Source organism: Streptomyces sp. NPDC094143, assembly GCF_040303825.1.
In the GTDB taxonomy this organism is placed as follows: Bacteria; Actinomycetota; Actinomycetes; order Streptomycetales; family Streptomycetaceae; genus Streptomyces.
Window position 1 is genome coordinate 320,157 of record NZ_JBEOTZ010000003.1, and the last position, 57,671, is coordinate 377,827.

Annotated in this window: 38 protein-coding genes; 24 read left to right on the forward strand and 14 right to left on the reverse strand. The window is 73.1% G+C overall.

Features of this window, described 5'->3' with window-relative positions:
• From ABTZ58_RS06220 to ABTZ58_RS06260, 9 genes are all read left to right on the forward strand, one after another.
• Positions 1–3,242: FtsK/SpoIIIE domain-containing protein (locus ABTZ58_RS06220; protein ID WP_351350906.1), on the forward strand; the 3,242-nt coding region annotated here is incomplete at its 5' end.
• A gap of 175 nt (positions 3,243–3,417) precedes the next feature.
• Positions 3,418–4,833, forward strand: coding sequence for an ABC transporter substrate-binding protein (locus tag ABTZ58_RS06225; protein WP_351350908.1), 1,416 nt, complete (start codon positions 3,418–3,420; stop codon positions 4,831–4,833).
• A 4-nt stretch (positions 4,834–4,837) separates the two neighbouring features.
• A complete protein-coding gene (locus ABTZ58_RS06230; RefSeq protein WP_502996015.1) occupies positions 4,838–6,184 on the forward strand; it encodes a carbohydrate ABC transporter permease in 1,347 nt (448 codons plus the stop codon).
• The gene (locus ABTZ58_RS06235) at positions 6,181–7,095 is read left to right on the forward strand and encodes a carbohydrate ABC transporter permease (RefSeq protein ID WP_351350910.1); all 915 of its coding nucleotides are present in this window, start codon (positions 6,181–6,183) and stop codon (positions 7,093–7,095) included. Before ABTZ58_RS06230 ends, ABTZ58_RS06235 begins: the two co-directional genes overlap by 4 nt.
• A gap of 142 nt (positions 7,096–7,237) precedes the next feature.
• The gene (locus ABTZ58_RS06240) at positions 7,238–9,505 is read left to right on the forward strand and encodes a bifunctional glycosyltransferase/CDP-glycerol:glycerophosphate glycerophosphotransferase (RefSeq protein ID WP_351350912.1); all 2,268 of its coding nucleotides are present in this window, start codon (positions 7,238–7,240) and stop codon (positions 9,503–9,505) included.
• Between the two features lie 171 nt (positions 9,506–9,676).
• Positions 9,677–11,875: a bifunctional glycosyltransferase/CDP-glycerol:glycerophosphate glycerophosphotransferase gene (locus tag ABTZ58_RS06245; protein ID WP_351350914.1), complete on the forward strand. Its 2,199-nt coding sequence runs from the start codon at positions 9,677–9,679 to the stop codon at positions 11,873–11,875.
• Between the two features lie 8 nt (positions 11,876–11,883).
• Positions 11,884–14,124 carry a bifunctional glycosyltransferase/CDP-glycerol:glycerophosphate glycerophosphotransferase gene (locus tag ABTZ58_RS06250; protein ID WP_351350916.1) on the forward strand — a complete coding sequence of 747 codons (2,241 nt, stop codon included), beginning with the start codon at positions 11,884–11,886 and terminating at the stop codon, positions 14,122–14,124.
• Positions 14,121–15,962, forward strand: coding sequence for an arabinofuranosyltransferase AftB family protein (locus ABTZ58_RS06255; protein ID WP_351350918.1), 1,842 nt, complete (start codon positions 14,121–14,123; stop codon positions 15,960–15,962). Before ABTZ58_RS06250 ends, ABTZ58_RS06255 begins: the two co-directional genes overlap by 4 nt.
• A 72-nt stretch (positions 15,963–16,034) precedes the next feature.
• The gene (locus ABTZ58_RS06260; protein ID WP_351350920.1) at positions 16,035–17,591 is read left to right on the forward strand and encodes a hypothetical protein; all 1,557 of its coding nucleotides are present in this window, start codon (positions 16,035–16,037) and stop codon (positions 17,589–17,591) included.
• A 14-nt stretch (positions 17,592–17,605) separates the two neighbouring features.
• On the opposite strand, the gene ABTZ58_RS06265 is transcribed toward ABTZ58_RS06260, so the two are convergent.
• Positions 17,606–18,019 (reverse strand): organic hydroperoxide resistance protein, encoded by a 414-nt coding sequence (locus tag ABTZ58_RS06265; protein ID WP_309094114.1) that lies wholly within the window; start codon positions 18,017–18,019, stop codon positions 17,606–17,608.
• A 95-nt stretch (positions 18,020–18,114) separates the two neighbouring features.
• Between ABTZ58_RS06265 and ABTZ58_RS06270 the strand changes: the two genes are divergently transcribed.
• Positions 18,115–18,630 carry a MarR family winged helix-turn-helix transcriptional regulator gene (locus tag ABTZ58_RS06270; RefSeq protein ID WP_502996016.1) on the forward strand — a complete coding sequence of 172 codons (516 nt, stop codon included), beginning with the start codon at positions 18,115–18,117 and terminating at the stop codon, positions 18,628–18,630.
• Here ABTZ58_RS06270 and ABTZ58_RS06275 read toward each other — a convergent pair.
• The gene (locus ABTZ58_RS06275; RefSeq protein ID WP_351350997.1) at positions 18,560–20,098 is read right to left on the reverse strand and encodes a glycosyltransferase family 39 protein; all 1,539 of its coding nucleotides are present in this window, start codon (positions 20,096–20,098) and stop codon (positions 18,560–18,562) included. The genes ABTZ58_RS06270 and ABTZ58_RS06275 overlap by 71 nt on opposite strands.
• A 169-nt stretch (positions 20,099–20,267) precedes the next feature.
• Between ABTZ58_RS06275 and ABTZ58_RS06280 the strand changes: the two genes are divergently transcribed.
• Both ABTZ58_RS06280 and galE read left to right on the forward strand, forming a co-directional pair.
• Positions 20,268–21,959, forward strand: a complete 1,692-nt coding sequence (locus tag ABTZ58_RS06280; RefSeq protein ID WP_351350924.1) for a glycosyltransferase family 2 protein — start codon at positions 20,268–20,270, stop codon at positions 21,957–21,959.
• Positions 21,960–22,070: 111 nt separating this feature from the next.
• Positions 22,071–23,051, forward strand: coding sequence for a UDP-glucose 4-epimerase GalE (gene galE, locus ABTZ58_RS06285; RefSeq protein WP_351350926.1), 981 nt, complete (start codon positions 22,071–22,073; stop codon positions 23,049–23,051).
• Between the two features lie 102 nt (positions 23,052–23,153).
• Here galE and ABTZ58_RS06290 read toward each other — a convergent pair whose 3' ends face one another.
• On the reverse strand, positions 23,154–23,780 hold the full coding sequence (locus ABTZ58_RS06290; RefSeq protein ID WP_309097402.1) for a TetR/AcrR family transcriptional regulator: 627 nt from the start codon (positions 23,778–23,780) through the stop codon (positions 23,154–23,156).
• Between the two features lie 199 nt (positions 23,781–23,979).
• Between ABTZ58_RS06290 and ABTZ58_RS06295 the strand changes: the two genes are divergently transcribed.
• The 4 genes from ABTZ58_RS06295 to ABTZ58_RS06310 all read left to right on the forward strand — a co-directional run bounded on the left by ABTZ58_RS06295 (position 23,980) and on the right by ABTZ58_RS06310 (position 29,700).
• The gene (locus ABTZ58_RS06295; RefSeq protein WP_351350929.1) at positions 23,980–24,897 is read left to right on the forward strand and encodes an ABC transporter permease; all 918 of its coding nucleotides are present in this window, start codon (positions 23,980–23,982) and stop codon (positions 24,895–24,897) included.
• A complete protein-coding gene (locus ABTZ58_RS06300; RefSeq protein WP_351350931.1) occupies positions 24,890–25,708 on the forward strand; it encodes an ABC transporter ATP-binding protein in 819 nt (272 codons plus the stop codon). Before ABTZ58_RS06295 ends, ABTZ58_RS06300 begins: the two co-directional genes overlap by 8 nt.
• Before the next feature lie 135 nt (positions 25,709–25,843).
• A complete protein-coding gene (locus ABTZ58_RS06305; protein ID WP_351350933.1) occupies positions 25,844–28,039 on the forward strand; it encodes a CDP-glycerol glycerophosphotransferase family protein in 2,196 nt (731 codons plus the stop codon).
• A gap of 14 nt (positions 28,040–28,053) precedes the next feature.
• A complete protein-coding gene (locus ABTZ58_RS06310; protein ID WP_351350999.1) occupies positions 28,054–29,700 on the forward strand; it encodes a glycosyltransferase family 2 protein in 1,647 nt (548 codons plus the stop codon).
• 76 nt (positions 29,701–29,776) lie between these two features.
• On the opposite strand, the gene ABTZ58_RS06315 is transcribed toward ABTZ58_RS06310, so the two are convergent.
• From ABTZ58_RS06315 to ABTZ58_RS06325, 3 genes are all read right to left on the reverse strand, one after another.
• Complete coding sequence (locus ABTZ58_RS06315; RefSeq protein ID WP_351350935.1) at positions 29,777–34,738, reverse strand: NAD-glutamate dehydrogenase; 4,962 nt, start codon at positions 34,736–34,738, stop codon at positions 29,777–29,779.
• A gap of 480 nt (positions 34,739–35,218) precedes the next feature.
• The gene (locus ABTZ58_RS06320; protein WP_351350937.1) at positions 35,219–35,884 is read right to left on the reverse strand and encodes an HAD family hydrolase; all 666 of its coding nucleotides are present in this window, start codon (positions 35,882–35,884) and stop codon (positions 35,219–35,221) included.
• 72 nt (positions 35,885–35,956) lie between these two features.
• A complete protein-coding gene (locus ABTZ58_RS06325) occupies positions 35,957–36,472 on the reverse strand; it encodes a DUF6912 family protein (RefSeq protein WP_351350939.1) in 516 nt (171 codons plus the stop codon).
• Positions 36,473–36,814: 342 nt separating this feature from the next.
• On the opposite strand from ABTZ58_RS06325, the gene ABTZ58_RS06330 reads away from it, so the two are divergent.
• Positions 36,815–37,549, forward strand: coding sequence for an Rv3235 family protein (locus ABTZ58_RS06330; RefSeq protein ID WP_502996017.1), 735 nt, complete (start codon positions 36,815–36,817; stop codon positions 37,547–37,549).
• 118 nt (positions 37,550–37,667) lie between these two features.
• On the opposite strand, the gene secA is transcribed toward ABTZ58_RS06330, so the two are convergent.
• Positions 37,668–40,514 (reverse strand): preprotein translocase subunit SecA, encoded by a 2,847-nt coding sequence (gene secA, locus ABTZ58_RS06335; protein WP_351350943.1) that lies wholly within the window; start codon positions 40,512–40,514, stop codon positions 37,668–37,670.
• A 280-nt stretch (positions 40,515–40,794) separates the two neighbouring features.
• Between secA and ABTZ58_RS06340 the strand changes: the two genes are divergently transcribed.
• Together ABTZ58_RS06340 and ABTZ58_RS06345 are read left to right on the forward strand one after the other, a co-directional pair.
• Positions 40,795–41,388, forward strand: a complete 594-nt coding sequence (locus ABTZ58_RS06340) for a GNAT family N-acetyltransferase (protein ID WP_351350945.1) — start codon at positions 40,795–40,797, stop codon at positions 41,386–41,388.
• A 60-nt stretch (positions 41,389–41,448) separates the two neighbouring features.
• Positions 41,449–42,648: a winged helix-turn-helix domain-containing protein gene (locus tag ABTZ58_RS06345; protein WP_351350947.1), complete on the forward strand. Its 1,200-nt coding sequence runs from the start codon at positions 41,449–41,451 to the stop codon at positions 42,646–42,648.
• A 19-nt stretch (positions 42,649–42,667) separates the two neighbouring features.
• Here ABTZ58_RS06345 and ABTZ58_RS06350 read toward each other — a convergent pair whose 3' ends face one another.
• The 7 genes from ABTZ58_RS06350 to mtnA all read right to left on the reverse strand — a co-directional run bounded on the left by ABTZ58_RS06350 (position 42,668) and on the right by mtnA (position 51,841).
• Complete coding sequence (locus ABTZ58_RS06350; protein WP_351350949.1) at positions 42,668–43,414, reverse strand: response regulator; 747 nt, start codon at positions 43,412–43,414, stop codon at positions 42,668–42,670.
• Positions 43,415–43,619: 205 nt separating this feature from the next.
• Positions 43,620–44,315, reverse strand: coding sequence for a ribosome hibernation-promoting factor, HPF/YfiA family (hpf, locus tag ABTZ58_RS06355; protein WP_351350951.1), 696 nt, complete (start codon positions 44,313–44,315; stop codon positions 43,620–43,622).
• A gap of 311 nt (positions 44,316–44,626) precedes the next feature.
• A complete protein-coding gene (locus ABTZ58_RS06360; RefSeq protein WP_351350953.1) occupies positions 44,627–45,547 on the reverse strand; it encodes a ComF family protein in 921 nt (306 codons plus the stop codon).
• Positions 45,548–45,763: 216 nt separating this feature from the next.
• Complete coding sequence (locus tag ABTZ58_RS06365; protein ID WP_351350955.1) at positions 45,764–47,596, reverse strand: LpqB family beta-propeller domain-containing protein; 1,833 nt, start codon at positions 47,594–47,596, stop codon at positions 45,764–45,766.
• Complete coding sequence (gene mtrB / locus ABTZ58_RS06370; protein ID WP_351350956.1) at positions 47,586–49,820, reverse strand: MtrAB system histidine kinase MtrB; 2,235 nt, start codon at positions 49,818–49,820, stop codon at positions 47,586–47,588. Before mtrB ends, ABTZ58_RS06365 begins: the two co-directional genes overlap by 11 nt.
• A gap of 1 nt (position 49,821) precedes the next feature.
• Entirely contained in the window at positions 49,822–50,511 is a 690-nt protein-coding gene (mtrA, locus tag ABTZ58_RS06375) for a two-component system response regulator MtrA (RefSeq protein WP_009188938.1), read from the reverse strand.
• Between the two features lie 181 nt (positions 50,512–50,692).
• Positions 50,693–51,841, reverse strand: coding sequence for an S-methyl-5-thioribose-1-phosphate isomerase (gene mtnA / locus ABTZ58_RS06380; protein WP_351350959.1), 1,149 nt, complete (start codon positions 51,839–51,841; stop codon positions 50,693–50,695).
• A gap of 140 nt (positions 51,842–51,981) precedes the next feature.
• Here mtnA and ABTZ58_RS06385 point away from each other — a divergent pair, with 140 nt between their 5' ends.
• From ABTZ58_RS06385 to ABTZ58_RS06405, 5 genes are read left to right on the forward strand one after another with little or no spacing between them, the layout of a single operon-like run.
• Positions 51,982–53,364, forward strand: coding sequence for a DUF7847 domain-containing protein (locus tag ABTZ58_RS06385; protein WP_351350961.1), 1,383 nt, complete (start codon positions 51,982–51,984; stop codon positions 53,362–53,364).
• 4 nt (positions 53,365–53,368) lie between these two features.
• Positions 53,369–54,136 (forward strand): DUF4129 domain-containing protein, encoded by a 768-nt coding sequence (locus tag ABTZ58_RS06390; RefSeq protein ID WP_351350963.1) that lies wholly within the window; start codon positions 53,369–53,371, stop codon positions 54,134–54,136.
• Positions 54,133–55,329, forward strand: a complete 1,197-nt coding sequence (locus ABTZ58_RS06395; protein ID WP_351350965.1) for a DUF4350 domain-containing protein — start codon at positions 54,133–54,135, stop codon at positions 55,327–55,329. Before ABTZ58_RS06390 ends, ABTZ58_RS06395 begins: the two co-directional genes overlap by 4 nt.
• Positions 55,329–56,318, forward strand: coding sequence for an AAA family ATPase (locus tag ABTZ58_RS06400; protein WP_351351001.1), 990 nt, complete (start codon positions 55,329–55,331; stop codon positions 56,316–56,318). The genes ABTZ58_RS06395 and ABTZ58_RS06400 overlap by 1 nt, the downstream gene beginning before the upstream one ends.
• On the forward strand, positions 56,318–57,628 hold the full coding sequence (locus ABTZ58_RS06405; protein WP_351350967.1) for a DUF58 domain-containing protein: 1,311 nt from the start codon (positions 56,318–56,320) through the stop codon (positions 57,626–57,628). Before ABTZ58_RS06400 ends, ABTZ58_RS06405 begins: the two co-directional genes overlap by 1 nt.
• The last annotated feature ends 43 nt before the right edge of the window (positions 57,629–57,671 follow it).

Consider the following 57,671-nt stretch of genomic DNA (forward strand, 5'->3'; position numbering starts at 1 on the left):
CCGGGGCGACGTACGGGGTCGGGGGACCGGGATCTGCCCGTGAGTCCGGGCGTCCGGGCTCGGCATCTGCCCACGAAACCGGGCGTCCGGGTGCCGGGGCAGCGCGCGAGCCCGGGTATCCCGGTGCTGCGGCAGCGCGCGAGACCGGGTATCCCGGTGTGGCGGCAGCGCGCGAGACCGGGTATCCCGGTGTGGCGGCAGTGCGCGAGACCGGGCGTGCCGGTGCCGGACCCGCCGATGGCGCGGGGCGGCCTCGTGTCGCGGCCGTGGACGACACCGGGCGGCCTCGCACCGGGGCTTTTGACGACACCGGGCGGCCTCGTGCCGCAGCCGCGGACGGTTCTGGTCACGGCGTGGCCCACTCCGACGCGACCGCCACCGGGCGCGACTCGCGCGGGTCCGCCGTTCCCGCCGCCCCCACCGGCGCCGTTGTCCCCGCCGACGAGCGCGTCGGACGTGGGCGCAAGGGCACACCCCTCCGCGGCACCGACGTGCCGTCCGGCACGCGCCGGCGGGGCGGGATCGGGGCGTGGGCCCGGCGGTGGGCCGGAGGGCGTACGGAGCAGCCCGCGGAACCGCGCGGGGCGTACGACGAGGACGAGCCGGCCGGGACGCCTCCGGTGGAGCGCCCGGCGGCGGGCCAGGCCGTGCCCGAGACCTGGCCGGACCCGGCCGCACTGCTGCTGACGGCCCTGGGGCCCGGGCCCCGGCTGTGGGAGCGCGGGCCGGACCACCCCGAGGCGCTCGCCGTGCGGCTCGGCACGGCGGACCGGGCGGCGCCGGACGGCTCGGGCCTGCTGCCCGCCGTGCCGGTGACGGCCGGGCTGCGTGAGGTCGGCGCGCTGGGACTGGCCGGGCCGCGGGCGCGGCTGTCCGGGCTGGCCCGCGCCGTGCTGGCCCAGCTCGCCGCGCTGCACTCCCCCGACACGCTGGAGATCGTCCTGGTCACGGCGGACCGCTCCCGCCCCCTGGAGGAGCGCACCGCCGAGTGGTCCTGGCTGGGCTGGCTGCCCCATGTCCGCCCGGGGCACGGGCAGGACTGCCGCCTCCTCCTCGCCCATGACCGCGAACAGGCCGCGGCCCGCACGGACGAGCTGCTGCGCCGCCTGGATGACCAGCTGGCGGAGGAGGGGTCGGGCACGGACATCGCGGGGGGCGGGCTGATCCCCGGCGCCCGGAGTTCCGGCGCCTACACCACCCGGTCCGTCGGCCCGGATGCCATCACCCTCCATGCCCGCGGAAACGACGGCCCCGGCGTCCCGCTGCCCGGCGCACGGGTCCCGGACAACGCCCGGCCCGCCGACGGCCCCGGCGTCCCGGCCTCCCCCACCCACGGAACCGCCGGCCCCAGCGCCCACACCCCGGGGGCGGACGGACCGCTGCCCCACCCACGCACCCCCGGCGCCCCCGCCCCCCAGCCCCACGGCAACGACGGCCCCCAGCGCCGCACCCTGGGTGCGGACGGACCGCTGCCCCACGCACGCGTACCCGGCGTCCACCAGCCCGGCGACACAGGCGCCCCCGGCGTCCGCCCCCCGGCGGCCACCGGCCCCGCCGGCCCCCGTGGCGAGCACCCCCCGGCCCAGCCCCTGCCCGGCACCCGGCGCCCCTCCTGGGCCCGGGACGACGCCGTCCCCGCCGGGGCGAACGGCTTCCCGGGGCCGTACACGGTCCTGGTCGTGGACGGCGACCCCGGCGGAACCGATCTGCGGGAAGCCGTGGCGCGGCTGGCCGTGGAGGGGCCCCGGGCCGGGATTCACGTGATCTGCCTGGCCGAGACCGCCGCCGCCTCACCCGCCTCCCCGGTGAGCGACACCTACGAGGCGGCCTGCTCCGCGGCGCCCACCTTCCGGCAGTGCGGCGCGGTCGCGCTGCTCAGCGGGGACGTGGCGACCGCGCTGCGGCTGATGCGCGTGGCCCGGGTCGGCGCGGAGGGCGCGGCGCCGGGTCCCGTCGGGCACGGCACCATCGCCACCGTCGACGCCGTCTCCCCGGCCTGGGCCGAGCGGTTCGCGCGGGCGCTGGCCCCGCTGCGGACGGACGGCCCCGCGAGCGACCGGCAGCCGCGCGTCTCCGCACCGCTGCCGCAGGCGGCCCGGCTGCTGGACGAGCTGGGCCTGGCCCGGGCCACCCCGGCTTCGCTGATGGCCCGCTGGGCGGACGCGGCCGACGACACCGACGCGCTGGGCGGCCGGGTGCGCGCGGTGCTCGGGGCCGGGCCGCGCGGCCCGGTCGGTGCGGACCTCGCTGCGCAGGGACCGCATCTGCTGATCGAGGGCCCGCCGGGCAGCGGCCGTACGGAGCTGCTGCGGGCGGTCGTCGCGTCCCTGGCCGCCGCCGAGCGGCCGGACCGGCTCGGCATCGTGCTGGTCGACGGCCGGGGCGGCCCGGGCGCGGGCGGCGGGCCGGGCGAGGGACTGCGGGTGTGCACGGACGTTCCGCACGTGAGCACGTATCTGACGGCGCACGACCCGGTGCGGATGCGGGAGTTCGCGCAGTCGCTGAGCGCCGAGCTGAAGCGCCGGGCCGAACTGCTCGGGCGGAGCGACTTCGCCGAGTGGCACACGGGACGTGAGCTGAAGGGCCGTATGGTCGCCCAGCGCACGGCGACCGCCCGCGGCGGCGCCCAGCAGGGTGAGACCGCCACCGGGGACCTGGACAGCCCGTCCAGTTCGACGCTGCGGCTGCGGCCCGGCGGGGCCCGGCGGCAGACGGAGGCGGCGGCGCCTCCGCTCCCCCGGCTCGTCGTGGTGGTGGACGACCTGGACGCCCTGGTCTCCCCCGCCCTCGGCTCGACGGGACGCCCCGCGGCCGGATCGGTGATGCGCGCCCTGGAGGCCGTGGCCCGGGAGGGCGAGCGGCTCGGCGTCCACCTGGTGGCGGCCACCGGCCCGTGCGCCCGCACGGCGGAGACGGAGCCGGTCCGCCGGGCCACCCTCCGCGTCACGCTGGACGCCCCGGCCACGGGTCCCGACGAGCCCGCTCCCGGCCGGGGAAGCCTCACCTGTGCGGACGGGCGGGTCACGCCGTTCCAGGGCGGCCGGGTCACCGGCCGGATCCCCCGGACGGCGACGCTGCGCCCCACGGTCGTGCCGCTGGAATGGCACCGCATGGGTGACCCTCCGGCCCGGCGTCCGGTGCGGGAACTCGGAAACGGCCCCACCGACCTGGCACTGTTGGCCAGCGCGCTGGAAAGGGCGGCGCGGGAGGTCGCGGCGGCGCGGGTGCCGTCCCTGCTGTGAGGGGGGACGGCCGTCGGCCCGTCCGGCGTCACGGGGCCGCGTCCCTGGTCACGAGGGAGTCACGATCCCCCGCTTGACAGCCGACGCCATCTTGCCGCCCCCGCACACCCGGGCGTAGACCAGATCGCACGGGAGCGCGCTCGACGTTCGACGAGGAACGAAGAACGGGGCAGTCATGCGCATGACGAGCAGCACCATCCGGAACCGCTGGTCGCCCGAGCGGGACAAGGCGACCCCCCGAAGCCGCAGAGCCACCAGGGCCGCGGCGGCCGTCGCCGCGGGAGCGCTCGCGCTCTCGCTCACCGCCTGCGGAGGCGACGACGGCAACGACAGCAGTGGAGACACGGGCACCTCCGAGGAGACCGCCAACAGCGTCACCCTTCCGAAGCTGGACGGGACGAGCCTGGAGATCGCCGCCGTCTGGACCGGTACCGAACAGGCCAACTTCAAGAAGGTCCTGGCGGAGTTCGAGAAGCGCACGGGCGCCAAGGTCACGTTCGTGCCGGCCCAGGACCCGATCATCAACTTCATCGGTTCGAAGGTGGCCGGCGGGCAGCCGCCGGACATCGCGATGCTGCCGCAGCCGGGCGCCATCAAGCAGGCCGTGGACCGCGGCTGGGCCAAGCCGCTCGGCGCCGACGCCCAGAAGGAGCTCGGCGAGAACTACTCGCGGGGCTGGCAGGACATCGGCAAGGTCGGCGGCAAGCCGTACGGCGTGTACTACAAGGCCGCCAACAAGTCCCTGATCTGGTACAACAACCAGGTCTTCGAGAACGCCGGGGCGAGCGAGCCCGAGACCTGGCCGGACCTGCTGAACACGGCCCGGACGGTCTACGACTCCGGCGTCACCCCGTTCTCCGTCGGCGGCTCGGAGGGCTGGACGCTGACCGACTGGTTCGAGAACGTCTACCTCTCCCAGGCCGGCCCGGAGAAGTACGACCAGCTGGCCAAGCACGAGATCAAGTGGACGGACCCGTCCGTGAAGGACGCGCTGACCACCCTCGCGCAGGTCTGGGGCAAGCCGGACTACATGGCGGGCGGGGCGAACGGGGCGTTGCAGACCGACTTCCCGGCCTCCGTCACGCAGGTCTTCACCGGCGGGGACCAGCCCAAGGCGGCCATGGTCGCGGCGGGCGACTTCGCGCAGGTCAACATCCCCACCACCATGAAGGTGGGCACGGACGCGAAGGTGTTCCCGTTCCCGGCGGTCGGGGACAACGGGCCGGTGGTCTCGGGCGGTGACGCGGCCGTGATCCTGCAGGACTCGAAGGGGGCGCAGGCCCTGGCCACCTGGCTCGCCTCGCCGGACGCGGCGACGATCCAGGCCAAGCTGGGCGGCTACCTCTCGCCGAACAGGAACGTGGAGAACTCCGCGTATCCGAACTCGGTGCAGCAGAAGATCGCCAAGGCGCTCATCGACGCCGGTGACGACTTCCGCTTCGACATGTCCGACCAGGCCCCGCAGGCCTTCGGCGGCACGCCCGGCAAGGGTGAGTGGAAGATCCTCCAGGACTTCCTGAAGAACCCGAAGGACGTGGCGGGCACGCAGGCGAAGCTGGAGTCCGAAGCGGCCGCGGCGTACGGGAACTGACGTCATGACGTCGGCCACGGCGGCAGGGGGCGTCAAGCCTCCTGCCGCTCCCAAGTCGCGCAGGAGTGTGACCGGCACGCGCAGGATGGTCGCGGCGCTGTTCCTGCTGCCCGCGCTCGTCCTGCTCGGCGCGCTCGTGGTGTACCCGATCGGGTACTCGGTGGTCCGCAGCTTCTACGACCAGTCCGGCGACGGTTTCGCCGGCATCGACAACTACAAGGCCCTCTTCACCGACGAGGGCATCCGCACCGCGCTGAAGAACAACGTCTTCTGGGTGGTGTTCGCGCCGACGGTCGCCACGGCCCTGGGCCTGATCTTCGCGGTGCTGACCGAACGGGTGCGCTGGGGCACGGCGTTCAAGCTGGTCGTCTTCATGCCGATGGCGATCTCGATGCTGGCCGCGGGCATCATCTTCCGCCTGGTGTACGACCAGGACCCGGACAGGGGCGTGGCGAACGCGGTGTGGGTGGGCGTGCACGACACCTTCGCCCAGTCGTCGGCGTTCCCCAAGGCCCACCCGGGCCGTCAGTCGCCGCTGGAGCCGGCCGGAGGCGGCGCGTTCATCACCAAGTCGCCCGTGCGCGCGGGCGAGGCCGTGTCGCTGCCGTTGGTGGGTGTCGCGCCCGATCTGATGCCGGACGACGCGAAGCCGGCGGTGGCGCCGAAGCCCGAGCCGGACAAGGTCACCGGCACGACCTGGCAGGACTTCACGCGCGGCAAGGGCGTCGGCACCCTGAACAGCGTCGACTCCTCCGAACTGGGCTACGCCGGGATGCGGATCGAGGCCGTGAAGGACGGCAGGGTCGTGGCCTCCACCACGGCCGGCGCCGACGGCACCTTCACGCTGCCTGCCTCGGCCGACGGGGCCCAACTGAGGCTGCCGGACAGCAACTTCAAGGAGCCGTACAACGGCCTGGACTGGCTCGGCCCGTCCCTGGTCACCCCGTCCATCATCGGCGCGTACATCTGGATGTGGGCGGGCTTCGCGATGGTGCTGATCGCGGCCGGGCTCGCGGGCGTGCCCCGGGAGCTGCTGGAAGCCGCCCGGGTCGACGGCGCGACGGAGTGGCAGGTGTTCAGACGGGTCACGGTGCCGCTGCTGGCGCCGGTCCTCGCGGTCGTCACCGTCACCCTGATGATCAACGTGCTGAAGATCTTCGACCTGGTCTTCATCATCGCCCCGGGCTCCGCGCAGGACGACGCGAACGTGCTCGCGCTGGAGCTCTACCGCAAGGGCTTCTCCGAGGACCAGCCGGGCATCGCCAGCGCCATCTCGGTGTTCCTGCTGCTGCTCGTGATCCCGGTGATGTGGTTCAACGTACGGCGGCTGAGGCGGGAGGTGCGGCGATGAGCGCGGACGCGGGCGTTCGGTCCGGCGAGGCGGCGCGGCCCACCGGCCCGGCCAAGGCGAAGCACTCGCTGGCATCCCGGCTGGTCGAGGGGGTCAGCGGCGGACTGGTGCGGGTGTTCCTCATCGTGGTCGGCGTGTTCTGGCTGGTGCCGACGATCGGTCTGCTGCTGGCCAGCCTCCGCTCGCCGGAGGACATCGCGGCGAGCGGCTGGTGGAAGGTGTTCACCGAGCCGTCGCAGATCACCTTCGACAGCTACTCCAAGCTGCTGGAGAACGACGACATCACCAGCAGCCTGCTCAACACGGTGTGGATCACCGTCCCGGCGACCCTGCTGGTGGTGATCATCGGCTCGCTGGCGGGCTACGCCTTCGCCTGGATGGACTTCCCGGGCCGTGACTGGTGGTTCCTGGGCGTGGTCGGCCTGCTGGTCGTGCCCGTGCAGGTCGCGCTGATCCCGATCGCCGAACTCTTCGGCAAGATCGGCATCTTCGGCTCGGTGCTGGGCGTGGTGATGTTCCACGTCGGATTCGGTCTGCCGTTCGCGGTGTTCCTGCTGCGGAACTTCTTCGCCGAGATCCCGCGGGAGCTGCTGGAGGCGGCGCGGCTGGACGGGGCGGGCGAACTACGCCTGTTCTTCCGGGTCGTGATGCCGCTGGGCGCTCCGGCGATCGCCTCGCTGGGCATCTTCCAGTTCCTGTGGGTGTGGAACGACATGCTGGTCGCGCTGATCTTCTCGGACTCCGGGAGCCAGCCGATCACGGTCGCACTCCAGACGCAGGTACGGCAGTTCGGCAACAACATCGATGTGCTGGCACCCGGCGCGTTCATCTCGATGGTGGTCCCGCTGGCCGTGTTCTTCGCGTTCCAGCGGCAGTTCGTGTCCGGAGTGATGGCGGGAGCGGTCAAATAGCTTTCGGAACAGGGCGGTTGGAGGGGCGGGCCGGGTGCGGTCCGCCCCTCCGGCGTTCCCCCGGATGCCGTAGCCGCCGTAACCAACCGGCCCCACCGGCCGTTCCCGGGCCGAACGCCCGCGCCGACCGATGGATGGCCTCTTGCCCAGGTTCAGTGTCATTGTCCCCGCGTACCAGGTTCAGGCGTACCTGCACGAGTGCCTCGAATCGGTGCTCTCCCAGTCCTGTCTCGATCTGGAACTGATCGTCGTCGACGACGCCTCGCCGGACGCGTGCGGCGCGATCATCGACGAGTTCGCCGCCCGCGACGCGCGCGTGCTCCCCGTCCACCTGCCACAGAACGTCGGCCTGGGCCGCGCGAGAAACGCCGGCGTGGCCCGCGCGAGCGGCGACTACCTGCTGTTCCTCGACAGCGACGACACCCTCACGCCCGACGCGCTGCGCGCCGTCGCCGACCGGCTGAAGGAGACGGGCGATCCGGACGTCCTGGTCTTCGACTACGCGCGCACCTACTGGACGGGAGAGGCGGTCCGCAACCAGGCGGCCCTGCAGCTGACCGAGCAGGGCCCGGCCCCGTTCCGCCTGGAGGACCGGCCGGGGCTGCTGCGGCTGCTGATGGTCGCCTGGAACAAGGCCTACCGGCGGGAGTTCGTCGAGCAACAGGGCTTCGCCTTCCCGCCCGGCCTGTACGAGGACACGCCGTGGACGTACCCGGTGCTGATGACCGCGGAGTCGATCGCGACGCTGGACCGGGTCTGCGTGCACTACCGGCAGCGACGCCTCGGCAGCATCCTGCGCACCACCAGCGAGCGGCACTTCGACGTCTTCGAGCAGTACGACCGGGTGTTCGCGTTCCTGGAGGAGCACCCGGAACTGGCGCGGTGGCGGCCGGTGTTGTTCCGCCGCATGGTCCATCACCTGGCGATCGTGTACTCCCGGCGGGACCGGTTGCCGAAGGGCTCGCGCGCCGACTTCCTGCGCCGGGCCCGGGCCCACTACCGCCGCTACCGCACCCCCGGTGCCCCCGTCCCGCTGCGCGCCCGGGTGCAGCACGTCCTGATCCGCTTCGGCCTGCACCGCACCTACCGGGCACTCCAGCTGGCGTCGGCCCTGCACCGCCGCCTCGCCCGGAGGAGGGGGAAGCTGCTGCGGGGCGGGCGCGGCGCCGTCCTGCGGGCCCACTACCGCATGCAGCGCTGCCTGCCGCTGCGCGCCGACCGGGCCGTCTTCGCCGCCGACGACGGCCGCGGCCACGGCGACGACCCCGGCGCGCTGGAGAGCGCGTTCCGTGATCTCGCGCCGCACATCCGCACGGCGTGGATCGCCCGCCCCGAGCACCACCACACGATCCCGCCGGGCCCGCGCCGCCTCGTCCCCGGCACGGCCGCCTACTGGACGGCGCTCGCCCGCTCCCGGTACCTGGTCAGCAACACCGACTTCGACCCCGGCCTGGCCAAGCGCCGGGGCCAGGTCCTGATCCAGACGGGGCAGGGCACCCCGCTGGGCCACATCGGCCTGGATCTCCAGGAGCGCCCGGCGGCCGCCCGTGGCCGGGACTTCGCCGGGCTGCTGCGGGGCGTCGACCAGTGGGACTACGTGCTGTCCGCCAACCGCCACAGCACCCTGACCCACGAGCGCGTCCACCCGGGCCGCTACACCACGCTGGAGTACGGCCACCCCCGCAACGACGTGTTCCTGACCGCCACCCCGGCGGACGTGACCCGGCTGCGCGCCTCCCTCGGCATTCCGGAGGGCACGGTGGCGATCCTGTACGCGCCGACCCACCGCGACTACCGGCGCTCCCCGTACCGCGGCCTGGACCTGCAGCGGATCGCGCGCCGCCTCGGCCCGCGCTTCGTGGTCCTGGCCCGCGGCCACCACGCCTACGACGCCCCGCTGGCCACCACCTGCGGCCGGGTCGTCGACGTCAGCGACCACCCGAGCGTCCAATCGCTCTGCCTGGCCTCCGACGCCCTGGTCACGGACTACTCGTCGCTGATGTTCGACTACGCCAACCTGGACCGGCCGATCGTGATCCACGCCGACGACTGGGAGGCGTACCAGGCGGCCCGCGGCACCTACTTCGACCTGCGCGCCTTCCCGCCCGGGGCGGTCGCGCGCGGCGAGGACGAGCTGATCGACATCTTCGCCACCGGCCACTGGCGCGGCTCCCGGTCGGCGCAGCTGCGCTCGGCGTTCCGCGAGCGGTTCTGCACCTACGACGACGGCCGGGCCGCCGAGCGGGTCGTCCGCCGGGTCGTCCTCGGCGAGACCGAGCTGCCGCCGGTGGTGCCGCTCGGCGAGCGCCGTCCGGTGCCGTCGGCGGCGTCCGCGCTGGCGCGTGAGCCGCTCGCCACCGTGCCGCACCCGGCCGGCGCGCACGCGGCCGCCCTCACCGACCGCCTCTGACCCACGGTTCTCACTCCGGGGAGTCCCATGCCCTCCAGCCCGTCGCGGCCGACGCCCAGCCGTCCGTCCTCCTGGCGCCCGTCCGGGCGCCCGGGCCGCCCGCGCGCGGCCTGAGACGGCCGGCAGCCCCGTAGCCCTCAGCCCGCCGCACACCCCGACAGGAAGAGCAGAATGCCCCGCTTCAGCATCGTCGTCCCGTCCCATGGCGTCGCGGGCCGGCTGTCCCAGGCGCTGGACTCGATCCTCGCCCAGTCGTTCGGCGACTTCGAGCTGATCCCGGTGTGCGACGCGCCCGACGCGACGGCGGCGGACGTCGCCGCCGGGTACGCCGAGCGGGACTCCCGGGTGACTCCGGTGCACTCGCCGCCGTCGGCCGGTCTGGCCGGGGCGCGCAACACCGGGCTGCGGGCGGCGGTCGGCCGCCATGTGCTGTTCCTCGACGGCGACGACGTCCTGGTCCCGGGGGCGCTGGCGGCGCTGGACGCCCGGCTGGGCGAGACCGGTGAGGTGGACGTGCTGTACTTCGAGCACGAGCGCGCCCCCTGGTGGGAGGGCGAGCCGACCAACCCGGCCGCCTCCCTGCTGGCCGGGACGCCGGACCGGGCCTTCGCCCCCGACGAGGCGCCGCGGCTGACGGGCGTGGCGCTCCCGGCGTGGAGCGCGGCCTACCGCCGGGCCTTCCTCGCCGAGCGGGACCTGACCTTCCCCGGTGACCACTTCACCGACATCGGGTTCGGCGGTCTGGTCGCGCTGCGGGCGGAGCGGATGGCGGCCCTGCGCACGGTCGTCGTCCGGCACCTGCTGCGCCGGCAGGGCAACCGGCTGAACCTGCCCGGCGCGCACCACACCGAACTGCTCGACCAGGCCGAGCTGGTCCTGTGCGAGGCGGCGGAACAGGGCCTGCCCGCACAGCGGTTGGTGCCCTTGTACGAGCAGCTGTTCGCCGCCGTGCTGAAGACGGCGGCGCATCCGCGGCGGCTGCCGGCCGGGCGGCGCGCCTTCTTCCGGCGGGCAAGCACGCTCTACCGGCGGCACCTTCCCGCCGGCTACCGGGCGCCCGGCGGCAGCCTGGGCGTCCAGCACCGGCTGCTGGCGTCCGGTGCGTACGCCGCGTTCCGCGTGCTGCGCGCCGCGAACCGGAGGGCCGCGGCCGTCACCGCGGCCCTCCCCCGCCCGCGCGGGCTGCGCACCCGCCTGCGGTACGCGGCGCAGCTGCGCCTCCCGCTGGACCGGAACCTGGTCGTGTACTGCGCGTACTGGGGCCGCGGCTACGCCTGCAACCCGGCCGCCATCCACGCCAAGGCCCGCGAACTCGCCCCGCACCTGCGGGCGGTGTTCCTGGTGGAGCCGGACGCGGTGGACCACATGCCGCCGGACGTGGAGTACGCGGTGATCGGCAGCCGGAAGTACTGGGAAGTCCTGGCCCGCGCCAAGTACCTGGTCAACAACGCCAACTTCGCGGACGCGGTGGTCAAGCGCCCGGGCAGCGTGCACCTGCAGACGCAGCACGGCACGCCGCTGAAGAAGATGGGCGCCGACCAGTCGACGTACCCGGTGGTGGCGGCGGCGACCGGGAGCTTCGCCAGGCTGCTGGCCCGGGTGGACCGCTGGGACTACAACCTCACCGCCAACCGCCACTCGACGCAGATGTGGGAGTCGGCCTTCCCCGGCGCCCACGAGACCCTCGAGTACGGCTATCCGCGCAACGACGTCTACTGCACGGCCTCGGGCGAGGACGTCGCCCGTGTCCGCGAGGAGCTGGGCGTCCCGGACGGCAAGAAGGCGCTGCTGTACGCCCCCACGCACCGCGACTACGCCACCGGCTTCGCCTCCGGCCTGGACCTGGCGGAGTTCTGCGAGGCGATCGGCGACGAGTACGTCGTCCTGCTGCGCGCCCACTACTTCTACGACCGGGGCACCTCCCGGGGCGGCGGCCGGATCATCGACGTCACCGGGCACCGCTCCTCGGAGGACGTCTGCCTGGCGGCCGACGCGCTGATCACCGACTACTCGTCGATCATGTTCGACTACGCCAACCTGGACCGGCCGATCGTCGTGTACGCCGACGACTGGGACGTCTACCGCGAGATCCGGGGCGTCTACTTCGACCTGATGGAGTGCCCGCCCGGCCGGGTCGCCCGTACGCCCGAGGAGCTGGCGGCCGTCTTCCGCGACGGCGGCTGGGCCGACGAGTCCGCCACGGCGCTGCGGGCCGCGTTCCGCGAGCGGTTCTGCCAGTTCGACGACGGCCGGGCCGCCGAGCGCGTGGTGCGCCGGGTACTGCTGGGCGAGCCACCCGAGTCGCTCCCGCCCGTGCTGCCGCTCGCCGAGCGCGTCCCGGCCCCCGCCGCCACCCTCACGAGGAGCTGACCGAAGAAGTGCCCCGCTTCAGCATCATCGTCCCCGTCTACAACGTGCAGGGCTTCCTGCGCGAGTGTCTCGACTCGGTGCTCGGCCAGTCCTGCGGCGACTTCGAGGTGATCGCCGTGGACGACCGCTCGCCCGACGGCAGCGGCGCGATCCTCGACGAGTACGCCGCCCGCGACGACCGGGTGCGGGTGCTGCACCTGGCCGAGAACGTCGGTCTGGGCCGGGCCCGCAACGCCGGACTCGCCGAGGCGGCCGGGGACTACGTCCTGTTCCTCGACAGCGACGACCACTACACCCCGGGCCTGCTGGCGGCCGTCGCCGCGCGCCTGGGGACGACCGGTGACCCGGACATCCTGGTCTTCGACCACGTGCGCACCCACTGGTGGGGCCGGGGCGGGCGCAGTGAGGCGGCGGACCTGCTGGCCGCCGCGGGCCCGGAGACGTTCTCGGTCCGGCAGAGCCCGCAGTACCTGAAGCTGTTCCTGGTGGCCTGGAACAAGGCGTACCGGCGTTCGTTCTTCCAGGAGCACGGCCTTCGGTACGCGCCGGGCCTGTACGAGGACGCGCCGGTCACGTACCGGTCGATGGTGCTGGCGGAGCGCATCGCCTGCCTGGACCGGATCGGGGTGGAGTACCGGCAGCGCCGGCAGGGCGCGATCACCAGGACGCCGGGCCGCCGGCACTTCGAGATCTTCGCGCAGTACGAGGGCCTGTTCGCGTTCCTGGAGCAGCGGCCCGACCTCGACTGGGCGCGGCCGCTGCTGCTGGAGCGGGCGCTGGACCACATGCTGTTCGTGCTGGCCCGAGAGGACCGGGTGCGGCCCGCGGACCGGGGCGACTTCTACCGCGAGATCCGCTCCTTCCACCGCCGGCACCTCCCGGAGGGCGGCTTCCCGGAGCCGGACGGCTGGCGCGGGCTGGAGATGCGGCTGCTGGCCTCGGCGCCCTACGCGGCCTATGCGGCGGCCCGTGGGCTCAGGGACCTGCGCGCGGCCGCCCTGGGCGGGCGGCGCCGGGTGACCCGGAAGGCCTCGGAGACCGCCCTGCGCGGCTGGTACGGGGTCCAGTCGAGGCGCCCGCTCGATCCCCACCTGGCCGTCTACTCGGCGACCCACCACCGCGGGGTGACCGGCGACCCGGCCGCGATCTACCACAAGGCCCGTGAGATCGCCCCGCACATCCGGGGCGTGTGGGTGGTGCGACAGGACGCGGCGGAGGCGCTGCCGCCCGGCATCGAGCACGTGATCGTCGGCTCGCGGCGCTACCACGAGGTCATGGCACGGGCCACGTACTGGGTGAACAACGTCAACTGGCCCGGCACCCTGGCCAAGCGGCCCGGCAGCGTCCACATCCAGACGCACCAGGGCACCCCGCTGAAGTACATGGGCGCCGACCTGCTGACCAAGCCGGGCGCGCGGCACGGCTTCGACGTGCCGCAGATGCTGCGCCGGGCCGACCGCTGGGACTACAGCCTGGTCGCCGGGCGGCACGCGGAGCGGGCCTGGGGGCGGGCGTACCCGTGCCACTTCACCTCGCTGCGCACCGGCAGCCCGCGCAACGACGTGCTGGTCGGGGCCGGTCCGGAGCGGGGCCGGGCGGTGCGCGAGCGGCTCGGCATCCCCGCGGACCACACGGTGGTGCTGTACGCGCCGACCCGCCGGGACTACCGCAAGGGCGGCCATGTCGACCGGTTCGATCCGGCCCGGTTCGCGGCGGACCTGGGCCCGGGGCACACCCTGGTCGTCCGGCTGCACCCGTTCCTGGCCGGGGGTGTGGCGCGCGGTCTCGGCCTGTCGGACCTGCACCGGCGGGGCGTGCTGGTGGACGCGACGGACGAGCCGCACGTCGAGGACGTGCTGCTGGCCTCGGACGTCCTGGTCACCGACTACTCCGCCCTGATGTTCGACTACGTCCTGCTGGACCGGCCGGTCGTGGTGCACGCCGACGACTGGGGCGCGTTCGCGGCCAGCCGGGGCGCGTACTTCGACATCACCGCCGACGCGCCGGGCCATGTGTCGCGCTCGTACCGGGAGCTGGCCTGGCTGTTCGCGTCCGGCACCTGGCAGGACCAGGAGGCGGCGCGGCTACGCTCGGGCTTCCGGGAGCGGTACTGCGAGTTCGAGGACGGGCGGGCCGCCGAGCGGGTGGTCCGGCTGCTGATGCTGGGCGAGCGGGGCGGCGCGTTGCTGCCCGCGGCCCGCCGGACCGAGGGCGTGCCCGCCCGCTCCGAGGCGCTGATCGGCAGATGACGACACCCACGACCCCCGAGGCCGTCCCCTCCCTGCCCGGCCAGCGGGCCGCCTCGCCCCGGCCACCGGCCGCCACCGGGTGGCCCGGGCCGGTGCGGTGGTGGCACGCGGCCCTGGTCGCCGTACCCACCGCGGCCCTGTTCGTGCTGGGCTACCGGCGCCGCTGGATCTGCGACGACGGGCTGATCTACCTGCGCCCGGTCCGGCAGATCCTGGCGGGCCACGGGCCCGTGTTCAACGTCGGGGAGCGGGCGGAGAGTTCGACCGGCACCCTGTGGCAGTGGCTGCTCGCTCTCGCCACCTGGGTCACCGGCGAGGACCCGGCGTTCCTCGCGGTGGGCCTGGGCCTGCTGCTGAGCACGGCCGGGTTCGCGCTGGCCCTGTACGCGACCTGCCGGCTGCACCGGGGCGCGGGGCCGCTGCTCCCGGCCGGGGTGTTCGTGCTGCTGGCCGTGCCGCCGTTCTGGTCGTACATGACCTCGGGCCTGGAGAGCGGGCTGGGCGCCTGCTGGACCGGCCTGGCGTGGTGGCTGCTCACGCGGGTCCGGCGGGGCCAGGAGGGCCGGGAGAGGTACCTCGCGGCGTTCGTGTTCGGGCTGGGGCCGCTGGTCCGGCCGGATCTGGCGGTGGTCACGGCGTGCTTCCTGGCGGCGCAGTGGTGGGTGCTGCGGCCGTCCCGGCGGGGCGTCGCGGCGCTGCTGGCGTCGGCGGGCGCGGTGCCGCTGGCGTACGAGGTGTTCCGGGCCGGGTACTACGGGATCCTGGTGCCGCTGCCGGCCATCGCCAAGGAGGCGAGCGCCAGCCACTGGGGCCGGGGCGCCGGGTACGTGCAGGAGACGCTCGGGCCGTACTGGCTGTGGCCGGTCGTGCCCGTGCTGGGCGCGCTGGCCGTGCTGCTGGTGCGCCGCGCCCGGCGGCAGCGGGTGGAGCGGGCACCGGGCCGCGGCTCGCTCGCGGTGCTGCTGGCACCCTTCGCGGCGGGCGCGCTGCTGGCCGGGTACGTCGTGCGCGTCGGCGGCGACTACATGCACGCCCGCATGATCCTTCCCGCGCTCCTGCTGCTGCTCCTGCCGCTGCTGGTGGTGCCCGCGAACCGGGTCACCGGTGCGGCGGGCGCCCTGCTGGTGGTGTGGCTGTGCGCGGCGGTCAGCCCGCTGCGGACGCCGTTCGACGTGCGCAGCACGCCCGGCTCGTTCAATGTGCGCAGCTCCGACGTGGAGGGCCTCGGCGACCACAACCCGGTGCGCACCGCCACCTGGGTGCGCAACTGGCCCGCCCTGCCGGAGGGGCGCCGCATGCTGGCGGAGGCCGCCCGTTCGCCCCGCCCGACACTGCTGTACTTCGACGCCGGGCGGCGGCTGCACGCCACGCCGATGCGCGCGGACTCCCCCTACCACGTGGTGATCGTGGGGCGTCACCTCGGTGTCACGGGGGCGGCGGCACCGCTGGACGCCTATGTCAACGACGCCTGGGGGCTGGCCAGTCCGATCGGCGCGCATCTCGCGCTGGAGCGGTGGAGCTGGCCCGGGCACGAGAAGTTCCTGCGCAACCACTGGGTCTTCGCCGAGTGGGCGGTGCGCAACCCACCGCACCGCGACCTGCTGCGGGCCGGGGCCACGCGGGAGTCGGTCGAGGCGGCCCGGGCCGCGCTGGGCTGCGGGCGGCTCGCCGAACTGAAGCAGTCGGTGCGGGCGCCGCTCACCGCCGAGCGGTTCTGGCACAACCTCACCGGGTCCTTCGAGCGGACGCGGTTCCGGTTCGCGCGCTGGCCGGCGGCGGCGGAGACGGCGCTGTGCGACGGACCGGCGGCAGGTGGGCGTAGCGGGCTCACCCGATGAAGTGACGCGGGGTCAGGGCGGGCGTGCGGCCGGGAACATTCGGCGCATGCCCCAGACCCCCCTCCCTCTCCTGTGAGCGTCCCGCTCCTCGTCCGGCGGGCCGTGCGCGGCGCGACGGCGCTGCGCGGCGGCCGACCGGGACGGCCCACCCCGTACCAGTTCTACGGCGCCCTGTTCTGGCTGGTGATGACGCTGGCGTACTGGCGCGTCCCGCTGTGCTGCGACGCCGGGCAGCACGCGGCGGTGATCGAGCGCCTCAGGGACGACCTGCTGCACCCGGCCCACACCATGGCGGACCTGCCGGGCGAGGGCAGCCCCTACTACGGCCCGTACGCCGTCGCGCAGGGCGTGCTGGCGCGGCTGACGGGGCTGTCCGGCTGGGCGGTGGTGAAGCTGGCCGGGCCGGTGCACCTGCTGGTGCTGCTGGCGGGGCTCGGCCGGTTCGTGCGGAGCCTGACCGCGCGCCCCTGGGCGCCGGTGCTGGCGCTGCTGTTCATGACGCTGCTGTGGGGCACCACGCGGATCCTGTGGAGCGGCTATCTCGGGCTGATGTCGATGACGGCGAACCTGGGCTATCCGTCCGCGCTGGCCATCGGCCTGACCTTCTGGGCCTGGGCCTGGACGGACACCCGGGCCCGGGAGGACGCCGCGGTGCGGTTCGTCGGCCCGAGCGGGCTCGGCGGCTGGTGGGGGTACGCCGGGATCGGCGCCCTGTACGCGCTGATCCTGCTCACGCATCCGGTCACGGCCGCCTCGGCGCTCACCGGGGCGGTGGCGGTCGTGGCGTCCCGGCAGCGCGGCTGGCGCCGGCCGGTCGTGGCGCGCTGGGCGCTCACCGCCGCGACCTGCGCGGCTTGCGCCCTGGCGTGGCCGTACTACGACGTGCTGGAGCTGGTGGGCGACACCGGCATGGACGCGATGCACCGGCAGTTGTACGAGCGGATGCTCGCCAACTCCTGGCTGGCGCTGCTCGGCCTGCCCGCGCTGTGGCTGCGGGCCCGCCGCTCGGCGCGTGATCCGCTGGTGTGGATGTTCGCGCTGGAGTGCCTGCTGGTGGTGTACGGCTGGGTGAGCGGGCACTACACCTACGCCCGGGCCCTGTGGGCCGTGCTGGTGCCGTTGCAGTTCGCCCTGGCGGTGGAGCTGGCGTCGCCGCGGCCCTGGAGCCGGGCCCGCAGGGTGCTGGGCGGGGTGGCGGCGGCCGGGGTGTGCGCCGGGTTCCTCACCGTGCACGCCGGGGCGGTCGTGCCGCGCTCCGTCGACCCGGTGGGGTTCGCACAGCCGACGCGCTGGCCGTCGTACGACTGGGCGGCGCGGCACATCGGGCGGGGCGAGGTGGTGATCACCGACGGGTACTTCGCGAGCCACGCCCTCGCCGGTCACGGGCCGAACCTCGCCGCGCCCATCTGGCCCGACCCGGCCCTGGCGGAGCCGGAGCGCAAGCGCCGGGCCGCCGACGTGCGCGCCTACCTCGCCCGCGACTCGACCCGCGCCGAGCGGGCCGCCGTCGTCCGCCGCTACCACGTGCGCTGGCTGCTGCTGACGCGCTGGCACCCGGTGCCCGAGGAGGCCGTGGTGGTGGCGTGGAGCGGACGGACGGGGGAGGTCCTGGCGCGGGTCGGGGAGTGACGCGCGGCGGGTGACTACTCGATGACGAGGTCGACGTCGATGTTGCCGCGGGTGGCGTTGGAGTACGGGCAGACCTGGTGGGCCTGCTCGACCAGCTTGCGGCCGGTCGCCTCGTCCACGCTGTCGGGGAGCTCCACCCGGAGGGTGACGGCGAGCCCGAAGCCCTCGCCCTGCTTGCCTATGGAGACCTCGGCGGTCACGGCGGCGTCGCTGACGTCGACCTTGGCCTGGCGGCCGACCAGGCCGAGGGCGCTGCCGAAGCAGGCGGCGTAACCGGCGGCGAAGAGCTGCTCGGGGTTGGTGCCCTGGCCGTTGCCGCCCATCGACTGGGGCACACCCAGGGCGAGGTCCAGCACGCCGTCGGAGCTGACGGCCCGGCCGTCACGGCCGTGGGTGGCGGTGGCGACAGCGGTGTAGAGCGCGTCCATGGAAAAACCTTCCCTCTCGGTCGTCGTTCGGCGGCCCGCTTCCGGGCCGCCCGACACCCAGGATTAGAGCACACAATTAAGTTGTGTGCAATTGAATGGCGGGCGCGAGCTATCCTGGAGGCATGAACACGCAGGACGACGCCTGGCTCCGCCTGGACCAGCAGATCTGTTTCTCCCTGCACGCGGCCTCCCGCGCCTTCAACGGCGTCTACCGCGTGATCCTCAGGGATCTGGGGCTCACCTACCCGCAGTACCTGGTGATGCTGGTGCTGTGGGAGCACGGCGAGCTGCCCGTGAAGAAGCTCGGGGAGCACCTGCGGCTGGACTCCGGCACGCTGTCGCCGCTGCTCAAGCGGCTGGAGGCGGCCGGTCTGGTGCGCCGGGAGCGCAGCGCGCGCGACGAGCGGTCGGTTCAGGTGCGGCTCACCGAGGAGGGCACCGTGCTGCGGCGGCGGGCCCTTGAGGTGCCGCGCCGGATCGCCGCCTCGACGGGCTTCGAGGCCGCCGAGATCCGCGCCCTGCGCGCCCGCCTCGACGAGCTCACCACAGCGCTGGACGCGGCCGCGCTCGCCGGGGCGCCGGGCGGCTCACCGGCAGCCGGGCCGTCGTAGCGGCACCGGGCGGCACCTCGGCGGACCGCCGCCGCACGTACAGGCGCAGGACCACGTCGTCCCGGACGTGCTCCTCGCGGACGGTGAACTCCCCCGCCAGCACGGCCAGTTTGATGCGCTCCACGGGGTCGGCCGGTGGCCGGCCCGGCGCCAGCGCGTACCGCTCGGCGACCAGCCAGACGCGGTCCACCGAGGCGAGCCGCTGCCGCAGCTCCCGGGGCGTCGCCTCGCGCCCCCACAGGGTCCCGGACCGGGGCGCCGACTCCCGCAGCGCGATGTCCCGCACCCGGGCGAACCCCTTCGGGTAGGCCAGCGCGGCCAGCCTGCCGACCGACGGCACGAACAGCACCGGATCGCCGGGGCGCATCTGGCGGACGGCCAGCGCGGAGACCACGGCGAGGTTGTCCGGGCGGTGCTCGGCCGAGCGGTCCTGGCGATGAACGGGCAGCTGGTGCAGAAAGGTGGCGGTCAGCGCGAGAGCGCCCGCGCATCCCACCAGGGCGTGCGCCTGCCGGCCGCCGATCCGCACCCGCCGCCCGTCGAACCGCACCCGCCCCAGCGCCCCGGCCACCCGCCCGGCCCCGGCCGCGATCAGCAGGGACCCGCCCGCCAGCGCGTACAGCACGTACCGGTCGTGGTACAGCGGCCGGACCTGGGAGACGGTCAGCAGGATGCCCGGCGGCACCACCAGCAGCGGCAGCGCGACCGCCGCCGTGCGCCGCGCCCGCAGCCCCGCGGCCATCAGCAGCAGCGGCACCCACAGGGCGGCCCCCTCCGGGCCGGGCGCGAAGTTCCGCGCCAGCCGCACGACCCGGTCCCAGCCGGGCGTCACCAGCCACGCCACCTGCCCGGCCTGCCCGTGCGAGACCCACACCAGCGGCAGCACGAGCAGCACCACCGCGCCCGCCGCGCGGCCCCAGCCGGACCACACCCCGCGGGGAACCCGCCACAGGGCGAGGGTCAGGGCGTGCGCGCAGAGCACCAGCACGGCGAACTCGTGCAGCAGACAGGTCAGCGCGAGGACCGCCCCGTACGGCCACCACGCCCGGGCTCCGCCGGTGTCCACGGCCCGCACCAGCAGCAGCGTCGCCGCCGCCCCGCCCGCCGCGACGAGCGCGTACGACCGCCCCTCCTGCGCGTAGTGGCCGGTCATCGGAGTGATCGCGTACAGGACGCCGGCCCACAGGCCGACCCGCCGCCCGGCCAGCCGGACGCCCAGGGCCGCGACCAGGCCTGCGGTCGCGGTCGCCGCGGCCACGGACGGCAGGCGCAGCACGACCTCGCCCGGGTGGACGGCGAGGACGGCGTGCATGACCAGGTAGTACAGGCCGTGCACCGCGTCCACGTCGTGCAGCAGCCGCCAGATCTGCGGGACCGTGCGCTGCGCGACCTGGAAGGTGACACTCTCGTCGCCCCACATGCCGCCGCGGTCCAGGCCCCACAGTCCGACCGCGAGCATCACCGCCATGGGAACCGCCACGGGGACCACCGATGGCGGCACGCGTGTGCCGAACCGGCCGCTCCCCCTCGCCTGTCCGATCGTCACGGCCCGATTCTGCGGGGTAATAGTACGATCAGCGGCATTTGATGGTGTGTTATCACTTTCATGTCATTCACCCGGCTTACGATCCGCGGTGATGGATGCCGTGAGGAATGCCGACAAGGACGTGGCCGTCGTGGTCATCGGCTACGACGACGCCGCCCATGTAACGGACGCCGTGCGCTCGGCGCTCGGCCAGGGCCCGGCCGTGCGGGAGGTCATCGCCGTCGACGACTGCTCCACGGACGGCAGCGCGGACCTGCTCGGCCGGCTGGCCGCGTCGGAGCCCCGGCTGCGGGTGATCCGGCGGCGGGTCAACAGCGGCGGCTGCGGCACCCCGCGCAACACCGGGCTCGACGCGGTGACGGCGCCGTACGTGATGTTCCTGGACAGCGACGACGTGCTTCCGCCCGGCGCGGTCGACGCGCTGCTCGCGGCGGCTGCGGGAGCCCGCGCCGAGGTGGTGGGCGGCCTGTGCGTGCGCAGGGAACTGCCCTCCGGCCGCGAGGTCCCCTGGCAGCCCGGCCTCTACGCCCGCCACGCCGTGGTGCCGCGGCCCGCGCGGCGGCCCCGCCTGGTCCACGACACGCTCTGCGTCAACAAGCTCTACCGGACCGGCTTCCTGCGCGCGCACCGCATCCGCTTCCCGGAGGGCCGCTTCCCCTACGAGGACGTCGTCTTCACCGCGCGCGTGCTGGCGGCGGCGCCGCGCATCGCCCTGGTGCCGGACCGGGTGTACGTCTGGCACGTGCGGCGGTCCGCCGAGCGGCTGTCGATCTCGCTGGACCGGGCCGGCGTCGACAACTGGCGGGCCCGTACGGAGGCGTGCCGGCAGGCGTACGAGATCCTGCTGGGCGCCGGGCAGAAGGAACTGGCGCGGGCGGCGCGCGCCAAGTTCCTCGACCACGACCTGCGCATGTACCTGCGCGAGCTGGGGTTGCGTGACACCGCCTACCGGCGTGCGTGGTGGGAGCTCACGCGGGCGCATCTCGCGCAGTACGACGCGGACGACTGGGCGCGCAACCCGGTGGCTCCCGGCCGGCTGGCGGGGCGGGTCGTCCTGGCCTCCCCGGAGCCGCGCGACCTGCCCCGGCTGCGGGAGCTGGCGGCCCGCCCGGCCCGGCTCCGCCCGCCGTACGCCCGGGCCGCCGACGGCACGCCCGTCTGGTCCGGCGACCTGCCCCAGGTGTCCCTCGAACCCCTGCTGAGCGCTCCGGTGCGGACGCTTCCCCTCGCGGTCGACGCCGCGCTGCGGCCCCGCGCGCGGGACACCCGGCTGCGGCTGCGTCTGCACGAGCTGTACGGGCGGGTGGGGCGGGCGGGACCGCAGACGGTGGAGGTGGAGTGGTGCCACCGGGACGACGCGGCTGTGGTGATCCGCGGCGGGACGGCGGCACTGGTGCCGTGCACGGAGGCAGGCGGGCCAGCCCCGGAAGGCGAGGTGCCGGGTGAACCGGCCGGGTCCGACATCTGCGGACCGGCCGAGACCCCCGCCACCTGGTCGGCCGAGGTCGGTGTCGACCTCTCCGAGTTCGTCGCGCTCGGCGCGGGCACCTGGGATCTGCGCCTCCGGGTCCGCTTCCGCGACGGCGGGAGTCGTGAGGTCACGGCGCACGCGCTCACGGGTGCCGGTCTGCTGCGCCGCCGCGCCGTCCCGAGCGCCCGGCGCGGCGTGGTACTCGTACAGCCGTACCCCACCCACTCCGGCGCGCTGGCGCTGCGGGTGGCACCGGGCGTACGCGGTGTGCTGTCCGTCGTACGCCGGAGGCTGCGGCGCCTGCTTCACTGACAGCTCCATGAGGCACCGCGAGGCACCGCGAGGCACCGCGACCCACCGCGACCACGACGGACCAGCGCCACGCACACCACCACGGGCCAACTGACGAGGGGACGGCCGCACATGACCTGGTTGATCACCGGCGGCGCCGGCTACATCGGCGCGCACGTCGTACGGGCGATGACCGCGGCGGGGGAACAGGCGGTGGTGTACGACGACCTGTCCACCGGCATCGCCGAGCGCGTGCCCGACGGGTTGCCGCTGGTGGTGGGTTCCACCCTGGACGCCGAGCGGCTCGCGCGCGCCCTCGCGGACCACGAGGTCACCGGCGTCGTCCACCTCGCGGCGAAGAAGCAGGTGGCCGAGTCGGTCGAGCAGCCGTTGCGCTACTACCGGGAGAACGTCGAGGGCCTGCGGATCCTGCTGGACGCGGTGACGGCGGCCGGGGTGCCGTCCTTCGTCTTCTCCTCCTCCGCTGCGGTCTACGGCATGCCGGACGTGGACCTGGTCACCGAGGAGACGCCCTGCGCGCCCATCTCCCCGTACGGCGAGACCAAGCTGGCCGGCGAGTGGCTGGTGCGCGCGACGGGCCGGGCGACGGGGCTGTCGACCGCCTCCCTGCGCTACTTCAACGTGGCCGGCGCGGCGAGCCCGGAGCTGGCGGACACGGGTGTCTTCAACCTCGTGCCGATGGTCTTCGAGAAGCTCACGCGGAACGCGCCGCCGCGCGTCTTCGGCGACGACTACCCGACCCCGGACGGCACCTGCGTACGGGACTACATCCACGTCGTCGACCTGGCCGAGGCCCATGTCGCCGCCGCCCGGGTCCTGCGCTCCGCCCCCGGCCGCGACCTCACCGTCAACATCGGCCGGGGCGAGGGCGTCTCCGTGCGCGAGATGATCGACCGCGTCAACGCCGTCACCGGCTACGACCTGCCGCCCGAGGTCACGCCCCGCCGCCCGGGCGACCCGGCCCGGGTCGTCGCCTCCGCCGACCGCGCCGCCGCCGAGCTGGGCTGGAAGGCCCGGCACGACGTCCAGGACATGATCGCGTCGGCATGGCAGGGCTGGATCCGGCTGCACCCGGAGGCCGCGCGGCGCTGATCCGCTCTGCTCGACCGGCCGCCGCCCCACTCGGACCGGCCGCCCGCCCCACTCGGACCGGCCGCCGCCCCGCCCGGACCCGCTCCTAGAAGGGGCAGGTCGTCACAGCGCCCGCAGCGCCCCCGCCGTCGCCGTCGCCAGCGACCCCAGGTAGCCCTTGGGCAGCTTGGGGCTGCGGATCACCACCGAGCGCCAGTACAGCGGGCCCGAGATCAGGTCGAGCGCGAGGTCGTGGTCGAGGCCCGCACGCAGCTCCCCGCGCCGCTGCGCCGCCGTGACGATCCCGGTGGCGACCCCGTCCTGGCCCTCCCGCAGGGCCTTCCGGAGGGCCTCGGCGATCTCGGGGTTGCGGGCCGCCTCGGCCTGGAGGTCCGGGATGACCTGCGAGGCGACGGGGTGACGCAGGGCCCGGGACGTCACCTCGTACAGCAGCCGCAGGTCGCCCTCCAGCGAGCCGGTGTCCGGCGCGGGCAGGCCCTGCACGGCGAGGGCCGAGACGATGTCCAGGACCAGGTGCAGCTTGGAGCGCCAGCGGCGGTAGACCGCCGTCTTCCCGACCCCGGCCCGACGCGCGATCCCCTCGATGGACATCCGCGCGTAGCCGACGGCCGCGAGCTCCTCGAACACGGCCGCCCGGATGGCTTCCGTCACGTCCTCCCGCAGCACGGCCGCGCCCGCGGGGGCCCGGCGGCGCGGGGACGGCTGGGGCTCGTCGGGCTTCGTCGTCATGCCGGACAGCATAGGGCGTCACGACGAAACGGTTGCGTTCCGACGCTCGTTCGGCTTACGCTCACGTTGCGACGATACGGTCCCGTCCCGACGTAAAGAGTCGTGCAGGTTGCGGTAAAGACCCTCCCTTCCGTCCCGCCCTGCGCGACCTCCGGTCCCTTCCCCCCCTCCCCACCCCCCCCGAGCGAAAGCAGCGGATGTGAGTCAGGTCCTCCACTCACCGCCCCAGGCCCAGGCCCCGGCCCCCGCCGACGACCTCGCGGCCCTCGCCGCCCGCCACGGCCTCTCGGTCAGCGGCGCCCGCCCGTCCCTGCCCGAGTACGTCCGGCAGCTGTGGGCCCGCCGCCACTTCATCACCGCGTTCGCCACCGCCAAGCTCACCGCCCAGTACAGCCAGGCGAAGCTCGGCCAGGTCTGGCAGGTGATGACCCCACTGCTGAACGCGGCGGTCTACTACTTCATCTTCGGCGTCCTGCTCGGCACCAAGCACGGCGTGCCCGATTACGTCCCGTTCCTGGTCACGGGCGTGTTCGTCTGGACGTTCACGCAGAGCTCGATCATGGCGGGCACCCGGGCCATCTCCGGCAACCTCGGCCTGGTGCGGGCCCTGCACTTCCCGCGCGCCGCGCTGCCGCTGTCGTTCTGCCTCCAGCAGCTGCAGCAACTGCTGTTCTCGATGGCCGCGCTGGTCGTCATCCTGCTCTGCTTCGGCGTGCCGGTCGGGGTGTCCTGGCTGCTGGCGGTGCCGGCGCTGTTCCTGCAGTTCACGTTCAACGCGGGCGTCTCCATGGTCGTGGCCCGGATGGGCGCCAGGACCCCCGACATCGCCCAGCTGATGCCGTTCGTGCTGCGCACCTGGATGTACGTCTCGGGCGTCATGTGGAGCATCGACAAGCTGGCGGACAAGGACAGCCTGCCGCGCGTGGTGACGGTCCTGCTGGAGACCAACCCGGCCGCGATCTACATCGACCTGATGCGCTTCGCCCTGATCGACAGCTTCCACGCGAGCCAGCTCCCCGCCCACGTGTGGGCGATCGCCGTCGGCTGGGCGCTGCTCGCCGGGGCCGGCGGGTTCATCTACTTCTGGAAGGCTGAGGAGACGTACGGCCGTGGCTGAGCACCCGAGCGAGAAGATCCCCACCGTCGTCGCCGACGGCGTCGACATCGTCTACCGCGTCAACGGCACCGGCGCCGGACGCGGCTCCGCGACCGCCGCCCTCAACCGCATCGTGCGCCGCAGGCAGACCGAGAAGGCCTCCGGGGTGCGCCGGGTGCACGCCGTGAAGAACGTGTCCTTCGTCGCCTACCGGGGCGAGGCGATCGGCCTGATCGGCACCAACGGCTCCGGCAAGTCGACCCTGCTCAAGGCCGTCGCCGGGCTCCTGCCCGTGGAGAACGGGCACATCTACACCGACGGCCAGCCCTCCCTGCTCGGCGTCAACGCGGCCCTGATGAACGACCTGACCGGCGAGCGCAACGTGCACCTCGGCGGCTTGGCCATGGGCATGACCCGCGAGCAGATCAGGGAGCGCTACCAGGAGATCGTCGACTTCTCGGGCATCAACGAGAAGGGCGACTTCATCACGCTGCCGATGCGCACGTACTCCTCCGGCATGGCGGCGCGGCTGCGGTTCTCCATCGCCGCCGCCAAGGACCACGACGTGCTGCTCATCGACGAGGCCCTGGCCACCGGCGACCGGTCCTTCCAGAAGCGCTCCGAGCAACGCATCCGCGAGTTGCGCAAGCACGCGGGCACGGTGTTCCTGGTCAGCCACAACAACAAGTCGATCCGCGACACCTGCGACCGCGTGCTGTGGCTGGAACGCGGGGAGCTGCGCATGGACGGTCCGACGGAGGACGTCCTGAAGGAGTACGAGGCGTTCACCGGCGAGAAGGCACCGAAGCCCAAGGCGAAGGCGTCCGCCTGAGGGGTCCGCCTCCCCCGGATGCGCGGTTGCCTGGTGTGAGCGTCCCGTTCCCTCGTAAGGCGCACTCGATCGGCCGTTTCGTCTCGTTGGTGGCAGCATGACCGCGTAGGTGCAGCCGCGAGAAGGGGGCCCGTGATGGCCGAGCTCAGCGTCATCGTCCACGGGCCGAACGTGCAGGGCCACCTCACGGAACTGCTCGATTCCCTCGCCGCCCATCCGCTCCCCGACGCCGAGGTGATCGTGGCCGCGGTCGGCGACTGGGCCCGGGAGACGGCCGAACGGCACACCCCGGACGTCCAGGTGCTGCCGCTGCCGGACGGCACCGGCGACGCCGCGGCCCGGGCGGCGGGCGCGGCGCGGGCCTGCGGGCGCTGGCTGCACTTCGTCCACGCCAAGGACGGCCTGCCCGCCGGCGCCCCGCGCCTGGTCGCCGAGCGGGTGGCCGAGCTGCCGTCCGAGGTGGACGTCCTGCTGCTCGACCACGTCCGCAGCACCTGGCGCAGCACCGGCCTGCCCTCCCCCGACGGCTCCCTGCTCGCCCGGGCGGGCCGTGCCGACGTCGCCCTCGACGACTGCTCGCCGTTGCTGCGGCTGACCCCGTTGCTGGGCACCAGGGTCCTGCGCGCGGAGTTCTGGAGGGCGCACGTGCGGCACTTCACCACCGACGACGAGCCGTACGCGGCCCTGGCGGCGCTGCTGCTCGCCGACCGCGTCGCCTGCCTGCCGCACGTGGCCTACGAGGACCGCCGGCTGCGCCCCGCGAGCCTGCCCCCGGTCACGCCCGAGCAGCGCTACGGCCTCGCCGCGCGCTATGAGTCCCTCCTCGACCTCGCCTCGGGCCGCCGGGCCGCCCACACCGTGCTCTACGACGTCATGGTCCGCGACTGCCTGCGCACCTTCGCCCGCGGCGGCATGGAGGAGAAGGTCGCGCGGGAGTTCTTCCGCCGGGCGTCCCTGGCCGCCCTGCGCCGCCGCCCCGAGGGCTACCGCCATCCGGCCGGCCTCGAAGGCGTCCGCCGCTCGCTGCTCCAGGAGGGCGCGTACGGCAGGTACCGGGCCTTCCAGGCCGTCAACCGCACCCGCCGCACCGCAAGGTCGGCCGTACGCGCCCGCAGGCGCCAGGTGGGGGCCAAGCTCCGCGACCACCAGTACCGCAGGGCGCTCGGCCGCCCGGTCAACCAGCACCTGGCGGTGTTCTCGGCGTACTGGAACCGCGGGGTCGCCTGCAACCCGGCCGCGATCGCCGCCAAGCTCGCCGCGCTCGCCCCGCAGATCCACCCGGTGTGGGTGGTCAGCGCGGAGAACGCGGCCCTGCTGCCGCCCGGCACCGACCACGTCGTGCCCGGCACCCGCCGCTACTGGGAGGTGCTGGCCACCGCCAAGTACCTGGTCAACAACGTCAACTTCCCCAACGCGGTGGTCAAACGCCCGGACGCGATCCACGTCCAGACCCACCACGGCACACCCCTGAAGCGCATGGGCCTCGACCAGATGGCCTACCCGGCCGCCGCCCAGGGCCTGGACTTCCAGGCGCTGCTGGAGCGCATCGACAAGTGGGACTTCAGTGTCTCCGCCAACAGCCACACCACCCGCATGTGGGAGCGCGCCTACCCCTCGCGCTACGTCTCCCTGGACCACGGCTATCCGCGCAACGACGTGTACTACACCGCCGGCGCCGCCGAGATCCGCGCAGTCCGCGACCGTCTCGGCATCGCCCGGGGCCGGCGGGCCGTCCTCTACGCTCCCACCCACCGCGACTACGAGGCCGGCTGGACGCCCCGCCTGGACCTCGCCGCCCTCGCCGACCGCCTCGGCGACGACACGGTCCTCCTCGTGCGCGGCCACTACTTCTACGGCGGCGCCGCCTCCCCCCTGACCAACCTGCGCCGCACGGGCCGGATCATCGACGTCTCCTCCTACGACCCGGTCGAGGAGCTGTGCCTGGCGGCGGACGCCCTGGTCACGGACTACTCCTCCATCATGTTCGACTACGCCAACCTCGACCGGCCGATCGTGATCCACGCCGACGACTGGGAGACGTACCGCACGACCCGGGGCGTCTACTTCGACCTGATGGCCGAGGCCCCGGGCCCGGTCGCCCGCACCCAGCAGGAGCTGACGGAGATCCTCACCACCGAGGCCTGGCGCGACGAGGGCGCGGCCAAGACCCGGGCCGCCTTCCGTCGCCGGTTCTGCGAGTACGACGACGGACGCGCCGCCGAACGCGTGGTGCGCCGGGTCTTCCTCGGCCAGGACGAGAAGGACCTGCCTCCGGTGCTGCCGATCGAGGAGCGCACCCCGGCCCCCACCCCGCAGGAGGCGACCGCATGAGCACCCAGGACGTCATGAGCACCCCCGACGTCACCGTGACGGTCATCGTCTACAACGACGCCGAACGCCTCCCCCGCGCGGTGGCCTCGGTGCGCCGGCAGACCCACGCGAACATCGAGATCATCATCAGCGACGACCACTCCACGGACGCGACCTCGGCGGTGGCCCAGCGGCTGGCGGCCGAGGACCCCCGCATCCGCCACCTCCGCCTGGAACGCAACAGCGGCGGCTGCAGCGCCCCGCGCAACCGCGCCCTGGAGATCGCCCGGGCGCCGTACCTGATGTTCCTCGACAGCGACGACGAACTCCCCGACGACGCCGTCGCCCTGCTGCTGGCCGCGCACCGCGAACGCGAGCTCGACTTCGCCATGGGGGCGGTGCAGCGGATCCGCGTGGACAACGGCCGCCGCTCGACGTGGATGCCGCACCTGGTCGCCGAGCGCCGCACCCTCGACGGCATCGAGTCCGACCCGCGCCTGCTCTTCGAGCACCTGTCGACGAGCAAGATGTACGCCCGCGCCTTCCTCGACCGGCACGGCCTGCGCTTCCCGGAGGGCATCCACTACGAGGACCAGCTGTTCTCGGCGCAGGCGTACTGCCTGGCCAAGTCGTTCACGATCATCCCCGAGCCGGTCTACCGCTGGTACGTGGCCCCCTACGCGGCCTCCGACGCGGCCTCGATCTCCAACCAGCGGCACAAGCTCGCCAACGTCCGCGACCGGATCCACGTGCAGCGCCTCATCGACGCGTTCCTCGCCGAGAGCGGCCACGAGTCGCTGCGCGAGGACAAGGACCACAAGTTCCTCAAGCACGACTTCCGCATGTACGCCGGTGACCTGCCCTACCGGGACGACGCCTGGCTGACGTCCTTCGCCGACCTCGTCACCCCCTATCTCGACACCCTCACCCCGGGCGCGTTCGCCCGGCTGCCGCGGGCCGAGCGCGTGGTCGTGCAGCTGATCCGGGACCGCCGGTTCGCGGACGCCCGCCTGGCGTCCAGGGGCCTGGGCCACGGCGTCGGCCCCCGCCAGGTCGCGACGGACGGCGCCGGGCGCGCCTACTGGGGCGACCGGGTCCCCGCGTCCGCCTGGGCCCGCCGCGAACTGGACATCACCGACCTGGAGCTGGAGACCCGCCCGTTCCCGAGCGCCCAGTTCCGCCACGAGATCACCGAGATCACCCGGGGCCCGGGCGCCTCGGTCGACCTCACGATCCGCACCCACGACCCGGCCCGGCGCCTCCCGGTCGGCCCTCAGCGCGCCACGCTGCTCATCGCCCCCGGGGGCCGCCGCCTCCACGTCCCCTTCCGCCTCTGCCCCGTGCGGCCGGGCCTGTTCGAGGGTCACGCCCATCTGGACCTGGCGGCGGCCTCCCTGCCGCTGCAGGGCTTCGCGGGCGTGCGTCACCCGCTGCTCCGGCTGACGCACCAGGGCCTGTCCCACACCGGCCTGCTGCTGGCGCCCCTGACGTTCCCGACGCTGACGACCCTCGTCCCGTCCCACCGGCTGACGGTGGAGCCGGAGGGCCACGGCCCGGGCCGTCTCCAGGTCCGCTGGGAGCCGGTGGGCGTGACGGCACGGGTGATCCGCCCGGTGGTCCGGCGGGTGGCCCGACCGAAGGTGAGACGGGCGGCCCGCCTGGTGGCGAGCGCACTGCGCTGAGCGGATTCCCGGCCCGGCCGGAAGCGGAGACGCCCCGGACCGTTCCCGGCCCGGGGCGTGCTCGCTGTCGCGGGCGTTACGAATGCGTCCGCAGCAGGGTCCTCATCGTGCGCATCGCCACCGAGAGGTTCGCCAGGTCGAACGCGTCCGAGCCCTGGATCTCCTCCAGCGTGGTGCGGGCCCGGCCCAGGATCGCCGCGTTCTTCTCCTCCCAGGCCTTGTAGCGCTGCTCGGGCGTCGAGGTGCCGTCGCCCACGGCCAGGACGTCCGCGGTCAGCGCCGCGTGCGCCGCGTACAGGTCCTCGCGGATCGCCGCGCGGGCCATGGACTGCCAGCGGTCGGCGCGGGGCAGCTCGATGATGCGGTCCATGAGCTGGGTGATGCGCAGCCGGTCCGCCAGGTCGTAGTAGACCTCGGCGACGTCCAGCGGTTCCCGGCCCATGCGGTCCGCGACCGAGACGATGTCGAGCGTCGGGAAGGCGGAGGAGAAGCCCGCCACCCTCGTGGCCAGCTCGTCCGGAACTCCGGCGCCCGTCAGCTCGTCGTAGATCTTCTGGTACCACTCCAGGTCGGCGCCGCGCAGCAGCTTCGGCAGCTGCGACCAGACCTGCTCGACCCGGTCGGCGAAGAAGTCGACCGTCTCGGCCAGCTGGAGCGGCTGCGGCCGGTTGTTGAGCAGCCAGCGCGTGCCGCGCTCCACCAGGCGGCGCGAGTGCAGCCGGATGCGGGTCTGGACCTCGGCCTCGACCCTGTTGTCGAGGGACTCGACCGCGTCCCACACCGGGTACTGGCGGAAGATCGCCCGGGCCGCCGTCTGCGCCCGCACGATCTCCTCCAGCGACGCGCCGGTCTCCTCGCGCAGCCGGTGCAGGTAGGTCGTGCCGCCCGTGTTGACCGTGTCGTTCACCAGGACCGTCGTGGTGATCTCGCGGCGCAGCGGGTGGCTGACCAGGTGCTCGGGGAACTGCTCGCGCAGCTCCTTCGGGAAGTAGGCGTGCAGCAGCGTGCTGAGGTACGGGTCGTCCGGCAGCGAGGTGTGCAGCAGCTCCTCGGCGACCGTGATCTTCGTGTACGCCATCAGCACGGCCGTCTCCGGCCCCGTCAGGCCCTGGCCCTGGGCGAGCCGCTCGCGGATCTGCCGGTCGCTGGGCAGGAACTCCAGCGCCCGGTCGAGGTGCCCCTCGCGGACCAGGTGCTTCATGAAGCGCTGCTGGGCGTGGAGCATGGCGCCGGACTGGGCGAGGGCGTTGGCGATCGCGGTGTTCTGCGCGTAGTTGTTGCGCAGCACCAGCCGGCCGACCTCGTCGGTCATGTCGGCGAGCAGCTTGTTGCGCTGCTTGACGGTCATGTCGCCGTCGGCGACCAGGCCGTTGAGCAGGATCTTGATGTTCACCTCGTGGTCGGAGGTGTCCACGCCGGCGCTGTTGTCGATGGCGTCGGTGTTGATCCGGCCGCCGTGCAGCGCGAACTCGATCCGGCCGAGCTGGGTCAGGCCCAGGTTGCCGCCCTCGCCGACGACCTTGACGCGCAGGTCCTTGCCGTCGACGCGGATGGCGTCGTTGGCCTTGTCGCCGACGTCGGCGTTCGACTCGGCCGAGGACTTCACGTACGTGCCGATGCCGCCGTTCCACAGCAGGTCCACCGGGGCCTGGAGGATGGCCTTCATCAGGTCGGCCGGGGTGAGCTTGGTGACCTTGGCCTCGATGCCGAGGGCCTCGCGGATCTGCGCGTTGACCGGGATCGCCTTGGCCGTGCGCGGGAAGACTCCGCCGCCCGGCGACAGCAGCTCGGTGTTGTAGTCCGCCCAGCTGGAGCGGGGCAGCTCGAACAGGCGGCGGCGCTCGGCGTAGGAGGTGGCGGCGTCCGGGTCCGGGTCGATGAAGATGTGCCGGTGGTCGAAGGCGGCGACCAGGCGGATGTGCTCGGAGAGCAGCATGCCGTTGCCGAACACGTCGCCGGACATGTCGCCGATGCCGACGACCGTGAAGTCCTCGCTCTGCGTGTCCACGCCCATGTCGCGGAAGTGCCGCTTGACGGACTCCCAGGCGCCGCGGGCGGTGATGCCCATGCCCTTGTGGTCGTAGCCGGCGGAGCCGCCGGAGGCGAAGGCGTCACCCAGCCAGAAGTTGTACTTCTCGGCGACCTCGTTGGCGATGTCGGAGAAGGTGGCGGTGCCCTTGTCGGCGGCGACGACGAGGTAGGTGTCGTCCTCGTCGTGCCGGACGACGTCGGCCGGGGGCACGACCTCGCCCGCGACCATGTTGTCCGTGATGTCGAGCAGCGCCGAGATGAACGTCTTGTAGCTGGCGATGCCCTCGGCCATCCACGCGTCGCGGTCGACGCTCGGGTCGGGCAGCTGCTTGGCGACGAACCCGCCCTTGGCGCCGACCGGCACGATGACGGTGTTCTTCACCATCTGCGCCTTGACCAGGCCGAGGATCTCCGTGCGGAAGTCCTCCCGCCGGTCCGACCAGCGCAGGCCACCACGGGCGACCTTGCCGAACCGCAGGTGCACACCCTCGACCCGGGGCGAGTACACCCAGATCTCGAACGCGGGGCGCGGCGCGGGCAGGTCGGGGATGGCCTGCGGGTCGAACTTCATGGAGACGTAGTCGTGCGGCTTGCCGCCCGCCGCCTCCTGGAAGAAGTTGGTCCGCAGGGTCGCCTTGATGACCGTGAGGAAGGACCTGAGGATCCGGTCCTCGTCGAGGCTGGCGACCTGGTCCAGGGCCGCGTCGACCTCCTCCAGCAGCGCGTCCACGATCTCGTGTCCCGCCCGCTGCCGGTCCGGCGACATCCGCGCCTCGAACAGGGAGACGAGCAGCCGCGTGGTGTGGACGTTGTTGCGGAGGGTGTCCTCCATGTAGTCCTGGCTGAACGTGGACGCCGCCTGGCGCAGGTACTTCGCGTACGCCCGCAGCACCATCGCCTGGCGCCAGGTCAGTCCGGCGCTGAGCACGAGGGCGTTGAAGCCGTCGTTCTCCGCCTTGCCGGTCCAGGTGGCGGCGAAGGCGTCCTGGAAGCGCTCGCGGGCGTCGTCGCCGAAGTAGTCCGCGCTGCCGCCCTGGGGGCGGGGGATGCGCAGGCCGAAGTCGTAGATCCAGGCCACGCTCCGGTCCGAGCAGCGCAGCTCGTAGGGCCGCTCGTCGACGACCTCGACGCCGAGCCGGTTGAGGACCGGCAGCACCGCCGAGAGGGAGATCGCGTCACCCGTGCGGTAGATCTTGAAGCGGCGCTCCTCGGGGGCGGCGCCCACCGGCTCGTAGAGGCTGAGCGCGAAGTCCTGGCCCTCCTCGGCGTTCAGCTGCTCCAGGTGGACGAGGTCGGCGACCGCGGCACGCGGGTTGTGGTCGGCCTTGTAGCCCTCGGGGAAGGCGTGCGCGTAGCGGCGCATCAGCTCGGCGGCGTGCTCCTCGCCGAGTTCGGCGTTGAGCGCCTCGGCGAAGGCGTCCTCCCAGGAGCGGGCGGCCTCGACCAGGCGGGCCTCGATGCGCTCCTTGTCGGCGTCGGACAGCTGCTCCAGCTCGGTGCCCTGTGGGACCCGGACCACGAAGTGCAGCCGGGACAGGATCGACTCGGTGTTCCACGCCGTGAAGTCGACGCTGATGCCGCCGAGCTCCTCCTTCAGGATCTCGATGATCCGCAGGCGGACGGCGGTGGTGTAGCGGTCGCGCGGGAGGTAGACGAGGGCCGAGTAGTAGCGCCCGTACTCGTCCTGGCGCAGGTAGAGCCGCAGGCGGCGGCGCTCCTGGAGGTAGAGGACGGAGGTGACGATGGCGCGCAGTTCGTCGACCGGGGTCTGGAACAGCTCGTCGCGCGGGTACGTCTCCAGGATCTGCAGCAGGTCGCGCCCGTCGTGGCTGTTGGGTGAGAACCCGGCCTGCTCCAGGACCTCCTCCACCTTGCGCCGGATCACGGGGACGCGGCGCACGGACTCGGTGTAGGCGGCTGAGGAGAACAGCCCGAGGAAGCGCCGCTCGCCGATGACGTTGCCGTCGGCGTCGAACTTCTTCACGCCGATGTAGTCCAGGTACGAGGGCCGGTGCACGGTCGACCGGCTGTTCGCCTTGGTCAGGACGAGCAGCTTGTGCTCGCGGGCCTTGGCCCGGGCGTCGGCGGGCAGCCGCTCGAAGGACGGGCTGACCGGGTGGCTCTCCTGGTCGGAGTGGTGCGGGTCGGCGCGCAGGATGCCGAGGCCGGTGCCGGGCACGGCGGCCAGGGAGTCGTCGTCGCGCAGCTGGTACTCGCGGTAGCCGAGGAAGGTGAAGTGGTCGTCGGCCAGCCAGCGCAGCAGCTCGCGGGCCTCCTCGACCTGGGGGCCGGGCAGGTCGCCGGGGATGGACTCCTCCGGCAGCCCCTCCGCCAGCCGGATCGCCGCGTCCCGCATCTTGCCCCAGTCCTCGACGGCCTCCCGGGCGTCGGAGAGCACGCGCAGCAGGTCGGCGGTGATCTGCTTCAAATCGGCCCGGTCGGTCTCGCGGTCGATCTCGACGTGGATCCAGGACTCGACGTGCGCGTCGTGCGGCAGGTCCGCGGCGCCGGTCGCGGGCGTGGGCAGGACCTCGACGAGCTTGCCGGTGACATCGCGCCGCACCACGAACTGGGGGTGGATGACCACGTGGATGCCGCGCCCCTGCCGCGTCAGCTCGTTGGTGACGGAGTCGACGAGGAAGGGCATGTCGTCGGTGACGACCTCGACGACCGAGTGGCTGCAGGTCCACCCGTTCTCCTCGACCGTGGGCGTGTGAACCCGCACGTTGGCCGTGCCCTGGGGGCGGTTCTCGGCCAGCCGGTAGTGCGATACGGCGGCTCCGAAGACATCGACCGGGTCGCGGTCGGCGAGGTCCTCCGGGGCCGTGTGCAGGTAGTAACGCTGGAGGAACGTGAGCAGGGACTCGCGGTCCGGGGCTCCCTGGGCGTCTGGGGTCTCCTCGCCCGTCGACCCGGTCGGTAGGTGCCCCCCGACCGGGCTGTTCTCAGCTACCCGGGCGGCCCTCTCGAGCAACTCGGCCTTGGCTTCGTCCAGCTTGGTCTGCATTGTCCTCTGGCTCCTGTCGCGCGCCGTTGCGTGACGTAGAAGGAAGTACGGCCTCTGCGCTTACGACGTCACGTCGTGACACGGGGTATCCGGTCTGTACCGACGCTATGCCGCAAAGTGAGATGAGCGGGGGTGTCTGAGCCATTCTTGAGCTGCTCCACCGGTGTGACGCCGCTCTCCGCGACGCCTGGGTCCTGGTGGTGCTCGGCGTCCCGGGAGCCCTCGATGCCCCGTCCCGCCCGCGAGGACCAGCGACTGCCGCCCGGACACGGATGTCGTCCGTGCTCACCGGGCGCAGGGCGAGGACGTCGGCGTCCCCGCGAACTATCGCGCTGATCACGCCACCAAGGCTATCGCTCCTTACTGGGCCCCCGTCATGAGCCGTATGTGTACAAAACCAGTCCTGGAAGTTTGACGTTCTGCACAGTGCGCGCGCTCGGACGCGGGGCATCGGCCGTCATCGGGCCCCGGAGCACCCGGCTACGCCGCGAGCCGCTGCGCCTCCTCGACCGCTTCCTCCAGCGTGTCCACGACCGGCACCCCCACCGTCTCCAGGCTCGCCCGGCTGTGGGACCCCCCGGTGTACAGCACGGCCCGGGCCCCCACGTGCAGCGCGGCCACCGCGTCGTCCGCGGCGTCCCCGATCACCACCGTGCGCTCGGGAGCCACCCCGTTCAGCGACCCCAGATGCCGCACCATGTGCTCGGCCTTGCTGCCGCCCGACGGCCCGGTCCGCCCGTCCACGCGTATGAAGTGCGGCTCGATCCCGAACCCGCGCACCAGCGGCACGAGCTCCTCGTGCACGTACATGCTCAGGATCGACTGACTGCGTCCCCTCGACCGCCACCCGGCCAGCAGTTCCTCGGCGCCCGCCGTCAGCCCGCACCTGACCCGGTGCTCCGCGTAGTACCGGTGGAAGATGTCGTCCATCAGCTCCCACTCGGCCTGCGTCGGCAGCCGCCCCATCAGCCGCTCGTAGAACTTCGGCACCGGCACGCAGTACAGCTCCCGGTACTGCTCCAGCGTCAGCGGCTCCAGGCCCAGCTCGCCGAAGGCCGCGTTCGTCGCCCCGATGATCGCGTCGATGTCGTGGAACAGCGTCCCGTTCCAATCCCAGACAATGTGCGCGCCCGTCTTCGTCCCCATGCCCAAAACGTACCCGCCCCCACTGACAATCAAGAGAACAGCGCCTCAACGCGCCCCCGTGCGCGGGTCCGCTCAGTGCCCGCGGCCGACCAGGTTGGGGATCTCCTGCGTGGCGAACCACAGCAGTTCGTGGTCCTCCGCCCCGTCCACGACGAACTGCGCGTCGTCGTCCCCGCCGTCCGCCGCCGGCAGCGCCTCGGCCGCCGCCGTCACATCGGCCTCCGCGTCGGGCGCGTCGACGTGCACGGACGCCGCCTTGGACAGTGCCACGGCGCCCGCCACCCGCACCTCACCGAGCGCCGCCGGGTCCAGGCCCCGGTCGGGGTCGGCGCTCGCGACCCGGTCGGGCACGTCCACGGCCACCACCACCCGGCGCCGGGGCGCGTCCGGCGCGGCGGCCAGCAGCCGCAGCGAGGCCAGGGCGGCACGGCTGAGCGCCGCGTACTCCAACTCCTCGATGTCGTCGGAGAGGTACCACTCGCGCAGCGCGGGCGTCACGGCGTAGGCGACGAACGGCCCGGTCCCCAGCTCACCCGTCTGGTACGCCTCGGCGAGACCGGGGAGGGTCATGGGCACGTAGACACGCATGGCTGGCCGCTTTCGTGGTCGGTCGGTGGGTCGTGTCCGGGTCGGACGCTCCGGAGAGGGCTTCCGGACAGGGCTTCAGAATACGTGCGCCGCGTCCCCTTTCGGGTCCCGTCCCGGGACGCCGGACGCGTCCACCCCGGGCCGGAGATTCACCCGGCTCCTCCCCGGGCGGCCGGGCTCCACGCCCTGCTGATCACCCGGATAGGTGAACATTCCGGCGCCCCCGACGCGCGGTCCGCTTCCTTGCTCCGGCCCCCTCCGCCCCCGTACAAGATCACCACTCGAAGTTACTCACCGGTATCCACCGGTCCATTGGAACGGGGACCCCCCATGCACAAGGTCATGACCAGGACCCACCGCCGCCCGCCCACGCGCCGGGACGAGCACCCCTTCGACGCCCCGGCCGGCACGAGCCCCCGCCCCCGCGAGGCGGCCCCCTCCCTCACCACCGGAGACGCCGGCTCGCCACCCCTCAGCCCGACCGGCCCGCCCCGCGTCCCCGGTGGCGGCCCGCCCCGCACCCCGGCAGCCGGCGGCCGCCCCCCGGCCTCCGCACGCGCCAAACGCCCGTACACCCGCCCCGCCGACACCCGCCCGCCCACCTCCCCGGGCAGCCGCCGCCCCGCCGCCCCCGCCGCGCGCAGGGGCCCGCACGGCACCACGCCGCCGTCGTCGGACGCACCCGGCCCGGCGTCCGGGCAGACCGTCCCCCGCGTCCCCGCCCACGCTCCCCGACGGACCCTCCCCACGGACGTCTTCGCGGACCTCCTCGTCGCCGTCCTGAGCGGCCACCGCCCCGTCCACGCGATGCTCCGCCACACCCGCGGCCGCGCCTACGACGAGCTGACCTGGCTGGCCGAACGCGGCCCCCTGCACACCCGCGGCGCCCGCCCCGTCGTCCGGGACATCGGCTACTTCGAACCCCGCCCGGGCGCCATCGAGGCCTTCGCCCGCATCGGCGCCGGCGACCGGCTGCGCGCCATGGCCTTCCGCCTGGAACTCGGTCAGGACCTCCGCTGGCGCTGCACGGCGGTGGAACTCGGCGGCCCCCGCCCACCCCGCCCCGACGCCGACTGAGCCGCCGCCACCGGCGAGGAGGACCCGCCCCCACCGCACACCGAAGGGCCGGACACCCTCGGGTGCCCGGCCCTTCGAAGACGCTATGGCGACGACCGCCGCGGCGGCCCGGCCACCGTCACTTCTTGCGGCGCCCCCGGCTGCGCGCCTGCTTGCGGCGCTCCGCGCGGGTGAGACCGTCGGCCTCGGACCGCACCGGCTCGCCGTCCTCGGTGAAGTCGCCCTCGATCGTGCCGCCCTCGCCGTCGACCGTCGGAGCGGAGAAGTGGAGGTTGCGCCGCTGCGGGACGTCGAGGCCCTTGGCGCGGATCTCCGGCCGGGCACCCGCCTGCGCCGGCACCGAGTCGTGCTTCTCCAGGTCGGCCACGGGCTTGGCGTCCTCGACGGGGACCTCCTCGACCTGCTGCTCGACCTGGACCTCCAGGTTGAACAGGTAGCCGACGGACTCCTCCTTGATGCCCTCCATCATCGCGGTGAACATGTCGAAGCCCTCGCGCTGGTACTCGACCAGCGGGTCCTTCTGCGCCATCGCGCGCAGGCCGATGCCCTCCTGGAGGTAGTCCATCTCGTAGAGGTGCTCGCGCCACTTGCGGTCCAGGACCGACAGCACGACCCGGCGCTCCAGCTCACGCATGATCTCGGAGCCGAGCTGCGCCTCACGGGCCTGGTACTGCTCGTGGATGTCGTCCTTGATGGAGTCGCTGATGAACTCGGCGGTGAGCCCGGCCCGGTCGCCGGCCGCCTCCTCCAGCTCCTCGACCGTGACGCTGCACGGGTAGAGCTGCTTGAAGGCGCCCCACAGCCGGTCCAGGTCCCAGTCCTCCGGGAAGCCCTCGGCGGTCTCGGCCTGGATGTAGGCGTCGATGGTGTCGTCCATGAAGTGCTGGATCTGCTCGTGCAGGTCCTCGCCCTCCAGGACGCGGCGCCGCTCGCCGTAGATGACCTCGCGCTGGCGGTTGAGGACCTCGTCGTACTTCAGGACGTTCTTGCGGGTCTCGAAGTTCTGCTGCTCGACCTGCGACTGGGCGGAGGCGATCGCGCGCGTGACCATCTTGTTCTCGATCGGCACGTCGTCCGGCACGTTCGCCATGGACATCACGCGCTCGACCATCTGGGCCTTGAACAGCCGCATCAGGTCGTCGCCGAGGGAGAGGTAGAAGCGGGACTCGCCCGGGTCGCCCTGACGGCCGGAACGGCCGCGCAGCTGGTTGTCGATGCGCCGCGACTCGTGCCGCTCGGTGCCCAGCACGTAGAGCCCGCCGAGCCTCTCGACCTCTTCCTTCTCAGCCTTGACGGCCTTCTCGGCCCGCTCCAGCGCCTCGGGCAGGGCGTGTGCCCACTCCTCGATGTGCTCCTCGGGGTCCAGACCGCGCTGGCGCAGCTCGGCCTCGGCGAGGTCCTCGGGGTTGCCGCCGAGCTTGATGTCCGTACCACGGCCGGCCATGTTCGTGGCGACCGTGACAGCGCCCTTGCGGCCGGCCTGGGCGACGATCTGCGCCTCACGGTCGTGCTGCTTGGCGTTGAGCACCTCGTGCTGGATGCCGCGCTTGCTCAGCTGCTGCGAGAGGTACTCGGACTTCTCGACGGAGGTGGTGCCGACGAGGATCGGCTGGCCCTTGCGGTGCTTCTCCTCGATGTCGTCGACGACCGCCTCGAACTTGGCGACCTCGGTCCGGTAGATCAGGTCCGACTGGTCCTTGCGGACCATCGGCCGGTTGGTCGGGATCGGCACCACGCCGAGCTTGTAGATCTGGTGAAACTCTGCGGCCTCGGTCATCGCCGTACCGGTCATGCCGCACAGACCGGGCTGTTCCTTGCCGTTGTGGTCATGGCGCTTGTAGAGGCGGAAGAAGTTCTGCAGGGTGATCGTGGCGAGCGTCTGGTTCTCGTCCTTGATCGGCACCCCTTCCTTCGCCTCGATCGCCTGGTGCATGCCCTCGTTGTAACGGCGGCCGGCGAGGATACGTCCGGTGTGCTCGTCGACGATCATGACCTCGTCGTCGATGATGACGTAGTCCTTGTCCTTCTTGAACAGTTCCTTCGCCTTGATGGCGTTGTTCAGATAGCCCACGAGCGGGGTGTTCACCGACTCGTAGAGGTTGTCGATGCCCAGCCAGTCCTCGACCTTGGCGACACCGGACTCGTGGATGGCGACCGTGCGCTTCTTCTCGTCGACGTCGTAGTCGCCGGTCTCCTCGATGCCCTTGAGCGGCTGGCCGGCCTCGCCGCGCTTGAGGCGCTTGACCAGCTTGGCGAAGTCGCCGTACCACTTGGTGGCCTGGTCGGCCGGGCCGGAGATGATCAGCGGCGTACGGGCCTCGTCGATGAGGATGGAGTCGACCTCGTCGACGATGGCGAAGTTGTGGCCGCGCTGGACGAGCTCGTCCTTGGACCAGGCCATGTTGTCGCGCAGGTAGTCGAAGCCGAACTCGTTGTTCGTGCCGTACGTGATGTCGCAGGCGTACTGCTCGCGGCGCTGGGCCGGCGTCATGTTGGCGAGGATGCAGCCGACGCTCAGGCCCAGGAAGCGGTGGACGCGGCCCATCATCTCGGAGTCGCGCTCGGCCAGGTAGTCGTTGACCGTGATGATGTGGACGCCCTCGCCGGACAGCGCGTTCAGATACGCCGGCAGCGTGCCGACGAGGGTCTTGCCCTCACCGGTCTTCATCTCGGCCACATACCCCATGTGCAGGGCGGCGCCGCCCATCATCTGCACGTCGTAGTGACGCTGGCCCAGGACGCGCTTGGCGGCCTCACGGACGGTGGCGAAGGCCTCGGGCAGCAGGTCGTCCAGGCTCTCACCGTCGGCGTACCGCTGCTTGTACTCATCGGTGAGGGCCCGCAGCTCGGCGTCGGAGAGGTCGACGAAGTCCTCTTCGATGGAGTTGACCTGGTCCGCGATGCGGTGCAGCCTGCGCAGGATCTTGCCTTCGCCTGCACGCATGATCTTCGAGAGGACGGACACGGGGGTTGGTCTCCTTGCCGGTCGGGCCTGGGACGGTCGGTTACCACTTGACTTACTGAGCAACGGCCATCGTATGCGAGGACCCCACCGCGCCGGGAGGGCCTGCCGTGACGGCGACCGTCCGCTGCTTGAATTCTGATTCACGTCTGCTTCGAAGGGGACAACGTCCGTGCCCTCCGGATGGTGCCGCATCCCGCCGCCGAATTGCACCCGGCGTGATCACCCCATCACCGTCGGCGAAGAGATGGCACCGCGGGCGCCCTCCGAGCAGAATCGGCCGATGGAACCCGTCACCCTCACCACGGACCGCCTCCTGCTGCGCGCGGTCGGCCCCCGGGACACCGACGCGGTGTACGAGGCCTGCCAGGACCCCGACATCCAGCGCTGGACGACGATCCCCTCGCCCTATCTGCGCGAGCACGCCGAGAGCTTCACGGAACGGATCGCTCCGGACGGCTGGGCGGACGGCTCCATGTTCACCTTCGGCGTCTTCCTGCACTCCGGCGACCTCGCGGGCATGCTCGGCCTGACGATGCGCGCCCTGGGCATGGCGGAGATCGGCTTCTGGGCCACGAAGCAGCACCGCTCCCACGGCCACATCACGGAAGCGGCCCTCACCGCCTGCCGCTGGGCGTTCGTGTCCGGCGCGATCGACCGCGTCGAATGGCGCGCGGAGGTGGGCAACCGGGCCTCGCGCGCGGTGGCGGAACGCGCGGGCTTCACGATCGAGGGCACGCTGCGCTCCGCGACGAACAACAAGGGGGTACTGCGCGACACCTGGGTCGGCTCCCTGCTCCCCTCTGACCTGGGCCTTCCGTCGACGGCGCCGTACCTGCCCGCGGCTCCCCGGCCGCGGCCACCCCGCCCGCAGTGAGCGGGACTCAGCAGCCCAGGTCACTCCCCACTGTCAGTCCCACCCCATATCGTGCGATCCATGACCACCCCGCGCCCCACGGCAGAGCTCTCCGCAGACGAGGCCCGCAGGATCGCCCTGCGCGCCCAAGGCTTCCTCGGCGCCCCCGACCGCCGCTCCGGCGTCCGCGGCGTCCTCCGCCACCTGGGCGCGATACAGCTCGACACGATCTCGGTCCTGGCCCGCTCCCACGAGCTCGTGCCGTACGCCCGCCTGGGCGCGGTGGGCCGGAAGACCGTGGAGGACGCCTACTGGAAGCCGGCGTCCTCCGGCACGTCCGCGGTACAGCCCCACGCCTTCGAGTACTGGTCCCACGCCGCCTGCATCCTGCCCATCGAGGAATGGCCCCACTTCGCCTTCCGCCGCCGCGCCTACCGCAACCGCCCGCACTGGAACCACGAACTTCCCGACGGCGTCTACGACCAGGTCATCAAGCAGCTCCGCTCCGAAGGCCCCCTGACGGCCACGGAGTTGGGCGGCGCTAAGAAGACGAACGACTGGTGGGACTGGTCCGGCTCCAAGGTCGCCGTGGAACGCGCCCTGATGCACGGCGAGGTGGTGTGCGTGGAACGCCGCGGCTGGAAGCGGATCTACGACCTCGCCGAGCGCGCGATCCCGGCAGCGCTGCTGCACGACGAGCTGGACGACGCCGAGTGCCTGCGCCGCCTGGTCCGCCTGGCGGGCCGGTCCCTCGGCGTCGGCACCCGCGCGGACATCGCCGACTACCACCGCCTCAGGGGCGAGCAGGTCGACGCGGTGATCGCCGACTCGGGGCTCGTCCCGGTCACGGTCGCGGGCTGGGGCAAGCCGGCGTGGGCCGACCCGGCGGCCCTGGAGACACCCCCGCGCGGCCGGCACCGCACCACGCTCCTGTCGCCGTTCGACTCCCTGATCTGGGAGCGGGCGCGCACGGAGCGGATCTTCGGCTTCACGCACCGTCTGGAGGCCTACGTGCCCAGACCGAAGCGGGTGTACGGCTACTTCGCGATGCCGGTCCTGGCCGGCGGCCGGCTGGTCGGCCGTGTGGACCCGGCGCGAGCGGGCAGCACGCTGGTGGCCAAGCAGGTCACGCTCGACGGCCCGAAGGCGGTTCCGGCCGTCGCCCAGGCCCTGGCCGAGGCCGCGTCCTGGGTGGACTGCACGGACGTGCGCGTGGAACGGGTCGACGCACCGGACCTGCGTGAGCCGCTCGTGAGGGAGCTGGCCCGCCTGACCGGCTGAGCGCACCGGCCGCCCGGCGTCAGCGGATTTCGAGGATCTTTTCCCGCATCGCGTACACCACGGCCTCCATCCTGGAGTGCAGCTGCAGCTTCTCCAGGATGTTGCGCACGTGGTTCTTCACGGTGTTCTCGGAGATGAACAACTCCTTGGCGATGTCACGGTTGTTCATCCCCGTGGCGACGAGCTTGAGGACTTCCAGCTCGCGGTCGGTCAGGCGCGGTGCGGGCACCAGGCGGCGCTCGTCGGTGCGCTGGATCATCGATTTGAACTCGGTGAGCAGTTTCGACGCCATGGACGGGCTGATCTGCGACTGCCCGTCGGCGACCGCGCGAATGGCGGTGGCCACCTCGTCCGTGGAGATCTCCTTGAGGAGATAGCCGGTCGCGCCCGCCTTGATGGCGTCGTAGAGATCGGCTTCCTCGTCGCTGATCGTCAGCATGATGATCTTCGCGCTGGGAGCCACCTCCTTGATGGAGGTGCAGGCCTCGATCCCGCCCCGCTTCGGCATGCGCACGTCCATCAGGACGATGTCGGGCAGCAGGTCGGCGGCCTTCTCGACGGCTTCGGCGCCGTCACCCGCCTCCCCGACGACCTGGATGTCCTCCTCGGCCGCGAGCACGATCTCCAGGCCACGGCGGAACAGGGCATGGTCGTCCACCACGAGGACTCTGATCGGTTCCTTGCGTGGGGTCTCCGTGTCCGGGCCCATGCCGGCGACGCCTTCGTGGGCATCCCCGTCACCCATCGGTCCGAAGCTGTCCGCCATCGTTCCTCCCCCTGAAGGCTGTGGCCTGTGGTCCTGAGCCATCGCCAACCCAGAGCAACGACCCACCGGTTGGGCCGTGGCCACCATGATTTCATGCCCGGACGGCACCGGGGTGACGGAGCGGGGCGCGAAGTGGTCGCACAGGGGTGCCCCTGGGGGCGCACACGCGCTCCAGGGGCACCCTCTCCGCTGTCACCCGGGGCGGTCAGCCGCCGAGCGCACCGCCCGCGTCCGGGGAGTGCGCCTGGGTGACCATCGTGTCCGTCCTGAGGTGGATCACGCCGTAGTCGTAGGCGTGCCGTCGGTAGACGACGCTCGGTTCCTTGGTCTCGGAGTCGACGAACAGGTAGAAGTCGTGCCCGACCAGCTCCATCTCGTAGAGAGCCTGGTCGAGGGTCATGGGCGCTGCGACGTGGGTCTTCTCGCGGACGACGATGGGGCCGTCACCCTGTACTTCCAGCGAGCCGATCTTCTTCGTGGGGACCGCGTCCGGCTCCTCCTCGGGGGCCGGCGCGAGGCCGTTTCCGTTGAGCGTCGCCACACCCGGGACGTGGTCGGCGACCTCGGCGGCCGGGATCCGGCGCGCGCCACGGCGCGAGAACCGCTTGTCGTGCTGCCTGCGCAGCCGGGCTTCCAGCTTCTCCGCCGCCAGGTCGAGCGCCGCGTACGGATCGCTCGCCGCTGCCTCCGCCCGGATCACCGGACCGCGGGAGCGGAGCGTGATCTCCACTCGGTCGCAGCGGTCGGCCTGCCTCGGGTTGGGCTCCTTGGACACCTCGACGTCGAGGCTGATCACCTTGCCATCGAGCTTCTGGATCTTCTCCAGCTTCAGCTTCTCGGCCACGTGCTTCCGGAACCGCTCGGGCACCTCGGTCTTGCGGCCCTTGACGACGATGTCCACGCAGAACTCCGTTCCCGGATCACTCCGCTTCGGTGCGGAGCATCTCCCTTTTGCACCAGGTCCCGGTGAGCCCCGGAACCTCGGACTCGGTGACTTCCACCTCCTCCCCCGCGGGCGAGATCTCCACTCCACCGTCGCGAGTGATGAAGGAAAACCCGCGTCACGGCATTCGGATTTGCGAGGTGTGGCCTGCGGCTTTCCCTCTCAACCGAACATATCTCGCCCGGACGGATGTCGTCACCCTCTACTGCGGCGTACCTCCGTTCAGGTGAATAGGCCCTCTCATTACCTGCAACGACGCACGATCTCGGTCAGTTCCGGTTTATTCGGAAAGAGTCCGGTGATGCCGCGACCACTGCCGCGCACACCACGTCAACCACTGGGCCGGCGCCGTACGCACCCGCCATTCCCTGCCAGCCGGGCCACCGGCCCGTCCTCTCTCGCCTTGATCCGACGTTCTGTTCCTCTCTGCTTTCCCAGCTCTCTCCTCCGTACACGGCCGCAGTGCACGCATCGTTCGAAATCGGCCCCGCCGCCGCCCCGTACGGCACCCCCGGCCCGCCGCCGGCCTCCCGCAGGGCCCGTGCGGCCTCCGCCAGGGAAGCGCCCGTGGTCATCACGTCGTCGACCACGACGACCGGTCCCGCGGTCAGCAGCCCGGCACCTCCGGAGGCGACCGTCAGCGCACCGGCGAGATTGTCCATTCGCTGCCGGGAGTTGAGCCCCGACTGGTCGGCCACGGCCCGCCGGTGCCGCAGCACACCGAGCACCCGGGCCGGGACGCCACCGCGCCGCAGGTCCGCGGCCGCCGCGAGGGCGATCCGGCGTGCCGGGTCATGTCCCCGGGCACGCACGGCCCGCCGCCCCGACGGCACGGGCACCAGCAGCACGGGAGCCCTTCCGTCCCACCCAGCCGCCTCGGCGCCCGACCGGCACGCTTCTCGGAGCCCGGCACGCACGGCGTGTGCCAGGGCCGCTCCCAGCGGGCCCGCGAGCGCCAGCGCGCCTCGCTCCTTGTGGGCCAGCAGCGCCGCCCGCACCTCGTCGGCGTACGCGGCCGCCGCGTGCACCACCGGCAGCCCGGGCGGCTCCGGCACCGGCCACACCCGCCGTACCGCGGCCCCGCCGAGCACCGCACGGCACCGCGCGCACAGCACCGTACGCGGCGCGCCGCAGCCCTCGCACTCGCCCGGCAGCACCAGGTCGGTGAGGTCCTGCCACCACCCCCGCATGCCGACCACTCTGCCGCCCCGGCCGAGCCCCCGCCACCCCTGTGGACAACCGCCTGTGGACAACGCGTGACGGTCTTCCGCCGACGCCGACGCAGGGCGATGTCGCCGGCTCCGCGCCCGGAACGGGAACTTGGGCCACAGCGGTGGCGCCGCCCGCAGCCGTGCAGGCGGCCCATAGGGCTCAGCCGTCACCGCGACGCGGTCACGGCACACGCCTCACCCCGGGTAGACCGGCGCCGTTCCCTGCGTCACCTTCTGCCACTGTGCCCCCGTCGGCAGCCGGACGATGCCGTCCACCGAGTTCGCCACCAGCGGCAACCCGTCGTCCTGGGCGGCGGTGACCTCCTTGACGCCGGTCAGCGCCGCGGGCGCCGGAGCGTCCGGCGTGGAGCCGTCGACCTGGACGTACCGCATCTGCTCCACGCCCCCGTGCTCGCGCCCGACCACCACGAGCCGGCTGTCCCCGGCCCATGACATGGCCGTGACCTCCTCCAGCTCAGGCGTCGCGGAGCGCAGTTCGACCACGCGGACGGCCGGCTGCTCACCCGGCTTCTCCTCCCGCTCGATCAGTCCGATGAGCAGCGTCTTCTTGCCGCCCTTCTCCACGACGAGCGCGATCCGCACCCCGTCGGCGGCCACCCGCACGGACTGGATCCGCCCGTCCAGATGCGGCGTGCGCACCTCGAGCGGCTCGCCCTTGCCGTCCTCCAGCAGCAGCAGCCGGGGATCGCGCGGATTCCGGTCGGCCACCCACAGGCCGTCGTCCGCGTCCCAGCTGGGGGTCGTCAGCCGGTCCGACTCGCTCCGGCCCTGGCTGCGCAGCACCGGCTCGCCGAGCGAACCGCCCGAGACCAGCGAGCCGACGTACAGCGACCTGCCGTCGAGGCTGACGCCCGCGGCGGTGTGCTCGTCGCGCGAGACGGCCACCGACCGCAGGGCCGTGTCGCCCTCACCCAGCGCGCCGGGCGCCGGGTCCGGCTTGGTCTCGCTGCTGCCCGCCGGGATCCGTACGAGCCGGTCCTTGCCGTCGACGAAGTACAGGTAGTCGGGGTGACGCGCCGCGCTGCGGGAGGCGGCGGTCTCGGCCGCCGCCTGGGTGAGCGAGCACAGCTCGGTCCCGCCGGCGCGCAGCTCCACCTCGTCCACCGCGGGGCTCAGGCTCCGCAGCGTGAACAGCAGCTGGGCCGCCATCTCCTCGCACCGGTTGGTGCCGATGCCCGCGGCCTTGTCGTTGAGCGGGACGGTCAGCAGGCTGCGGTCGTCGGGCGTCAGCGCGCCGGCGCCCTTCGCCAGCGCCGTACCGGTGGGGAAGCTCGATCTGACCACGGGGTCGAGCCACCGCGTGGGCCCGCTCAGCAGGGAGCGCACCATCTGCGTCATGGGGTCCACGCGCCGGCGCACGTAGACGGGGTCCGCGACCGCGGTGGGCTGCGACTCCGCCCCGGCCGCCACGGTGTTCGAGGCGAAGTAGTACTTGCTGACGGACATGTAGTTGCGCTGGAAGTCCGACTGGCCCATGACGACGCCCTGCGGCAGCGCGTCGATCCGCCACTGCCCGCTCTTCTCGTCCTGCGTCAGGTGCACGGTCCTGCCGTACGTCCCGGTCGCGGGCGTGTACGACTGCTGCGCGTCCACGGTGGCCACCTTGGTGCCGGTCAGCACGTACGAGATCTCGCCGGCGTCCTCCCGGCCGCCCGGGCCCTCGGGCTTGGCGCCCGGCCCGTCGGTGAGCACCGTGGTGTACACCTCCGGCCGCCAGGTCTTCGCGGCTTCCCCGGTCAGGTACTGGCGTGCCGTCTTGTACTGCGGATCGTCGCTGGTGAGCGCCTCCAGGAAGCCCTGCACGATCTCCGAGGGCGGCGCGTCCTCCCCCGGCGGCACGGCGAACACGCGCACCTGGGTGTCCTGGCGCGGTGTGGACTCCACGCTCCGCAGATCCCCGTTGTCCGGCATCGACGCGCACCCCGCCAGCACCAGGACGCCACCGGCGGCGTACGCCATCACGCGCGCGGGCCTGCGCCGGCCGCGCCTTTCGCGGTCAGCGCCCACGAGATGCCTCCCCTTGCCTGTTCGCCCCACCCGGCGCGCCGTCCCCGCCGGAAGCGGCGGCACCGTCGTCCCTCGCCCGGCCGCCGGTACGGCCCGGAGCGTCGTCACGCGTCCCCCTCGCCACGCCGTTCTCGGTGTTCGCGGCGGGACCGCCCACACGCCCACCGGGCGCCGTCTCCGCGGCACCCGCGGCATCGCCGTGCTCGCCGTGCCCGGGGCCCCCGGCCCCGGCAGGACCAGCCTCCCCGTCCTGCCTCCGTGTGCCCGAGGCGGGCCGTGGCACCACGCGTGCGCCGTTGCCCGGCAGCGCCGTCGGATCGGCCGTGGCGTCGGCCGCCCTGGGCGGTATCGGGTCCCGCTTCGCCCCCGGTGCCGCGGATCCGCTCGCCGGCTGCGCCGGCACGGTCGCCCGTTTCTCGCCGTCGCCGCCGCACGGCAGACCGGCGTCGTCGAGGCCACGGTTGCGCCGCGAGTCCTTGGGCTCCAGCGGTATCGGCGAGCCCCGCAGCGGCTCGTCCGCGGTCCTGGGCAGGGTCAGCCGGAACTGCGAGCCACCGCCCGGCTCGCCCCACGCCTGCAGCCAGCCGCCGTGCAGCCGCGCGTCCTCCAGGGCGATGGACAGCCCCAGGCCCGTACCACCGGTGGTACGCGCGCGTGCCGGGTCGGCCCGCCAGAAGCGGCTGAACACGCGGGTCGCCTCACCCGGCTTGAGCCCGACCCCGTAGTCCCGCACCGCGACGGCGACCGCGCCGCCGGCCGCGGCGAGCCTGACGATCACGTCGTTGCCCTCGCCGTGCTCGACGGCGTTGACGACGAGGTTGCGCAGCACCCGCTCCACACGCCGGGCGTCGGCCTCGGCGACGACGGGCTGCTGGTCGCCCAGGACGCGTATCCGCGTGCCCTTGCGCTCCGCGAGCGGCTCCGCCCCGCTGACCACCCGCCGCACGACCTCCCTGAGGTCTATCGGCTCCGCCTCCAGCGCCGCCGCACCCGCGTCGAACCGGCTGATCTCCAGCAGGTCCGCGAGCAGCGACTCGAACCGGTCCAGCTGGTCGGCGAGCAGCTCCGCCGACCGCGCGGTCACCGGGTCGAAGTCCTCACGCGCCTCGTGGATGACGTCCGCCGCCATCCGCACGGTCGTCAGCGGCGTACGCAGCTCGTGCGACACGTCCGACACGAACCGGCGCTGCATCCGCGACAGGTCCTCCAGCTGGCTGATCTTGAGCTGGAGGTTCTGCGCCATCTTGTTGAAGGCCTCGCCGAGGCGCGCGATGTCGTCCTCGCCGGTGACCTTCATCCGTTCCTGGAGCCGCCCGGCCGACAGCCGCTCGGCGATCCCCGCCGCCATCCGCACCGGTGTGACGACCTGGCGCACCACGAGCCAGGCGATGGCCCCGAGCAGCACGACGACGAACAGCCCGGCCGTCGCCAGCGTGCCCTTGACCAGGCTCAGCGACTTCTCCTCCTGGGTGAGCGGGAAGAGGTAGTACAGCTGGTACGGGTCACCGTTCGGGTCGTTGACCTGCTTGCCGATGACCAGGCCCGGCTGGGAGTCCTTGATCTCGTTGTTGTACGTGATGCGCGTGTAGCTCTGCGCGGCCGTCGTACTGCTGCCGATCCGCTCGCGCAGGTCCGCGGGCACGCTCCGGCTCCAGTCCACCTCACCGGAGGCCCGCTGTCCGCGCCCACCGGCGCCGTTCGCGTCGGAGGCCGGGAGCGTCACCACGTCGAAGGCGCCCTGGCCACCGCTGGACAGCGAGGAGACCAGGTCGCTCAGCCACTGGGTGACGTTCTGCGCCCCTCGGCCGTCCGCCGTGGCGACGTCGTCCCCGGTCCCGCTGGCCGCCTCGTCGGCCCGCTGCTTGGCCACCGCGAACCCGCCCGTGGCCTGGCTCTGGGACGCCTTCACCTTGGCGTCCAGCAGGCCGTTGCGCACCTGCCCGATGACGACGAAGCCCAGCAGCAGCACCACGCCCAGCGACATCAGCAGCGTCGTGACGACGACCTTCAGCTGGATGTTGCGGCGCCACAGCCGCATGACCGGCAGCAGCGGCCGGCGCACCCACCGCACGAACAGGCGGATGACCGGGCTGCCCTGGACACCGCCCTGGAGCAACCCGCTCTCCAGGAGCCGCCCCCAGCGGCCGCCCTTCCTCCGCCCGACAGGCCGCCCCGGCCGGGCCCCGGACCGGCCGGGCGCCGAAGCGGCACTGTCGCCGGACATGTCAGCTCGGCCCTGCCTTGTACCCGACACCACGCACGGTCACCACGATCTCCGGCTTCTCCGGGTCCTTCTCGACCTTGGAGCGCAGCCGCTGCACATGCACGTTGACCAGCCGCGTGTCCGCCGCGTGCCGGTAGCCCCACACCTGCTCCAGCAGCACCTCGCGCGTGAACACCTGCCACGGCTTGCGCGCCAGCGCGACCAGCAGATCGAACTCCAGCGGCGTCAGCGCGATCGACTGCCCGTCCCGCTTCACGGAGTGCCCCGCCACGTCGATGACCAGGTCACCGATGGCGAGCTGCTCCGGAGCGGGCTCCTCCGACCTCCGCAGCCGGGCCCGGATCCGGGCCACCAGCTCCTTCGGCTTGAACGGCTTCACGATGTAGTCGTCGGCACCCGACTCCAGGCCCACCACGACGTCGACCGTGTCGCTCTTGGCCGTGAGCATCACGATCGGCACCCCGGACTCCGCCCTGATCAGGCGGCACACCTCGATGCCGTCCCGGCCGGGCAGCATCAGGTCGAGCAGCACCAGATCCGGCTTGGCCTCCCGGAACGCGGCCAGCGCCTTGTCCCCGTCGGCCACGAACGACGGCTCGAAACCCTCACCACGCAGCACGATGCCGAGCATCTCGGCCAGTGCGGTGTCGTCGTCGACGACAAGGACTCGTCCCTTCATAAACGACATCATCCCATTCTCATAACGGTGGCGAAGGCAGTGGTGAGGTAGGTCACCGGCCAGTGACCATAGTCGCAGCAAGCGCTACTGTCTGCCCTCGTCCGCCCGCCGATGATCTCCACGGCGACCTCTGGGGAGACCACTGCGGCGGACGAGGGACCCGACCCGGCCCGCTCCGGCAGCCGCGCGAACCTCAGCCCGCCGCCACCCGGCGCGACCGCGCACACACCTCGGCGAGCGCCTCGGCCGTCACCGGCGAGACCACGCCCTCCTCCGTCACGATCGCCGTCACCAGCTCCGGCGGCGTCACATCGAAGGCCGGGTTGTACGCCTGCGTGCCCAGCGGCGCCACCGGGATCCCGCCGCCCGCCTCCGCACCGGCCACCGGCACCTGCGGCGCCACCAGCTCGGTCACCTCGTGCCCGGGACGCTGCTCCACCTCGATGGACGCCCCGTCCGCCGTGTCCAGGTCCACCGTCGTCACCGGGGCGACCACGATGAACGGCACGTGGTGGTACCGCGCCAGCACCGCCAGCGGATAACTCCCCACCTTGTTCGCCACCGACCCGTCCGCCGTGATCCGGTCGGCCCCGATCAGCACCGCGTCCACCTCGCCCGCGGCGAACAGCGACCCCGCCGCATTGTCCGTGAGCAGCGTGTACGCCATGCCGCTGCGGGCCGCCTCGTACGCCGTCAGGCGCGCGCCCTGCAGCAGCGGACGCGTCTCGTCCACCCACAGCCGCCGCAGCCGGCCCACCCGGTGCGCCGCGAGCGCCACCGCGAACGCCGTGCCCTCGCCGCCCGACACCAGCGAACCGGTGTTGCAGTGGGTCAGGATCCGGTGCCCGCCACCGGGCAGCAGCTCGTCCAGCAGCGCCAGCCCGTGCTCGGCCATCCGCCCACTGGCCTCGGCGTCCTCCCGGTGCAGCTGCCGCGCCGCGGCCAGCGCCGCCGCGGCCGCCTGCCGGACGTCACCGCCCTTGGCCAGCGCCGCCTCGTGAGCCGCCTGCGCCCGCCGCACCCCGACGGCCAGGTTCACCGCGGTCGGCCGGGCAGTCGCCAGCGCGGACGCGGCCTCGTCCACGTCGAAGCCCCGCACGGCGGCGAGCGCGACACCGTACGCCCCCGCGATGCCGAGCAGCGGCGCCCCGCGCACCGCCAGCGAGCGGATCGCCTCCACCAGCGCGGACGCGTCCGTACAGACCAGTTCGACCTCCTCTGCCGGCAGCCTCGTCTGATCGAGCAGGACCAGAACGGGTCCTTCCGGTGGCTCTTCCCAGCGGATCGCCGGGATCTCGGTCGGCCGCTTGTCATCGCCGCTGTACGCGTACTGATCAGCCATGCGATCAGTCTGCCCCCAATCCGGCGGACAATTGAAGGTACGCAGCCCAGACCGCGGCCGGTCACACCAAGACCACCCCATGGCACGATGGCTGCCAACCTGCCGCCGCGACCGCGGACGGGCACCGTGAAGGAGCGACGATGAACGACACTCCGGGCTGGGCCTCGCCCGGATCCGCCCCGTCCGACGGGCAGAAGCCTGACGCGTCCGGCCCTGCCGAGCCCGCAGACCGCCCCGGTCCCGCACACCCCGCCGACCAGCCGGGACAGCCGGACCACGCCCCGCAGGGCCCCGGCCCGCAGTGGTCCAAGGAGCAGCCGCCACCGGCCCAGTGGTCCGCCCCCGGCACCCCGCCCGGCCCCGGCCAGGCACCCCCGCCCCCGCCGCCCGGCCCGGGCTGGGGCACCCAGCCCCCCGGCGGCTACGGCCCCGGCGGTCCTGGAGCTCCCGGCGGCCCCGGCGGTTACGGCCCCGGCTACGGACACCCCGGTGGCCACGGCGGCTGGGGCAGCGGCTGGGGCGGCCCCCCGCCCGCCGCCAAGCCCGGCGTGATCCCGCTCCGCCCGCTCGGCGTGGGCGAGATCCTCGACGGCGCGGTCTCCACCATGCGCACCTACTGGCGCACGGTCCTGGGCATCTCGCTCACCGTCGCGGTCCTCACCGAGATCATCGTCGTGCTGTTCCAGGGCCTCGTCCTGGACGACTCCAGCACCGACGCCCTCAACGACCCCAGCGCCACCCTCAGCGAGCTGAGCCGCGCCATGGGCGACGCGCTGCTCAACTCCAGCGTCATCTTCGTGATCTCCCTGGTCGGCACCGTCATCGCCACCGCCCTCCTGACGACCGTCACCAGCCGGGCCGTGCTCGGCAAGTCGGTCACCATCGGCGAGGCCTGGCGCGACGCCCGCCCTCAGATCGTCAAACTGTTCGGCCTCATCTGCCTGTTGCTGCTCATCACCGCCGCCATCGTCGCCGTCGGCACCCTGCCCGGCATCCTCGTCTCCCTCGCCGGGAGCACCGGAGCGGGCGTCGCCCTCACCGTCCTGGGCGTCATCGGCGCCGGCGTCGTCGCCCTGTGGCTGATGATCCGCTTCTCGCTCGCCTCGCCCGCCCTCATGCTGGAGAAGCAGGGCATCAAGAAGGCGCTGAGCCGCTCCACGAAGCTGGTACAGGGCACCTGGTGGCGGATCTTCGGCATCCAGCTGCTCGCCACGATCATCGCCAACGTCGTCGCCTCGATCATCGTCATCCCGTTCACCTTCCTCGCCGGGGCCCTCAGCGGCGACGGCATCACCGGCTGGCTCAACTCCGGTGCCGGCAGCCTCGGCTGGACGTTCCTCATCGTCAGCGGCATCGGCTCGGTGATCGGCTCCATGATCACGTTCCCGATCACGGCCGGCGTCACCGTGCTCCTCTACATCGACCAGCGCATCCGCCGCGAGGCCCTCGACCTCGAACTGGCCCGCGCCGCCGGTGTCCAGGGCTACGGCCCCACCGCCCCCGGCGCCACCCCGGGGAGCTGATGCGGTGAGCCCGGCGGGGGACCTTCTCACCACGACGCTGCCACGCGCCGCCCTGCGGACGCTGCTGCGTGCCGGCGACACCTCCGTGCTGTCGTCGGCGCGCTCCGCCGACGAACCACCCCTCACCACCCCGCGCGACCCCGCGCGTGAGGCGGCCCGGCGCGAGCTGTCCAAGCGGATGTACCACGAGGACGACCCCAGCCTGTTCCAGCGTGCCCTCGAAGCCTTCTGGGACTGGCTCGGCAGACTGCTCAACGCCGCCTCGACCGCCACGCCCGGCGGCACACTCGGCCTGGTCGTCATCGTCCTGGCCGTCGTCGCCGTCCTGGCCGCCCTCTGGTGGCGCCTGGGCACGCCGCGCCGCCAATCCACCTCATCCGCCGCCCTGTTCGACGACCGCCCGCGCAGCGCCGCCGACCACCGCACCGCCGCCGAGGCGCACGCCGCCCAGGGCCACTGGAACCAGGCCGTCCAGGAACGCATGCGCGCCCTCGTCCGCGCCCTGGAGGAACTCGCACTGCTCGACGTCCGCCCCGGCCGCACCGCCGACGAGGCCGCGGCAGAAGCCGGCCGCGCCCTGCCCGCCCACACGGACCGACTGCGCGCCGCCGCCCGCGACTTCGACGACGTCACATACGGCGGCCGCTCGGCGACCGAGCAGGCGTACCACCGCATGGCGGAACTCGACCGCGACCTGGAGCGCACCAAGCCCCAGCTCGCGACGAGCAGCGCGAGCACGGCCCCCACCACCCGCCAGGGAGCCGCCGAATGACCACCGAGGCCACGCTCCCCACCACCTCGGCCTCGCCCACCGCCCGCCAGGTGTGGACCCGCGCGCGCGGGATCGCCCTCGCCCTTGTGGTGCTCGTCGCCGGAGCCGTCGCCATCGCCGTGATCCGCTCCGACGCCCGCCACGGCGAACTCGACCCGCGCTCCGCCGACCCGGGTGGCAGCCGCGCCGTCGCCGAACTCCTCGCCGACCGCGGCGTGGACACCCGCGTCGTCACCACCCTGGACGAGGCAGCCGCCGCGACGGGCCCGGACACCACCCTCCTGGTCGCCGTCCCCGACCTGCTGACCCATGGTCAGCAGACCCGGCTGCACGCCGCTTTCGCCGGCTCCGACGGCCGTACCGTCCTGGTCGCCCCCGGCAGCGCCTCCGTCGAACGGCTCGCCCCCGGCGTCACCGCCGACCCGGCGACCAGCCTCGACCCGGCGCTCTCCCCCGACTGCGCCCTGCCCGCCGCCCGCCGCGCCGGCACGGCCGAAACGGGCGGCGTCCGCTACACCACCACCCACCTCGACGCCGACGAGTGCTACCCGAGCGAACGCCTGGCCACCCTGCTGCGCGTCCCCGCCGACCGCGGGGACGGCGACACCGTCGTCCTCGGCGCGCCCGACATCCTCCTCAACGACCGCCTCGACGAGCAGGGCAACGCCTCGCTCGCCCTCCAACTCCTCGGCTCGCGCCCCCATCTGGTCTGGTACCTCCCCTCGCTCTCCGACACCTCGGCCACCGGCACCGACGACGAACGCGGCTTCTTCGACCTGCTCCCCTCGGGCTGGCTCTGGGGCACCCTGCAGCTCTTCATCGCCGCGGCCCTGGCCGCTCTGTGGCGGGCACGCCGGCTCGGCCCCCTCGTGCCCGAGAGACTCCCCGTCGCGATCCGCGCCTCGGAAACCGCCGAGGGCCGCGCCCGCCTCTACCGCAAAGCCGACGCCCGCGACCGCGCGGCCGACGCTCTCCGCTCCACCACCCGCACCCGCCTCGCCCCCCTCGTCGGCGTCCCCGTCACCCAGGCGCACTCGCCCGAGGCCCTGCTCCCCGCCCTGTCCACCCGCCTCCACGGCGACGGCCAGGACCCCCACACCCTGCTCTTCGGAGCACCGCCCAGCGACGACGCAGCACTCATCGCACTCGCCGACCGACTCGACGCCCTCGAAAGAGAGGTACGCCGTCCATGATGGACCCGACCACTGACAACGCCGGGCCGACCGGGGACCCGGGCGACGCCCGAGCCGCCCTGGAGGCCCTGCGCGCCGAGATCGCCAAGGCCGTGGTCGGCCAGGACCCCGCCGTGACCGGCCTCGTCGTCGCCCTGCTCTGCCGCGGCCACGTCCTCCTCGAAGGCGTCCCCGGCGTCGCCAAGACCCTCTTGGTCCGCGCCCTCGCCTCCGCCCTCGAACTCGACACCAAGCGCGTCCAGTTCACCCCCGACCTCATGCCGAGCGATGTCACCGGCTCCCTGGTCTACGACACCCGCAGTGCCGAGTTCTCCTTCCAGCCCGGCCCGGTCTTCACCAACCTCCTCCTCGCCGACGAGATCAACCGCACGCCCCCCAAGACCCAGTCGTCCCTCCTGGAAGCCATGGAGGAACGCCAGGTCACCGTCGACGGAACCCCCCGCCCCCTCCCCGACCCGTTCCTGGTCGCCGCGACCCAGAACCCGGTCGAGTACGAGGGCACCTACCCCCTCCCGGAAGCCCAGCTGGACCGCTTCCTCCTCAAGCTCACCATCCCCCTCCCCTCCCGCCAGGACGAGATCGACGTCCTCACCCGCCACGCCGAGGGTTTCAACCCCCGCGACCTCAAGGCCGCCGGCGTACGCCCCGTGGCGGGCCCCGCCGACCTCGAAGCCGCCCGGGCCGCCGTCGCCAAGACGACCATCTCCCCGGAGATCACCGCCTACGTCGTCGACATCTGCCGCGCCACCCGCGAGTCGCCGTCCCTCGCCCTCGGCGTCTCCCCCCGAGGCGCCACCGCCCTCCTGGCCACCGCCCGCGCCTGGGCCTGGCTGACCGGCCGCGACTACGTCATCCCCGACGACGTGAAGGCCCTCGCCCTGCCCACGCTCCGCCACCGCGTCCAGCTCCGCCCGGAGGCCGAAATGGAAGGCGTGACGGCCGACTCCGTCATCAACGCGATCCTCGCCCACGTCCCCGTCCCCCGCTGATGGCGCTCACCGGACGCGCCGCCCTCCTCGCGGCCCTGGGCTCCCTCCCCGTCGGCATCTGGGAGCCCAGCTGGACGGGCATCCTGGCGGTCAACGCACCCCTGGCCCTGGCTTGCGCCTGCGACTTCGCCCTGGCCGCTCCCGTTCGGCGCCTGGGCCTGACCCGCTCCGGCGCCACCTCCGTACGCCTGGGCGACACGGCGGACGTCACCCTCACGATCACCAACCCGTCCCGCCGCCCCCTGCGCGCCCACCTCCGCGACGCCTGGCCCCCCAGCAGCTGGCAGCCCGGCACGGAAACCACCGCGTCCCGCCACCGCCTCACAGTCCCCGCAGGCGAACGCCGCCGCGTCACGACCCGCTTGCGGCCCACTCGCAGAGGCGACCGCCAGGCAGACCGTGTCACCATCCGCTCCTACGGCCCCCTGGGCCTCTTCACCCGCCAGGGCACCCACAAGGCGCCCTGGACGGTACGGGTCCTGCCCCCGTTCACCAGCCGCAAGCACCTGCCCTCCAAGCTGGCCCGCCTGCGCGAACTGGACGGTCGCACCAGCGTGCTCACCCGCGGCGAGGGCACCGAATTCGACAGCCTCCGCGAGTACGTTCCCGGCGACGACACCCGCTCGATCGACTGGCGTGCCACGGCCCGCCAGACCGCCGTCGCCGTCCGCACCTGGCGCCCCGAACGCGACCGCCACATCCTCCTGGTCCTCGACACCGGCCGCACCTCCGCCGGCCGCGTGGGCGACGCGCCCCGCCTCGACGCCTCCATGGACGCGGCCCTGCTCCTTGCCGCCCTCGCGTCCCGCGCCGGCGACCGTGTCGACCTCCTCGCCTACGACCGCAGGGTCCGCGCCCTCGTCCAGGGCCGCGCGGCAGGCGACGTACTGCCGTCCCTGGTCAACGCGATGGCCACGCTGGAACCCGAACTCGTGGAAACGGACGCCCGGGGCCTCACGGCCACGGCGCTGCGCACGTCGCCCCGCCGTTCCCTCATCGTCCTGCTCACCACACTGGACGCGGCCCCCATCGAAGCAGGCCTCCTGCCGGCCCTGTCCCAGCTCACCCAGCGCCACACAGTCCTGCTGGCCTCCGTGGCGGACCCCCACATCTCCGAGATGGCCAAGTCACGCGGAAACGTCGACTCCGTCTACGAGGCTGCCGCAGCCGCCCAAGCCCAGTCCGAACGCCACCGCACAGCGGAACAACTCCGCCGCCACGGCGTCACGGTCGTCGACGCCACACCGGACGACTTGGCGCCGGCCCTGGCGGACGCATACCTGGCTCTGAAAGCAGCCGGACGCCTCTGACCACCCATTCGACCCGGTCCCCGAAAGGGACAGGGCCCTGAAC

Excerpts from the sequence above, each read along its gene's own strand:
- ABTZ58_RS06275 (WP_351350997.1), bottom strand. The coding sequence starts at position 20,098 with ATGGCGGTGATGCTCGCGGTCGGACTGTGGGGCCTGGACCGCGGCGGC.
- ABTZ58_RS06395 (WP_351350965.1), top strand. The coding sequence starts at position 54,133 with ATGACCACCGAGGCCACGCTCCCCACCACCTCGGCCTCGCCCACCGCC.
- ABTZ58_RS06315 (WP_351350935.1), bottom strand. The coding sequence starts at position 34,738 with ATGCAGACCAAGCTGGACGAAGCCAAGGCCGAGTTGCTCGAGAGGGCC.
- ABTZ58_RS06405 (WP_351350967.1), top strand. The coding sequence starts at position 56,318 with ATGGCGCTCACCGGACGCGCCGCCCTCCTCGCGGCCCTGGGCTCCCTC.
- ABTZ58_RS06360 (WP_351350953.1), bottom strand. The coding sequence starts at position 45,547 with ATGCGGGGGTGGTGGCAGGACCTCACCGACCTGGTGCTGCCGGGCGAG.
- ABTZ58_RS06255 (WP_351350918.1), top strand. The coding sequence starts at position 14,121 with ATGACGACACCCACGACCCCCGAGGCCGTCCCCTCCCTGCCCGGCCAG.
- galE (WP_351350926.1), top strand. The coding sequence starts at position 22,071 with ATGACCTGGTTGATCACCGGCGGCGCCGGCTACATCGGCGCGCACGTC.
- ABTZ58_RS06350 (WP_351350949.1), bottom strand. The coding sequence starts at position 43,414 with ATGGCGGACAGCTTCGGACCGATGGGTGACGGGGATGCCCACGAAGGC.
- ABTZ58_RS06320 (WP_351350937.1), bottom strand. The coding sequence starts at position 35,884 with ATGGGGACGAAGACGGGCGCGCACATTGTCTGGGATTGGAACGGGACG.
- ABTZ58_RS06245 (WP_351350914.1), top strand. The coding sequence starts at position 9,677 with ATGCCCCGCTTCAGCATCGTCGTCCCGTCCCATGGCGTCGCGGGCCGG.
- ABTZ58_RS06325 (WP_351350939.1), bottom strand. The coding sequence starts at position 36,472 with ATGCGTGTCTACGTGCCCATGACCCTCCCCGGTCTCGCCGAGGCGTAC.
- ABTZ58_RS06290 (WP_309097402.1), bottom strand. The coding sequence starts at position 23,780 with ATGACGACGAAGCCCGACGAGCCCCAGCCGTCCCCGCGCCGCCGGGCC.
- ABTZ58_RS06385 (WP_351350961.1), top strand. The coding sequence starts at position 51,982 with ATGAACGACACTCCGGGCTGGGCCTCGCCCGGATCCGCCCCGTCCGAC.
- ABTZ58_RS06305 (WP_351350933.1), top strand. The coding sequence starts at position 25,844 with ATGGCCGAGCTCAGCGTCATCGTCCACGGGCCGAACGTGCAGGGCCAC.
- ABTZ58_RS06310 (WP_351350999.1), top strand. The coding sequence starts at position 28,054 with ATGAGCACCCCCGACGTCACCGTGACGGTCATCGTCTACAACGACGCC.
- ABTZ58_RS06270 (WP_502996016.1), top strand. The coding sequence starts at position 18,115 with ATGGCGGGCGCGAGCTATCCTGGAGGCATGAACACGCAGGACGACGCC.
- mtrB (WP_351350956.1), bottom strand. The coding sequence starts at position 49,820 with ATGTCCGGCGACAGTGCCGCTTCGGCGCCCGGCCGGTCCGGGGCCCGG.
- mtnA (WP_351350959.1), bottom strand. The coding sequence starts at position 51,841 with ATGGCTGATCAGTACGCGTACAGCGGCGATGACAAGCGGCCGACCGAG.
- ABTZ58_RS06345 (WP_351350947.1), top strand. The coding sequence starts at position 41,449 with ATGACCACCCCGCGCCCCACGGCAGAGCTCTCCGCAGACGAGGCCCGC.
- ABTZ58_RS06230 (WP_502996015.1), top strand. The coding sequence starts at position 4,838 with ATGACGTCGGCCACGGCGGCAGGGGGCGTCAAGCCTCCTGCCGCTCCC.
- ABTZ58_RS06265 (WP_309094114.1), bottom strand. The coding sequence starts at position 18,019 with ATGGACGCGCTCTACACCGCTGTCGCCACCGCCACCCACGGCCGTGAC.
- ABTZ58_RS06280 (WP_351350924.1), top strand. The coding sequence starts at position 20,268 with ATGGATGCCGTGAGGAATGCCGACAAGGACGTGGCCGTCGTGGTCATC.
- mtrA (WP_009188938.1), bottom strand. The coding sequence starts at position 50,511 with ATGATGTCGTTTATGAAGGGACGAGTCCTTGTCGTCGACGACGACACC.
- ABTZ58_RS06400 (WP_351351001.1), top strand. The coding sequence starts at position 55,329 with ATGGACCCGACCACTGACAACGCCGGGCCGACCGGGGACCCGGGCGAC.
- ABTZ58_RS06340 (WP_351350945.1), top strand. The coding sequence starts at position 40,795 with ATGGAACCCGTCACCCTCACCACGGACCGCCTCCTGCTGCGCGCGGTC.
- ABTZ58_RS06330 (WP_502996017.1), top strand. The coding sequence starts at position 36,815 with ATGACCAGGACCCACCGCCGCCCGCCCACGCGCCGGGACGAGCACCCC.
- ABTZ58_RS06225 (WP_351350908.1), top strand. The coding sequence starts at position 3,418 with ATGCGCATGACGAGCAGCACCATCCGGAACCGCTGGTCGCCCGAGCGG.
- ABTZ58_RS06235 (WP_351350910.1), top strand. The coding sequence starts at position 6,181 with ATGAGCGCGGACGCGGGCGTTCGGTCCGGCGAGGCGGCGCGGCCCACC.